We start from the raw sequence: 55,566 nt of genomic DNA, 5'->3' as shown, positions 1-55,566 counted from the left end.
GCTAGGCGCGGTTCAGGCCGCGCGCTCCGCGTCGAGACTGATCGCGCGGTGGTCGGAGGCGCCGGCGGGGAGCACGTCGACGCGCTCGATCTCGAAGCCGGTCGAGGTGACGAAGTCGAAGTAGCCGGTGAAGAACTTGTACCGCAGGTACGTCGGCTCGGTGCTGCGCATGAGCGTGTACCCGCTCGTCGTCAGACTGCGCTCGAGACCGTTGATGAACCAGGGGTAGTTGAAGTCGCCGACCATGATCGCGGGGGTGTCGGGGGCGAGCGAGCGCATCCCCTCGTGGGCGGCGGCGATCTGCTTGCGCCGCAGTGAGTTGGAGGCGGTCAGCGGGGCGGCGTGGAAGGAGCCGACCAGCACGTTGTCGCCGCTGTCGCGGTCGCGCAGGTGCACGGCGAGCAGACGCTCGTGCGCCGGGGCGAGCACGCGGTCGTGCAACGACTTGTGCACGGCGAAGACCTGCGTGTTCAGGATCTCGTAGCGGTCGTCGCGCACGTACACGGCCAGGCCCAGGCGGTTCGCGCGCGTCGCATCCGCGAGGCTCAGGTGGTGGAGGCGCTCGGGGAGGACGTCGGTGTCCGCCTCCTGGAGGCACAGGGCATCCACCTCGTGGTTCAGGGCGATATCGGCGAGTTCGTGGCCGGCCGCATGCTTGCGGAGGTTGTAGCTGATGATCCTCAGGGCGATGCACCTCATCTCGTGGTCCGGCCGCTCGGGGCCGTGGTCGGACGCGCTTGTCATTCTGGCCCAACTCGGCGGCGACGCCGGAGGACGGGCCGCATCCCACATGGAATTCACACCCTGGTCATCGGGAGTTCGAGCGGTACGGTGGAGCCATGGCAGGCGACGCGGTTGTCCTCACCGTCCCGGGTCCGAACGGCGACCGGGAGGTGCGCATCTCGAGCCCGGGCCGGGTGCTCTGGCCCGAGCTCGGCATCACCAAGCTCGATCTGGCGAACTACCTGGTCGCCGTGGGCGATGCGTTCGTGCGCGCGAACGGAGACCGGCCGGTATCCCTGCAGCGTTTCCCGGAAGGGATCGACGGCGAGCAGTTCTTCTCCAAGAATCCGCCGCGCGGTGCCCCCGACTACGTCCGCTCGGTGATGGTCGTCTACCCGAGCGCCCGCTCGCACCCGCAGCTCGTCATCGACGAGCCGGCGGCGGCCGTGTGGGCCGCGCAGATGAACACCGTGGTCTTCCACCCCTGGCCGTCGCGCGCGGAGGACTCCGACAACCCGGATCAGCTGCGCATCGACCTCGACCCGCAGCCGGGGACGGAGTTCGCCGACGCGATCCCGGCGGCGCTGGAGCTGCGCACGGTGCTGCGGGAGGCCGGACTCGACGCGTTCGTGAAGACCTCCGGCAACCGCGGGTTGCATGTCTTCGCCCCCATCGCGCCGGTGCGGGAGTTCCTCGACGTCCGTCACGCGGTCATCGCCGCGGCGCGCGAGCTCGAGCGGCGCATGCCCGATGCGGTGACGACGGCGTGGTGGAAGGAGGAGCGCGGCGAGAAGATCTTCGTCGACTTCAACCAGGCCAATCGCGACCGCACGATGGCCGGTGCCTACAGTCCGCGCGCGCTGGCGCACGCCCCGGTCTCCACGCCGATCACCTGGGACGAGCTGCCCGAGGTCGACCCGCGGGACTTCACCGTGCTCAACCTGCCCGACCGGCTCGCCACGGTCGGCGACCCGTGGGAGCACTTCGGCGACGAGCCAGGGAGCATCGACGTGCTCATGGAGTGGTGGCAGCGCGATCTGGACTCCGGGCTGGGGGAGCTGCCCTTCCCGCCCGACTACCCGAAGATGCCCGGCGAGCCGCCGCGCGTCCAGCCGAGCCGCGCCAAGAAGTCCTAGCGGCCGGAGCGGAGGCGGCCGGAGTGGGGGCGGCGCGAGCGGATCGGCTCAGGTGAGCACGTCGCCGAGGTCGTAGGCCAGCGGACGGTCGAGCTGCTCGAAGGTGCACGATCGCGCCTCCCGGTCGAGGCGCCAGCGCTCGAACTGCGCCGTGTGGCGGAACCGCATCCCCTCCATCTGGTCGTACCGCACCTCCAGCACCCGCTCGGGACGCAGCCGTACGAACGACACGTCCTTGCCGGCGGAGAACCGGCTGCGCTCCGTCTCGCCTTTCACGGCGTCGCCCGATTCGTCGCGTTCGACCAGCGGTTCCAGCTCGTCGATGAGCGCGAGCCGGGTGGCATCGCTGAAGGCCGAGACGCCGCCGACGTTGCGGAGCGTGCCGTCGGCGTCGTAGAGGCCGAGCAGCAGGGAGCCGACGCCGCGCCCGCTCGCGTGGATGCGGTAGCCGAGCACGACGACGTCGGCGGTGCGGTGGTGCTTGATCTTCAGCAGTGTGCGCTTGTTGGGGGCGTACAGCCCGGCGAGCGGCTTGGCGACGACGCCGTCGAGCCCCGCGCCCTCGAACTCGACCAGCCACTCGCGGGCGAGGTCCACATCGGTGGTGGTCCGGGTGAGGGCGATCGGCGCCGGGAGGTCGGCGGCGAACTCCTCCAGGGCTGCACGGCGCTCGCCGAAGGGACGGTCGAGGTACGACTCGTCGCCGAGGGCGATCAGGTCGAACGCGATGAAGGTGGCGGGCGTCTCCTCGGAGAGGAGCTTCACGCGGCTGGCTGCGGGGTGGATGCGTTGCGACAGCGCCTCCCAGTCGAGCCGCTGGCGCCCGCTCTCGCCGGTCGGGACGACGATCTCGCCGTCGAGCACGCACGGCCCGGGCAGCAGCCGGCGGAACGCCTCGACCAGCTCCGGGAAGTATCGGGTCAGCATCTTGGAGCCACGGCTGCCGATCTCGACCGTGCCGATGGTCTCCCCATCGCCGGGCTCTGCGTACACGATCGCCCGGAAGCCGTCCCACTTCGGCTCGTAGCTGAGACCGCCCTCCACCGAGTCCGGGTCGGGGACCGCGGGGACGGCCTTGGCGAGCATCGGTGCGACGGGGGAGTCCGGACTGGGGCGCATGCCTCGATCTTCCCGCGTGCGCCGGGGGAGGGGAAGGGCGCGCTGTCTGGATGTCGGCTTCGAGGTCGGGAACGCCCAGTTGAGGTTAGGTAAGCCTGCCCTATACTCGAAAGCGAGATGCACCGACCCGACCATTCCTCCCACACCGCCGAGACGGCGCACCACGACGACCGCGTGCAGTTCCTCGTGGTGGGCGACGAGACCTCTCTTTCCGAGGTCGAGGCCGAACTCGCTCTGCTCCCGCTCTGCGCCCGCGGCCGCGTGTTCCTGGAGGTGGAGGACGCCGACCACATCGCGCCGATCTCCGCCCCGATCCGCATGACGGTGACCTGGCTGACGCGCGCGACGCGCTCCGGCCGTCCCGGGACCGGGGAGCGTTGCGCCCGCGGAGCTGCGGCCACCCGGGCCGTGCGTGCGTGGGCGACGGAGATGCTGTGCGATGGTCCCGGCGCCACTCAGGCGATCGTGACCGGCGGCTTCTCGCTCGTGACCGAGGTGCGCGAGCTGCTCCAGGCGGAGGTCGGGATGGACCGCGACGCGGTCGTCACACCGGAGCGCCCACACCGACCAGCGTCTGTGTGACCGTCCAGAGGTCGCGCCCGAGCTGTGCGTCCTTCGCTTGCGCCGTGGTGGCTCCGTTGACGGTGAACCGGTCGAAGTAGGTCCCGCTGGGTGCGAGCACCGGTGACTCCGCTGCCAGCCTGACCAGCGGTGCCGCCCCTTCCTCGACCGGGATGCCGTACGTGCCGCGGGTCACGAGCGCGCCGAAGCGGATGAGCGGAGAGGTGCGCCCGAAGTTCGTGGCGATCGTCCCGGGATGGAACGAGTACGCCGTCACACCCGTCCCGGTGAGGCGTTCGGCGAGCTCGACCGTGAACAGGATCGTCGCGAGCTTGGCCGTGCCGTAGGCCCGCCAGCCGCCGGCCCAGCGGCGGCGCTCCCAGTCGAGGTCGTCCAGGCGGAGGCTGCCGAACCGGTTCGCGAGGCTGGCGGTGTTGACGACCCGCACGTCGCGGCCGAGGGCGGCCGTCTCCTCCAGGCGCGGGCGGAGCAGGTGGGTGAGCAGGAATGGCGCCAGGTGGTTGTTCTGGATCGTGCGCTCGTGCCCGTCGATGGTCAGCTCGCGCCGGCGGTTGAGGCCGCCGGCGTTGTTCGCAAGCACATCGATCGTCTCGTACCGGTCGAGCAGGGCATCCGCAAGGGCTCGCACGTCGTCGAGTCGTTCGAAGTCGGCGAGGAACGGCGTCGCCCCGATCCGCTCGGCGATCGCCCGCGTGCGCTCCGGGTTGCGCCCGACGACCGCGACCTCGTTGCCGAGGGCCGAGAGCTGCTCGGCCGCGACCGTGCCGATCCCGGAGCTCGCTCCGGTGAGCACGATGGTGCGTCGCCGCGACGCGCCCTCCGCCCGCTTCGACTGCTCCGTCTGCTCCGCTTCGGCCGCGTCGCTCATCGGTATCCGCCCTTCTCGAGGCCCGCCTCGATCTCGAATCGATTGCGCAGGGGGTCGCGCCCGGACAGCAGGTAGAGCAGCGGGAACACCATCCCGTAGCGCTGCCACTGCCGCTTGTGCACGGCCTCGTGCTCGAGGATGTCGTCGCTCACGTTCTGGTCGGTGAGGTAGCACTGGCCGACGCACGATCCGCCGCGGCCGAACGTCCGCGGGGGCATCCCGCGGAAGACGAAGAGCCCCGCGCGGCGCTCGACCCGGCCCGTGCTCCAGATGAAGCCCCAGGTCAGGCCGACGGCCGTGGCGTAGAGGTAGCCCAGCCAGCTGATCGGCGAGTCGAACAGCAGCCGGCCCAGCGCGCTCCGGTCGATCGCGTCCCCGATCCGGTCGCGCGTGCTCACGAGGTGGGCCGGCCGTAGGTCTCGAGCAGACGCAGCCAGACCTCGCTGATCGTCGGATACGACGGCACCGCGTGCCACAGCCGGGACAGCGGCACCTCGCCGACGACCGCGATGGTTGCCGAGTGCAGCAGCTCCCCGACGTCCTGACCGACGAACGTGACGCCGAGCACGACCTGGCGGTCCTCGTCGACGACCATGCGCGCCTGGCCCTCGTAGTTGTCCGAGGCGATGGAGGCCCCGCTCACCGAGCCGATCTGGTAGTCGACGACGCGGATGCGGTAGCCGGCCTTCTCCGCCGCGGCAGCGGTCAGCCCGACCGACGCGACCTCCGGGTCGGTGAAGGTCACCTGCGGCACGGACTGGTGGTCCGCGGTCGCGACGTAGGTGCCCCACGGTTCCAGGGAGACGTGCGTGCCGTGGGCGCGTGCCGCGATCGCGTCGCCGGCCGCGCGGGCCTGGTACTTGCCCTGGTGGGTGAGCAGTGCGCGGTGGTTGACGTCGCCCACACCGTAGAGCCAGCCGCCCTCGACCGCGGGCTCGCCGTTGGCGCCGACCACGCGCATGCTGTCGTCGACCTGCAGCCAGCCGCCGTCCTCGAGCCCGAAGGCGTCGAGGCCGAGGCCCGAGGTGCGGGGGAGGCGCCCGGTCGCGACGAGGAACTCGTCCGTCTCGACCGTGCTGCCGTCGTCGAGCACGATGCGGAACCGGTCGCCGTCGATCCGCTCGACCGAGGTCGGGGAGACGTCGAGGTGCACGTTCGCGCCCAGCTCGCGCAGCGACGCCGCCACGGCCTCGCCGGCGAACGGCTCGTCGTTCGCCAGGAGCGCGCCGCGGGAGATGAGGTGGATCTCGGTGCCGAAGCCCGCGTACGCCGTGGCCATCTCGACCCCGACGACTCCGCCGCCGAGGATCGCCAGGGACACCGGCACGCGCTGCACGCTCGTCGCGTCGCGGCTCGTCCAGGGCTCGCTGTCGCGCAGTCCGGGGATGTCCGGGAGGAGGGCGGCGGAGCCGGTGCTGACCGCGACGGCGTGCTTCGCCGTCAGCACGGTGACCGTGCCGTCCTCGGCGGTGACCGTGACCTCCTTCGGGGCGGTGATGACCGCCCAGCCGCGCACCAGGTCGATCCCGGCGCTCTCGAGCCAGGAGACCTGGCCGTCGTCCTTCCAGTCGCTCGTCATCTGGTCGCGGCGCTTGAGCACCGCCTCGACGTCGAGCGGTCCGGTGATCGCCTCGCGCGTCCCGCCCACCCGGGACGCCGCCCGGAGCAGGGCCCCGCTGCGCAGGAGGGCCTTGGAGGGCATGCACGCCCAGTAGGAGCACTCGCCGCCGACCAGCTCGGCCTCGACGATCACGGTGCGCATCCCGCCCTGAACGGCGCGGTCGGCGACGTTCTCGCCGACGGCGCCGGCTCCGATCACGATGACGTCGTACTCAGTGCTGGTCATGCTGTCTCCTTCTGTCGTGTCGGGCGATCGTGTCGAGCCGGGTGCGATGCGGGGGTCAACGGCCGACGAACCGCGCCTCGGTGCGGGAGAGGAAGGCCTCCATGCCGATGCGGGCGTCCTCGCTCGTGACGAGCCGCACCAGCGTCGGCTGCAGCTCCGCCTCCGCCGCCGCGTCGCCCTCGCGCACGGCGCGCTTCGCGTTGGCGAGCGCCGCCTGCACGGCGAGCGGCGCCTGCGCTGCGATCCGCTCGGCGATGGCGAGCGCGCGGTCGAACTGCTCGCCGTCGTCCACGACCTCCTGCACGAGGCCGATGCGGTGGGCCTCGGCGGCGTCGAAGGTGTCGCCCGTCAGGATGTAGCGCATCGCGTTGCCCCACCCGACGGCGCGCGGGAAGCGCAGCGTCGCGCCCCCGAACGGCAGGATGCCGCGGGTGACCTCGATCTGGCCGAAGGTCGTCGAACGCGCGGCGACGGTGATGTCGGACGCCAGGATGAGCTCGATGCCGAGCGTGAGACACGTGCCCTGCACGGCGACCACGACCGGCTTCGTCAGAGACGTCCCCGAGACCTGCCAGGGATCGAGACCGCCCTCGCCCACGAACGAGAGCCCGTCGGGGCCGATCCGCGGGCCGAGGTCGGCGAGGTCGAGCCCGGCCGTGAAGTGGTCGCCGACCGCGTGCACGAGTCCGACCCGCAGCTCCGGATCCCGCTCCAGTTCGCCGTACGCGTCTGCGAGCGCGGAGAGCAGCTCGTAATCGGCGGCGTTGCGCTTCTCGGGGCGGTTGAAGCCGATGAGCAGGACATGGCCCCTGCGCTCGGTGCGGATCTTGGGTTCGCTCATGGATTCCAAGCTACCCGCCGCGTCAGAGGGCGTCATCCGGGAGGTCGGGATCTGTGGAGGCGTGCCGTGGCCCGGCCCCTGTGGATGACGACGTGCTGCTGGAGGCCGCGGGTCCGCCGCTGCCGATCGGGCCCGTCAGCGCACCGAGGATGCGCAGGATCACGGGCATATCGCGTCCCGCCGCCTCCGGCGACTCGGGAGCGAACTCGGTCACCCCCGCCCCGGCGAGCTCGAACCGCGCCCGCAGCGCCCGGATGGCATCGCACAGGGCGGCCGGCGTCACCCCGAACGGCTCGGGGTAGCCGATGCCGTCGATGTGCGCCGGATCGAGCACGTCGAGGTCCACATGCACGTACACGGCCGTCGCACCGGTCGCCTCGACGGCGCGGACGACGGCGTCCGCGTCATCCAGCTCGCCGGGCGCGACGACCCGGATCCCGGCGCGATCCACGAACGCGGACTCGCCGTCGTCCAGCGACCGGGTGCCGGCGAGCACCAGGTTCGCGGCCGGCAGCCGCGCCGCGCCGGCCGAGGCCAGGCCGTCCGGTCCGTCGCCGAGCAGCGCCCGCGCCACCATCCCGTGGAAGGCGCCGGAGGGCGACGTCGACACGTTGTTGAGGTCGCCGTGGGCGTCGAACCACACGACCGCCACGGCGCCGCTGGGATGCGCCGCGACGGCGTGCTGCACGCTCGCGAGGTCGGCGGCGCAGTCGCCGCCGACCGTCACGACCGGCGCCTCGAGCAGGGAGAGCTCCGCCGTCGCCAGCTCACGGACGAGGGTGAGCGATGAGAACCGGTGCACGCCGGTGCCCAGCGCGTCGCCCGCCGCGGAGGGCACGGAGACCGTGTGGGTGGCGCTCGCCGGCAGATCGCCGCGGATGGCCTCCGCACCGTCGATCAGCCGCATGGCGCGCGACGATCCCGAGCCCTGCCACTGCGGAACGACCAGGAAGGATGCTGCAGTCACCGGGCGGTCACTGCCCCGGGGTGTAGGGAGCGGAGGGGGCAGGGTCGGCCGTCACCGCCGGCTGCGCTCCACCGGTCTTGAGCGCAGCGAGCCGGGCCTCCACCTCGGTCAGCTCGCCGAGGTCGTCCAGGTCGTTGAACTGGGCGTCGAGGCTCGACGCGGCCAGCTCCTGGGCGCCGCGCACGCGGGCCTCCTCGCGCCGGATCTTCTCCTCGAAGCGCGAGACCTCGCTTGTGGGGTCGAGGATGTCGACGCTCTTGACCGCGTCGATGACCTGCGCCTGCGCCTGAGCGCTCTTCGCGCGCGCGATCAGCTCCGACCGCTTGCTCTTGAGCTGTTCGAGCTTTTCCTTCATGCCGTTCAGGCCCGACTTGAGCTTGTCGACGACCTCGGTCTGCGCGGCGATCTGCGGCTCGGCGGCCTTCGCCTCGTTCTCGGACGAGATCTGCCGCTGCAGCGCGACCTTGGCCAGGTTGTCGAACTTGTCGGCGTTCGCGGTGTCGCCGGAGGAGCGGTAGGTGTCGGCCTGCTTGCTCGCGGCGAGCGCCTTGCGGCCCCAGTCCTCGGCGGCCTCCACGTCTTCGCGGTGGTCGTCTTCGAGCAGCCGCAGGTTGCCGATGGTCTCGGCGATGGCGCTCTCGGCGTCGGCGATGCTGTTGGTGAAGTCGCGGACCATCTGGTCCAGCATCTTCTCCGGATCCTCCGCCTGGTCGAGGAGGGAGTTGATGTTCGCTTTCAGGAGCTGCGAGATGCGCCCGAAGATGGACTGCTTTGCCATGTGCTCTTCCTTTCCTCTCCCCCCGAAGGAGGCGTCTCCCGCCCCGGATGGGGCGCTGGGTCCGTCTGGTGCGTCTAGAAGCGTCCGCCTCCGCGCCGGGTGCGCGTGCCCCCGCCGCCGAAGCTGCCGGAGCTGAAGCCGCCCCCGCCGCCGCCTCCGCCGAAGCCGCCGCCCCCTCCGCCGAACATCCCGCCGCTCAGGACGGAGTTGATCAGGATGCCGCCGAGGATGGCGCCCATCGCGCCGTTGCCGCCGCCGCTCTGGCTCTGGGTGGTGCCGCCGCCGAAGATGTCGCCGAGGCCGCCCTGCTGCGGCTGGAAGCCGCCCACGTCGCGCTGGGCGAGCTGGGTCGCCTCGTCGGCGAGCTGCGCCGCGCGCTGCGCCTGGGCGAGCGCCGCCACCGGATCGGACGCGGCGGTCTGCTCGGCCTGCACGACGAGCCGTCCGGCTTCGGCGAGGCGGGTCCGTGCCTCCGGACCGACGGCGCCGCGCCGGGCGGTGACGAAGTCCTCGCAGGCCGACACGCGCGCCTTCGCCGCCAGCAGCGTCTGCTGGAGCGACGACTGGGCGCGCTGGGTCTGCAGCCGGGCGTCCCGGATGCCCTGGAGCACGCCGTCGATCGACCGGTTGGCGCCGTCGAGGCGCTGCGCGATCTCGAGGGGGTTGATCGGGCCCGCGGCCAGCTTCGCCCGCACGTCCGTCACGGTCTGCTCGGTGCTCGCGATGACACCCGCGATCGTGCCGCCCGGATCGCCGGTGGCGGCCAGTGCCCGTGCCTCGGCGAGGTCGCTCTCGAGCTCGGGGAGGACGGTGTCGATCGACTGCTGGGTCGTCGCCAGGTCGGCCGCGACGCGGTCGACGGCGTCGAGCAGCAGCTTGGCCTGGTCGACCGACTCCTCGGCAGCGCGGACGCCGATCGCGGCGGCGCTGGTGTCGCCCGCGCCCGCCTTCTGCGCCGCGGCCGCGAGCGCGGTCTGCACGAAGGCGAGACGCTGCGTCGCCTGGTCGACGTTGTCGCTCACGGTCGCGAGCGAGGCGTCCGTGTAGCGCTGGCCGAGCGCGGCCACGGTCGCGCGCGTCTGCTCGACGCGGGCGGTGACCTCCTGAGCGGCGGTCGCCACCTCCGTCGAGGCCGCCGGGATGCGCTTCTCGAGCGACCGGAGCTCGTCGAAGGCGTCCGCCTGGGCGTCGAGTGCCTGGTTCGCCGCCGCGCAGAGCTCGACGATGCGGATGTTCCACCCGCGTCGCTGCTCGTCGGTGTCCGGCTCGGCGTCGTCCAGTTTCTGCTTGAGGGTGAACGCCTCCCGCAGCTGGCCCTTCGCCTGGTCGAGCGCGGCCTGGAACGGAACCACGGAGTCCGCGCCGTACTGCGCCGTCGCGAAGCCCAGTTCCTCCTCGCTGGTGCGGATGGCGTCGTCCGTCTGTACGAGGGCCGATCCGGCGCGGCGCTGGAGCTCCTCGATCGGGATGGTCTGCAGCTCGCTCTGCGGCTGTCCCGGCGCGCCGGCGACGGCCCCGCCCGCCTTCTTCTTGCGGCGCGAACGGAGGACGAAGAAGAGGATGAGCCCGACGACGACCACAGCGATCAGGAAGAACCAGAAGAATCCGCCGCCGCCTCCGCCGACCGCGTCCGAGAGCCCCTGCGCGGCGGCGATCCCCGCGCCGGACCAATCGCCGGCCCGCAGCTGGGGCTCGATGTCGTTCTGCTCGATCCGGTCCAGCTGGTCGGCGCTGACCGGACCTTCGTCGTCGCCCGAGAGGTAGTAGGCGCGGCCGTCGGTCGCCACGGCCAGGAGGTAGTCGTTCGGCCCGAGGTTGTTCTGGGCGGCCGTCTCGTTGGCCCAGTCGGCGGCGTCCGTCGGGTTCGTGAACCGGTCGACGTAGACGACGAAGAGGTCGATCTTGTGGTCGTCGGCGAGTTTCGCCGCGGCGGCGGCGACCGCGTCGCCCTGGCTGTCGGTGAGCACGCCCGCGACGTCGTCGACGTGGCTCGCGCCCAGGTCCACCGGATCCTGCGCGGAGGCCGGCCCCGCGAGGGCCAGCGGGCCCGCGACGAGGGCGACGGCCAGCAGGGCCCCGGTCAGAACACGTCGCAAGAGCATCCACCCACTCTCCAGGAACACTTCGTGCCGAGTCTATGGGGGCCGTGCGACGGTGTCACTGTTTCAGCCTGTTACGGAGGAGGATGCGCGCCCGGCGCAGCCCTCGCAGAATGGACGGACGCATCCCGGCGAGAGGAGGAGCCCGTGTCCGCATCCGGTGCCCGCTCGCTCGCCGTCGTCGAGGCGACCCGCTTCCGCGGTCACGACCCGGAGTACCACGCGTACGTCCAGCTGCTGGTCGGAGCGGTGATCGCCGAGGCGCGTGCCCAGGGCTGGGCGGTCAGCCGGCTCGCGGCCGACGCGGGCGAGGACGCCCTGCTCGCGCGCACGGACACCGCCGATGCGATCGTGATCGTCGGGGGCGAGGACATCGACCCGCGGTTCTACGGGGCCGCCGGCGGGTACGCGCACGAGAGCCGCCACCTCGAGGTCGCCGACGCCGCACAGCTCGCTCTCGCGCGGCGGGCCGTCGAGCGCCGCACGCCGCTGCTGGGCATCTGCCGCGGCCTCCAGATCGTCAACGTCGCCCTCGGCGGCACACTCGTCCAGGATCTGGGCGAGCACACCCCGCACGTCAACCGCGGGGTGCCCATCCCCGAAGTGCTGACCACCCATCCGGTGCTGCTGGAGCCGGGGAGCCGCGTCTCGCAGCTCCTGGGCTCGGCGGTCGTGGACGTGCGCAGCGCCCACCACCAGGCGGTCGACGCGCTGGGCGAGGGACTGGTCGTCACCGGCCGCGCGCCGGACGGCCACGTCGAGGCGATCGAGCACACCGACGCCCCCGTGCTCGCCGTGCAGTGGCACCCGGAGGACATCGCCGCACCCGCGGGCCAGCTCTCCGCGCTGCTCGGCACGCTGCGCGCCCGCATCGCCGTCGCGGCCTGACGCCGGGACTTCCCGCACGCCGGACCCCCGGGGTCAGCCCTCCGGCCAGGCGCTCTCGCCGACCAGCGGAACGAACGACACCGCGCCGAGGTTCGTCTCGTGCAGCGCACCCGCCGCGTCGCGCTCGAACACCGCGAGCCGCTGGACGCCTCCGCTGCGCCCCACCGGCATGACGATGCGGCCGCCGGGGGCGAGCTGGTCCAGCCACGCCTGCGGGACGGACGGGCCGGTCGCCGCGGCCACGATGGCGTCGTACGGCGCCGCGTCGGGCCAGCCGCGCGTGCCGTCCCCGGTGATCACCTCGACCCGGTAGCCGAGCGCTTCGAGCGTCGCCGCCGCCGTGACCGCGAGGTCCGGGATGCGCTCGATGCTGATCACCCGGTGCGCCAGCTCCGCAGCGACCGCGGCCGCGTATCCCGAGCCGGTGCCCACGTCGAGCACGCGGTCCTCCGGCCCGATCCGGGCGGCCTCCAGCATCTGCGCGACGATGTAGGGCTGCGAGATCGTCTGGCCGTCCTCGAGCGGGAGGGGCCGGTCGGCGTAGGCGTACGGCACCTGGCTCTCGGGGACGAACTCGTGCCGTGGCACACGGGTCATCGCGTCGAGGACCCGTTGGTCCGCGATCCCGCGGGAGACGAGCTGGTTCTCGACCATCCGGCGGCGCTCGGTGAGGTATTCGCTGTCCGTGCCCCTAGTGAACCACCGCGGCCGGACGCACGGCCAGGCCCGCGCGCGCGATCTCGAGGGCGGCGGCGTCCGCTCCGGCGCCTTCGAGCGCGAGCAGTGCGGCGCCGAGGATGGGCGCCGCCGTCACGAGCTCGATGCGGGCGAGCGGCGCGCGCTCGGCGAGCCGGCTCTCCACACCGTCCAGCAGACGAGCATCCCGCGACCCGACGATGCCGCCGCCGAGCACGACGGGGACGGGGCGCTCCAGCAGCGCCAGCCGCCGCAGGGTCGTCGCCGCGAACGCCACGATCTCCTCCGCCTGCCGGTCGACGAGCCCGACGGCGACCGCGTCGCCGTCCTGCGCGCACGCGAACACCGACGGGGCGATGCGCGCGAGGTCGGCGTTCGGCACACGCCCGAAGTGGATGGCCTCGATCACGGCCTGCACGTCGGGGAGCGCGAAGACGACGGGCACGGCTGCGGTCAGGAGGGTCGCCGGTCCGCGGCCGTCGACCGCTCGCGCGGCGTGCCACAGGGCCTGCTCGCCGAGGTGCCAGCCGCCTCCCCAGTCGCCGGAGGTCATCCCGAGCGACGGGTAGCGCACGACCTCGCCGTCGGCGCGCACGCCGACGCAGTTGATGCCGGTGCCGCAGACGACGGCGACCGCGTCGGGTTCGCTCGTGCCCGCGCGCAGGAGGGCGAAGAGATCGTTGTCGACCACCGCGTCCGCCCACGCGTACCCGGCGATGCCCGCGCGGAACGCAGCGACCTCGGCCGGGAGGTCGAGCCCGGAGAGATAGATGCCGGCGTTCGCGAGGGGGCGCGGCCCGGTCTGCTCCAGCAGTCGCTCGATCAGGTCGTCCACGAGGCGCGCGGAGGCGTCCATCCCGATCAGGTGCGGGCTGGAGGTCCCGGCGCGCGCCGTCGCCGCGATCGTCCCGTCGAGTTCGAGCGCCACCGCGTCCGTCTTGGAGCCGCCGCCGTCGACCGCGATCGCGATCGGGCGCGCCGCTCCTGTCACTTCGCCCATGCGAGGTGCTCCCGGTTGCCGGCGATCAGGAGGTCCGTGAGCTTCTCCGCGCGGTCGTACTGGCCGACCAGCGGATGCGCCAGCATCGCCCGGACGACCCGGTCCCGGCCACCGTGCACCGCGGCGTCGAGGGCGAGCCGCTCGTAACCGGCGACGTGCGACACGAGCCCGCGGATGTCGTCCGGAAGCGGCTCGATCGGCAGGGCGGAGAGCCCGGCGGCGCCCACGGTCGCGGGCACCTCGATCACGTGGTCGTCCGGCAGGAACGGCAGCGAGCCGTCGTTGCGCAGGTTGACGACCTGCACGTCGCCGCGGTCGCTGGTGAGCGAGGCGATCAGGTCGACGGCGGCCTCCGAGTAGAAGGCACCGCCGCGCTGCGACAGCTGCTCCGGCTTGGAGTCGACGGCGGGGTCCGCGTACAGCTCCAGTAGCTCGCGCTCGACCCGCTGCACGGCCTCGGCCCGGGTGGGCGCGTCGAGCTGCTCCCGCAAGACCTCGTCGTGGGCGTAGTAGTAGCGCAGGTAGTAGCTGGGCACGTTCCCGAGCAGGGAGATCAGGGAGGCGGGCAGCTCGATCTCCTCGGCGAGCTCGCCGAGGTGGGCGCCGAGGAGCGCCGGAAGCGCATCCCGCGCGCCGCCGCCGTCGGTGACCGTGACCGAGCGTTCCCACGTGAGGTGGTTGAGCCCCACGTGTCCGAGCTGCACCTGCGTGTGGTCCACGCCCAGGAGGTTCGCGAAGCGCCGCTGGAAGCCGATGGCGACGTTGCAGAGACCGACGGCGCGATGGCCCTCGTTCAGCAGTGCTCTGGTCACGATGCCGACCGGGTTCGTGAAGTCGACGATCCACGCGTCGGGCTTGGCGTGTCTCCGGATCACGTCGGCGACGCTCAGCACGACCGGCACCGTGCGCAGCGCCTTGGCGAAGCCGCCGGGACCGGTGGTCTCCTGCCCGATGCAGCCGCACTCGTGCGGGAACGTCTCGTCGCCGTGCCGCGCGGCCTGGCCGCCGACGCGGAGCTGGATGAGCACGGCATCGGCGTCGGCGACGCCCGCGACCAGGTCGGAGGTGGGGACGATGCGGCCCGTGTGCCCCGCCGCGCGGAACATCCGGTCGCTCATCCCGCCCACCAGGCGCAGGCGCTCCGGGTCGGTGTCGACCAGCCAGAGCTCCTCGATGGGCAGCACGTCGCGCATGCGCGCGAATCCGTCGATCAATTCGGGGGTGTAGGTGGATCCGCCACCCACGACTGCCAGTTTCACCGCGTTATCCCTTCACGCCGGTCAGAGTGATGCCCTCCACGAAGACGCGCTGGGCGAAGAAGAAGATGATCACGACGGGGATGGTCACGAGCATGGTCATCGCCATCGTCAGCCCCCAGTCCGTGCCGTGGACCCCGCGGAACGAGGCCAGGCCGTACGCCACGGGCCAGGAGGCCGGGTTCTCGGAGGTGTAGAGCAGCGGGCCGTAGTAGTCGTTCCACGACGCGAAGAACATGAAGATCGCGGTCGCCGCGATCCCCGGCTTCGCCATCGGCAGCACGACGCGCCAGAGCACGCCGAACTCGCCGTTGCCGTCGATGCGCGCCGCGTCGGCGTACTCGCTCGGGATCGTGAGGAAGAACTGCCGCAGCAGGAAGATCGAGAACGCGTCCCCGAGCAGGTTCGGCAGGATGAGCGGCCAGAGCGTGCCGGTGAGGCCGAGCTGCGACCACATCACGTAGACGGGGATGGCCGTCACCTGCGGCGGCAGCAGCATCGCCACGATGATCGCGGTGAACAGCACGCCCGATCCGCGGAACTTGATCTTGGCCAGGGCGTAGGCCGCCGGCACGCTGGAGACCAGCATGAAGAGCGTGGCGAGCACCGCGTACAGGGCCGAGTTGCCGAACCACTGCGCCAGCGGGACGGAGGTGAAGACCTTCGTGTAGTTGTCCCAGGCGAACGGCTGCGGCCAGAGCGACGCGGTCAGCGTCTGCTGGCTCGACATCAGCGACGTGAGCAGCACGAACACGACCGGCGCGAGGAAGAGCACGGCGAGCACGACCAGGACGGCGTGCTCGGCGATCCAGCCCAGCACGCGGCGCGTGCGCAGCGAGCGCGGGGTCGGGATGCCGCCCTTCGCGGGGGAGGGCCGCTTCGGCGCCGGGGGTGCCAGCGGAGGGGTGGAGGAGGTGGCGGTGGTCATTGCGCGCCTTCCGGTGTGAACGCCTTGAACCGGCGCAGGATCAGGATGAGCAGCACGGCCGCGACGACGAACAGCAGCACCGCGAGGGCCGACGCGTAGCCGAGCTGGTACGTGCCGAAGCCGCGCACGTAGAGCCACTGGGTGTAGGTGAGCAGGGAGCCGTCCGGGTAGCCGAGGTTGTTGCTGATGCCCTCGCCGACCACGGCTTTGCCCGAGGCGACGGAGGAGGCGACGGCCGCCTCCGTGAAGTACTGGATGGCCGCGATCACCCCCGTCACCGCGGCGAACATCAGCACGGGAGCGATGCTCGGCATGGTGATGAAGCGCACCTTCTGCGCGCCGTTCGCCCCGTCGAGCGAGGCCGCCTCGTACTGGTCCTTCGGCACGTCGAGCAGCGCGGCGAGGAAGATGATCATCACGTCGCCCATCACCCAGATGCCGAGCAGCACCAGCGAGGGCTTCGACCACGCCGGGTCGTTGAACCAGAGCGGCCCTTTGATCCCGAACCAGGCGAGCACCTGGTTGACCGGGCCCGTGCCCGGGTTGAAGAGGAACACGAAGGCCACGACGCTGGCGACCGGTGGCACGAGCGCCGGCACGTAGAACACGGTGCGCCAGAATCCCGACGCCCGCTTGGCCCGGGCGAGGAGGCCGGCGATCAGGAGGGCGAACACCGTCTTCACGGGCACCCAGATGACCACGAACCACAGCGTGTTCAGCGTCGCCTTCCACACGTTCGGGTCCTGCGTGAACAGGTACTCGTAGTTGCGCAGGCCGATCCACTGCGGGGCGGACACGAGGTCGTACCGGGTGAAGGAGTAGTAGACGGAGGCGATCAGCGGATACACGAAGAAGATCGCGAGGCCGAGGAGCGTCGGCGCCAGCAACGCCAGGGTGACCAGGTTGCGGCGCCGGCGGTAGCGGGAGGACCGCGCGGGGCGGGCGGCGACCCGCCCCGCGCGTTCGATGGTCGACGTCATCTCACGGACCGGTGGTCAGTGCGAGCGCGTCGTCGATCTGCTTGTCGACGTCCTTCAGGCCGGCCTGGAGGTCGCCGCCCTGGCTCTGGTACTTGTTCCAGAAGTCCTGGAACGAGTTCTGGTAGCCGGCGCCGAGCGGGCTGGCGGGCGTCGTCTGGACGTTCTTATCGGACGAGATGTCGAGGAACGTCTTGAACTGGTCCGAAACCTCCAGCTTGGGCGACGTGAGTGCGTCCTTCGTGGTCGGCACGTTCTTCAGGCCGTTGGCGAGCTTGACGACCGCGTCGGTGTCGGTGGTGAGGTACTTCAGCAGCGCCCACGCCAACTCCGGCTGCTTGGAGCCCTTGGAGATGCCGATGATGTTGCCCGTGATGTAGCCGCCGCCGTACAGGTCGGTGTGGTCGTCCGCGGTCGGGAACGGTGCCGTGCCGTACTTCAGGCCCTTCGCCTGATCGGCGATGAACGCGGTGCGGTACTCGCCGTCGAAGTTCATCGCGACCTGGCCGGTCTGGAAGGCGTTGTCGGCCGAGAACTCCTGGCCGAGGCCGGAGGTGAAGGCGTTGAGCTTGTCCCAGCCGATCTTGTCGACGTAGGCCTTCTGCCACTGGATCAGCTCGCTCCAGCCGGGGCTGGAGGAGATCGCGCTCGTGCCGTCGTCCTTCAGCCACTCGGCGCCCGCAGCGGGCCCGTAGTGCGCGGCCGAGTTCTCGTACCAGCCCATCGTGGGGTTGAAGCCGAGCGTCTTGATGGAGCCGTCGGCGTTGAAGGTGGTGAGCTTGTCGGCCATGGCCTCCAGCTCCGAGAGCGTCTTCGGCGGCGCGGTGTAGCCGGCGGCCTGCAGGAGGTCGGTGTTGTAGTAGAGGCCGTACACGTCGGCGAGCATCGGCATCGCGCAACGGGTGCCCTTGAACTCGGTGTACGACTTCACGGTGTCGGAGAACTGGCTCATGTCGACGCCGTCGCGCTCGATCACCTTGTTGAGGCTGCGGAACGCCCCGTTCGAGCAGAAGTTGCCCACGATGTCCGTGGAGTAGGAGAGGCCGACGTCGACCTTGCTGCCGGTGGCGATGGCCTTCTGCAGCTTCTCGTCATCCTGCCCGGAGTGCACCTCGACCTTCACCTTCGGGTTCTTCTTCTCGAAGTCGTCGACGACGGACTGGATGACGTCCGCCTCCCGGTCGGAGAAGAAGTGCCAGAACGAGACGGTGCCCGACAGCTCCTTCGGGGTGGTGTCGGAGAAGGCGGTGCCGCTGGAGCCGCCGGAGCAGCCGGCGAGGGTGAGTGCTGCGGCCGCGGCGATGCCGATCGCGGCGACGATGTGACGGTGTTTCACGGGTGGTTTCCTCACTGATTCCGGTCGTGATGCAGAGATGGACGGAGCGTGGTGCCGTGGTGCGGTGCCCTAGACGGTGATCCGGGACACTTCGGCGAAGAGCGCACCGCGCACTTCGCCGAGGAGGTGCTCCCGCGCCCCGCGGAGCACGGGGTGGGCGGGGACGCCGGTGGCGACGATGGTGGGGCAGCCCCACTTCTCGCGGAGCAGCGCGGTGACGCGCTCGGCGAGCAGGGCGCCGCCGGCGCGGCCGGTCGGGCCGCCGAGCACGATGCGCTCGGGGTCGAGGAGGGCCAGCACGGGGACGACGCCGACCGCGACGCGCGGGGCGAGCTCGGCGATCAGCGCGTCGAGGGCCGGGGAGTCGGGGGCGGACGAGTCGGACGCGGGGGAGTCGGATGCGCCCGCATCGCCGCTCGTCCCGAACCCGGTGACGCCGTGGGCGGCCGCGAGGCGCGCGACCGTGGGGCCGCCGACGAGGTCCTGGAGGTCGTGGGCGGCGGGGTCGAGCTCGGCCGCCTCGCGGGGGATCGGGAGGTAGCCGATCTCGCCCGCGCCGCCCGAGGCCCCGCGGTGCACGGCGCCGCCCTGGTCGACGGCGAGGCCGAGGCCGTCGCCCATCCAGAGCAGCGCGAAGCCTCCGGCGTCGTGACCGGCGCCGTCGGCGCGTTCGGCGATGGCGGCGAGGTTGGCGTCGTTGTCGATGTGCACGTCGTAGCCGAGGGCGTCCTGGAGGCGGCGGAGGATGCCCTGCTTGGGCCACTCCGGCAGCGTCTCGATGTAGGTCAGCTCGTCGGTGCGCGGGTCGAGCGCGCCCTGCACGCCGATGCAGACGGCGCGGACGCGCTCGGCGTCGACGTCGGCCGCCTCGCAGGCGGCGGCGACCGCGACGCGCACGTCGTCCTCCGGCGTGCGCGCGGCGAGCGGGGTCAGGGCGATCGGGTGCTCGCCGCCGGCGGCATCGACCACGGTCGAGCGGAGCGCCGTCGCATCGATGTCGATCGCGACGCCGAGCATCCGGTCCGTGCGCACGGCGTAGCTCGCCGCGTTCGGTCCGCGGCCTCCCGAGACCTCGCCGACGACGTGGATGAGGCCGGCGGTCTCGAGGCGCGACACCATCTGCGCCGCGGTCGGCTTCGACAGGCCCGAGAGCTCGCCGATCCGGCTGCGGGTGAGGACGCCGTGCTCGAGCAGCAGCGAGAGCGCCGTGCGGTCGTTCGTCTCGCGCAGCCATGCTGGCGTGCCGCGAACCGGTCTGTCGGCCATCCTCATCCCTCCGTCGGAACGATCATCTGACGGGAATGTATCAGGAAAGTTTCTTAATAGTAAAGCGTGTGTTTCGTCTCCCGTCCCCGCGGCTCCCTCCCGCACATTTGGCACAAATGTGGCGTTAGCCGACGCCATTCGCCACATTTGGCACAAATCGCGAGGGGTTCGGGATGCGGTGAACCGGGAGGTGGGGCGGTCTCGTGCCACTCGTGGAAGGGAAACACCATCATGAGAACGAGAATCGCCGCACTCGCCGCCGCTGCCGCGGTGGCCCTGATCGCCCTGGCCGGCTGCTCGGCCGGCACGGGAACCTCCACGTCGAGCTCCGGAGGCGGCTCGAGTTCCGCCTCCACCTCCGGTTCGGCCTCGGCCGCCGCGCTGAAGACAGGCGACACGTCCCTCGGAACCGTCGTCGTCGACGGCAAGGGGCTCACCGTCTACGTGTTCGACAAGGACACGCAGAACTCCGGGACGAGCTCGTGCTCGGGCGCCTGCGCCGCCCAGTGGCCCGCCGTCGAGACCGACTCCGCGAAGCCGGACGTCACCGGCGTCACCGGCACGGTCGGCACCATCACGGGCGTCGACGGCGGCAAGCAGGTCACCCTCGACGGCTGGCCGCTCTACACGTTCGCGGGCGACTCGTCGGCCGGCGACGTGACCGGGCAGGGCGTGGGCGGCATCTGGTGGGCCGTCATGCCCGACGGCACGAAGATCGCCGCCGCCGCGACCTCCACCTCGGGAGGGGCGAGCTCCGGCTACTCGAAATAAGGCGCGGCGCGGGTCATCCGAACGCGCGGGCGTGTTCGACCAGGCGGTCGAACGCCGCGTCGAGGTCGGGGTCGACCCGCTGCCGGGACGCGTCGGCGAGGAACCACTCGACGATCTCGCCGGCGCCACGGGCGAACGGCACCTTCTGCTGGAAGGACGGCACGAGCGCGCGCACCTTGCTGTTGTCGAACTGCATCGAGTGCGCCTTGTCGCCGAGGAGGCCGGGCCCGAGCTCCGGGACGACGGCCGCGATGGACTCGCTGGCGACGTGCACCAGCTCGGCCTCGACGCCCAGCGCCTCGGCGAGGTCGCAGTAGATGCGATCCCAGGTGGGAGCCTCGTCGCCGGTGATGTGGAAGGTGTCTCCGACCGCCTCCGGGCGGCCCAGGAGGCCGGTGAAGGCGACGGCGAAATCGGTGTTGTGCGTGATCGTCCACCGGCTGGTGCCGTCGCCGTGCACGACGACGGGGGCGCCGCGGCGCATCCGCTCGAGGTCGGTCCAGTGGCCGCTGGTCGGGATCATGGTGCGGTCGTAGGTGTGCGACGGGCGCACGATCGTGACCGGGAACCCGCGCTCGCGGTAGGCCTCGACGAGCAGGTCCTCGCACGCGATCTTGTCGCGCGAATACTGCCAGAACGGGTTGCGCAGCGGCGTGGACTCCGTCACCGGTGAGCGCGACGGCGGCTTCTGGTAGGCCGAGGCGGAGCTGATGAAGACGTACTGGCCGACGCGGCCCTCGAACAGGTCGAAGTCGGTGCGGACGTGCTCGGGCGTGAACGCGAGGAACTCGGCGGCCACGTCGAAGCTGCGCTCACCGAGCACGGCGTGCACGCTCTCCGGGTCGCGGACGTCGGCGTGCAGCACCTCGACACCCTCCGGCAGTGGACGCGTGCCGCTCGATCCCCGGTTGACCACGGTGACCTCGTGCCCTGCTTCCAGCGCCTCCGCCACGCACGCGGAGCTGATGACCCCCGTGCCGCCGACGAAGAGTGTCCGTGTCGCTGCCATGCCTGTCTCCTGCTCCCTCGCCGACCGACCGATTCCCCCGAAGCCCTCAGCGTAGCGCGGCCGGGGCGTACACTCCACGGCACCCCCGTCCCGAACCCGAAGGAGCTCCTCCCGCCGTGTCCGCCCTCCGAACCTGGCCAGGGCTCGCGGTCGCGTGCGTCGTCGCCGTCGTGCTCGCGATCGTCGTCACCGCCATCGTCGGCGCCGTCCTGCGGGCGCTCGCCCGCCGGCGCACCTGGCCCGAACTGCTCATCCGGAACGCGCGCGTGCCGTTCCGGCTGTTCCTGCTCGTCGTCGTCCTGTGGATCGCCGTCACGATCTCCCTCCCGCCGGAGGTCCCGGCCGGCTGGCAGCAGGGCATCCACCACACGATGCTGATCCTGGCCATCGTGACCGGCGTCTGGTTCGCCGCGGCGATGGTGGTCTTCGTGGAGGATCTGGGTCTCGCGCGCTACCGGCTCGACGTGCCGGACAACCGCTACGCGCGCAAGGTGCGGACGCAGGTCCTCATCCTTCGGCGCCTCACGGTCGTGGCGGCGGTCGTGATCGGCCTGGGGGCGGTGCTACTCACGTTCCCGGCGCTGCAGGCGGCCGGGGCGAGCCTCCTCGCGTCTGCGGGCGTCATCGGCATCATCGCCGGTGTCGCCGCGCAGTCCAGCCTGGCGAACCTGTTCGCGGGCATCCAGCTGGCCTTCAGCGACGCCATCCGGCTCGACGACGTCGTCGTGGTCGAGCAGCAGTGGGGCACGATCGAGGAGATCACCCTCACCTACGTCGTCGTGCACGTGTGGGACGACCGGCGCCTCGTGCTGCCGTCGACGTACTTCACCACCAAGCCGTTCGAGAACTGGACCCGCCAGCACAGCGAGCTGCTCGGCTCGGTCGAGTTCGACCTCGACTGGCGCGTCTCACCGGGCGGGATGCGCTCCGAGCTCAACCGCATCCTGGCCACCACCGAGCTGTGGGACGGTCGCACCGGCGTCCTGCAGGTGACCGACGCGGTCGCCGGCTGGGTGCGCGTGCGCGTCCTCGTCACCGCGAAGGACGCCCCGACCCTGTTCGACCTGCGGTGCCTCGTGCGCGAGCGCCTCATCGACTGGATGCAGCGGTACGCACCGGGGTCGCTCCCGCGGTCGCGCGTGGAGCTGGTGGAGCCTCCCGCCCCCTCCGTGCCGCCGGCGCGGGCCCAGGCGCAGACGAACGACGACGCCCGGCTCTTCGGCGGTTCGCCCGAGAAGGAGCAGCGCGGCGCGCAGTTCACCGAGGCGATCCCGGTGATCCTGCCGGACGCCGACGGTCAGGAGGAGCAGGCCCGGCCGTGAGGACGCGTGGGGGACGTCGTCCGTCACGGCCGGCGTCGCTCAGCCGAGGGATTCCGCGGCGGCGACGATCACCCCGGTCACGACATCCGGCGCTGCAAGCATGGAGACGTGTCCGGCAGGGGTCTCCACGATGGTGGAGCCGGCACGTTCGGCCATGCGACGCTGGGCCGCGGGCGGGATGATGCGGTCTTCGGTGCCGACGAGCGTCCAGCTCGGCAGCTGACGCCACGCGGGAGGCCCGGCGGGGCCGACGTTGGCGGCCAGCGCGATGGGGCGCTGCGTGGCGAACACGAGCTCGCGGACGTCGGGGTCGAGGTCCTGCGCGAACGATTCGTGCACGGTGCTCGCCTTCAGATACGCGTCCGCGTCTCCCTCGGGGGCTCCCGGATAGCCGACCACGTCGAGCACGGTCGTCGGATCGGGCACGTCGAGCGCGGACCCGGTGCCGCCGAGCAGCCCGACGACCGTCTCCCCGTCGTCGGGCAGGAACGCGTCGACGTACACGAGTGCGCGCACGTCCCCGCCGCCGAGCGCGGCACCGCTGATGACGGCTCCGCCGTAGGAGTGCCCGGCCAGCACGACTGGTCCGCTCGTGCGCTGGGCGATCGCGGACGCCACGTAGGCGGCGTCGCCGGCGACGCCGCGCAGGAGGTTGGGCACGGTGAGCACGGTGAAGTCGCGCTCGCGCAGTGCCGTGATGACGGGGTTCCAGCTGGAGGCGTCCGCCCATGCTCCATGGACGAGGACGATGGTGGGAAGCGGAGACACGTGGTTCCTTCCGTGGTGCCGTACCGGGACGAGGGGAGTGGGATCGTGCGGGAGAGGCGGTGGAACAGCCACAGAGTAGGGGACGCACCCGCCCGCGGCTAGGGCCGTCGCGTGAATGATCCACCCGACTATAATGGTCGGCATGCGACCGAAACTGTACTCCGGAATCCTCTGGCTCCTCGCCGGCGTGGTCTACCTGTCCGCGGAGGCGATCACCGCCTCCGCGTATCCGGGATACTCCTACGCGACGAACTACATCAGTGATCTCGGCGTCCCCGGCGTCGGCACCTTCCAGGGCCGCTTCATCGACTCGCCGTTGAACCCGGTCATGAACACGGCCTACGTTCTGCACGGCGTGCTCTTCGTCGCGGCCGCGCTCCTCGCCGCCCGCAGCGCCGACGTGGCCGCCGCATCGCCGCGCCTCCGCCGGTGGTTCGTGGGCGCCGCGATCGTGCACGGCGTCGGCATCGCGTTGGTGGGTGTGTTCCACGGCAGCCAGGCCAACGCCGACAACGGCCTCATCGTGCTCCACATCCTCGGGGCCGTCATGGCGATCGTCGGCGGGAACGCCGCCGCCATCCTCGCCGGCGCCGCGTTCCTGCGGTCGCACACGCACCGCGGGTTCGGGATGGTCAGTCTCGCACTGGGTATCATCGGCCTGGTGAGTCTCGTGATGCTCGAAGTCGACTCGTCCTCGGCCACCATCGATCTGCTCCCCGACGGAGTGTGGGAGCGGGGCTCGGTCTATTCGATCCTCGTGTGGGAGCTCGTCGCCGGAGCCGCCACGCTCATCGGCCTCCGCCGCTCCCGTCGCTCGGACCGCGAACCCGAGGCTGCCGAGGTGGCCGCGTGACTCCCTCGGTCCGCCCGGTGCGGCCGTCCAGCGAGGAGATCGACCGCGCGATCCTCGATGCGACCGCGGGCCTCCTCGCCCGCAAGGGCCTCCGCGACACCGCCGTGCAGGCCGTCGCCGACGCGACCGGCTACTCGAAGACCGGGCTGCTCGGCCGGTTCCCGTCCAAGGAGGTGCTGGTCGACGCCGCCCTTCGGCAATGCGTCGAGCAGACCAGGGCGGTGCACGGGGCCGTCGCCGACCTCCCCGACGGGCCCGATCGTGACGCCGCCGCGCTGCGCGGCCTCATCGATCTCGCGCTCCTTCGCCGCGGCTGGACGGAGCTCGCGCTCGCCTCCGTTCCGCCGTTCCGTGACGAGGCCCTCGAGGAGCAGCTCGCCCAGATCGGTGATCTGCTCTTCGACATGTTCCACATGGAGACCGACATCGAGCGTCGCGCGCGTGTCACGGGCGCGATCGGCGCGCTCGCGGTCCTCGCGTTGACCTACGACCAGGAGGCCACGGCCGCGCAGGCGCGCCCGCTCATCCTCGCGACCTGCTGGGGAGCGCTCGGGCACGAGCCGCTCTGACCTCCGCGACCGCTCACAGCGAAGACTCAGCATCAGCGGGACCAACCGGCGCCCTTCCGCTGTTCTTCTCAGTGCGGGCCGCAGCAAGCGGCAACGCAACGAGGAGGAATCGTGACACAGGAGAACGTGACACCGCGCTACACCAAGGACCCGGACGCGATCGGGCGCCTCACCAAGCGGCAGTACGCCGTGACCCAGGAGGCGGCGACCGAGCCCGCCTTCCGCAACGAGTTCTGGAACAACCACGAGGACGGCATCTATGTCGACGTCGTCTCGGGCGAGCCGCTGTTCTCGTCCACCGACAAGTACGACAGCGGATCGGGCTGGCCGAGCTTCACCCGGCCGATCGAGTCCGCCGAGATCGTCGAGAACACCGACCGCACGTTCGGCATGCGCCGCACCGAGGTGCGCTCCGGCCAGGCCGACAGCCACCTGGGCCACCTGTTCGACGACGGTCCCGTCGCCGACGGCGGCATGCGCTACTGCATCAACTCCGCCGCGCTCCGCTTCGTCCCGCTCGCCGAGCTGGAGCAGCAGGGCTACGGCGTCTACCGCCGGCTTTTCGAGAAGTAAGGAGAACGAACGAATGACGACCGAGAAGGCGATCCTCGCCGGAGGCTGTTTCTGGGGCATGCAGGATCTGATCCGCAAGCGCCCCGGCGTCACCGGCACCCGCGTCGGGTACACCGGCGGCGACGTGCCGAACGCCACCTACCGCAACCACGGCTCCCACGCCGAGGCCATCGAGATCGAGTACGACCCCGAGCGCACCTCGTACCGTGAGCTGCTGGAGTTCTTCTTCCAGATCCACGACCCGTCGACGAAGAACCGTCAGGGCAACGACGTGGGCACCAGCTACCGCTCGGCGATCTACTACACCGACGACGAGCAGCGCCGCGTTGCGGAGGACACCATCGTCGACGTCGACGCCTCCGGGCTCTGGCCCGCGAAGGTCGTCACCGAGGTGGAGGCCGCCGGCCCGTTCTGGGAGGCGGAGCCCGAGCACCAGGACTACCTGGAGCGCATCCCGTGGGGCTACACCTGCCACTTCGCGCGCCCGGGCTGGGTGCTCCCGAAGCGGTCGGAGTCGCTCGCGAGCTGATGATCGGATCACGAGGGGTGCGTCGCGAGACGCGCCCCTCGTTGCGTGCGTGCGCCCGTCAGGCGCGCTCGAGCAGGACCGCGACCTCCAGGTGGCCTGTCTGGGGGAACATGTCGAGCACCCGGCCGGTGCGGATGCGATACGACGGCATGCGGGCCAGATCGGTCGCGAGGCTCTTCGGGTTGCAGCTGGAGTAGACGACGTGCGGGATGTCGGAGCCCTCGAGCCAGTCGGCCAGCTCCGTGCCGATGCCGCGCCGTGGCGGGTTCACGATCACCAGCTCCGGGGCCGTCTTCGCCCGCAGCGCGAACGCGGTCGCGTCCTCGGCGCGGAACGCGAGCTGGGGGAGCCCAGCAGCAGCGGCGGTGGAGCGCGCGCTCTTCACCGCCTCCCGACTCGTCTCGACGCCGACGACCCGCCGCTCCGGCGCCGCGCAGTGGAGGGCGAAGCCGCCCACGCCGCAGTACAGATCCCAGACGCTCGCGGGCGACACCTCGTCGACCCAGCCGCTCACCTGGCCGTAGAGCTCCTCGGCGACGGCCGTGTTGGTCTGGAAGAAGCTCTGCGGGCGCAGCCGCAGCCCCACCCCGCCGACCCGCATCACCAGGGACGCGTCCGGCGTCAGCACGATCTCCCGGTCGCCCTCGACGACCGCCTTGTGCTCGGACTGGATGTTGGCCGACACCACACGCGTGTTCGGCAGCTCCGCGAGCAGCGAGGGCAGCTCGCGCCGGATGCGCGCGACCGCCGACTCGTCCCGCAGCACGAACCGGATCATCAGCTCGTCGTCGGGGGAGAGCGTGACGAGCACGTACTTCAGCTCCCCGCGCCGCTCCGGCACGCTGTAGGGGACCAGCCGCGCGCGGGTGATGAACCGGGCGAGCACCGGAAGTGCGGCGCGCACGCCCGGAGCGCAGATCCCGCACTCCTGCAGGTCCACCCCGCGTCCGCGTTCGTCCAGGATGCCGATGGTCGGCTGCTCCAGGGTGCCCCCGACGACCATCTTCGCCTTGTTGCGGTATCCGGACTCCGCGCTCGCGACCGGCGGGAGCCACGCGGCGTCCCCGTAGGGCGCCAGCAGCGCACGGGCCGACCGGTCCTTCTCCGCCAGCTGCTCGGCGTACGGCACACCCATCAGCGTGCACGACCGGCACACGCCGGCATCGAAGTACGAGCAGTCCATGACCGGTCAATGGTACGCGGTCCCGGACACGACGAAGGCCCCTCTCCCGCAGGAGAAGGGCCTTCGTTCGATGTTGCGGTGCCCCCAGTAGGATTTGAACCTACGGCCTTCTGCTCCGGAGGCAGACGCTCTATCCCCTGAGCTATGGGGGCCAGGAGTGCCCGTCCAGGCTAGCATCACTTTTCCGCGGTGCTCGCACGGAGCAGGGCTCCGCTGGGTCAGCTGGCGGGCAGGTTCCCCAGCACGTTCTCCATGAGGGGCGCGGCGTCGCCGGGCTCGAAGAAGGCCGTGGATTCGGCGACGATCCAGTAGCCGCCGCGGAAGATCTGCACCTGGCCGGACTCGCCGGTCTTGAAGTAGCCCTCGATCGGCGGTGCGCCGTAGGTCGGGACGGGCTGCGCGTCGGTGATCGCGGCGTTCTTGAGCCCGTCGATCTGGCTCGCCGGAGGCTGGGCGACGGCGATCTGGATCACGTCGCCGCTGGTCTGATTGAGCCAGGCGCAGGTGAGGCCCTGCCAGTCGGCGATCTTCGCCTCGAGGCTGCCGTCCTCGGGCTTGTAATCAGGGTTGGGGCCGAAGTTGGGGTTGTAGGCGTAGAGCTGGTCGGCGGTGATGAGCTGGTCGCAGGTGAGCGTGACCGGCGTGGCGGGCTCGGTCGGGGTCGGCGTCGGCGTGACCGTCGGCTTCGTCGTCGTCGCTCCGCCGCCGGCGGTCCCCGTGGGGGAGGAGGACGGGGAGGTCGCGGTGGGGGCGCATCCGGCGAGCGCGAGCGCTCCGGTGAGGGCGGCGGCGACGGTGACGGTGCGGAGAGCGGATCGGGCGATGAATGGCATGGTGGCGCTCGGTCTTCCGTGTCGGCGTGTACGTCCCGTCGAGACTACCAAGCGGTGGTGCGGCGCCTCCTGCCGGTCCGGGACGGGCGACCGCTTCGTTAGGCAATCGATGCGTTCCCGCGCCCGGTAGAATCGGTCCTCATGACTCCCGCAGACCTCTCCGCCGCCCTGCTCGACATCGTGACCGCGGTCGTCGACCGGCGCCGAGCGGGGGGAGCCGACCTCGGCGAGCTGACGATCACCCTCGACGATGTGCCGCTCGAACGGCCGAAGAACCGCGAGCACGGCGACTGGTCGTCGAACGTCGCCATGCGCCTGGCCAAGAAGGTTGGAGCGAACCCGCGCGAGCTCGCGACCGAGATCGCCGAGGCCGCGGCGTCCATCGACGGTGTCGCCTCGGCCGAGATCGCCGGACCCGGCTTCATCAACTTCCGCCTCGACGCCGCCGCGGCAGGGCAGCTGGCGCAGACGATCCTGGAGGCCGGCGAGGCCTACGGCCGCAGCGACGTGTACCACGGCCTGCTGGTGAACCTGGAGTTCGTCTCCGCCAACCCGACCGGCCCCATCCACATGGGCGGCGCGCGCTGGGCGGCGGTCGGCGACAGCCTGGCCCGCATCCTGCAGGCCGCCGGCGCCGACGTCACGCGCGAGTACTACTTCAACGACCACGGCTCGCAGATCGACCGCTTCGCGCGGAGCCTGCTCGCGGCATACCTGGGGGAGCCCACGCCGGAGGACGGCTACGGCGGCGCCTACATCGGCGAGATCGCCGCGACGGTGGCCGACGGCTTCGACGGCGACCTCGCTTCCCTTCCGCGCGACGAGCAGCAGGAGGTCTTCCGCTCGCGCGGGACGGCCCTCATGTTCGAGGAGATCAAGAACCGCCTGCACTCGTTCGGGGTCGACTTCGACGTCTTCTTCCACGAGGACTCGCTGCACGAGTCGGGCGCCGTCGAGCGCGCCATCCAGCGCCTCCGCGAACAGGGCCACATCTTCGAGGCGGACGGCGCCATCTGGCTGCGCACGACGACCTTCGGCGACGACCGCGACCGCGTCATCATCCGCTCCAACGGCGAGCCCGCCTACATCTCCGGCGACCTCGGCTACTACCTCGACAAGCGCGAGCGCGGCTTCGAGCAGAACATCATCATGCTCGGCGCCGACCACCACGGCTACATCGGCCGCATGATGGCGATGACGGCGGCCTTCGGCGACGTGCCGAACGTCAACCTCCAGATCCTCATCGGCCAGATGGTGAACCTCGTCAAGGACGGCGAGCCGATGAAGATGTCCAAGCGTGCCGGCACGATCGTCACCCTCGACGACCTCGTCGACGCGGTCGGCGTCGATGCCGCCCGCTACTCGCTGGTGCGCTCGTCCACCGACTCGCAGCTCGACATCGACCTCGACCTGCTCAGCAAGCGCAGCAACGAGAACCCCGTCTACTACGTGCAGTACGCACACGCGCGCACCTGCTCCGTCGCGGCCAACGCCGCGAAGGCAGGCGTGGACCGCAGCGTGTTCCGCCCGGAGCTGCTCACGCACGAGAGCGAGAGCGCGCTGCTCGGCGCGCTGCAGGAGTTCCCGCGCGTCGTCGCGCAGGCCGCCGAACTGCGCGAGCCGCACCGCGTCGCCCGCTACATCGAGGAGGTCGCCGGGCTGTACCACGCGTGGTACGCGGTCCGCGACGGCTCCACCCGCGTCATCCCGTTCGGCGAGGAGCCGGTCACCGACGCCCACCGCACCCGCCTCTGGCTGAACGACGCCACCGGCCAGGTCATCCGCAACGGCCTCGGCCTCGTGGGGGTGTCCGCTCCCGAGCGGATGTGACCCGATGAGCGAGCAGCCCACCGCGATCCTCCCCGAGCCGGCGGCGACGCCCGGCCAGACGTCCGCGCGCACCCGTCGGCCCCGGTGGGTGCGGGTGCTCCTGTGGATACTGATCCCGCTCGTCGTGCTGGCCGTCCTGCTCGTCGTGGCCGACGTCGTGGCGCGCGCGTACGCCGAGCAGCGCGTCTCATCCGAGATCGAGAAGAGCCTGCCTCCGGAGATCTCCGGCGACGTCCAGGTGCACATCGGCGGGGTGTCGGTGCTGCAGCAGTACCTCGCGGGCACATTCCAGCGGGTCGAGCTGGATGCGCCGAAGCTGACCGCGAAGGGCGCGCCGCTCAGCGCCTCCATCGTCGCCACGGGCGTGCCCACCGATTTCAGCAAGCCCATCTCGACGGCGACGGGGACGCTCAGCATCTCGCAGGCGTCGCTCAACAAGCTGGTCACCATCCCCGGTGCGACCGGCGACATCACCCTCGGCGACGGCGTCCTCGGGTACAAGGGGAGCATCGACCTGCTCGGTCTCCCCGTCGGCTACGCGGTCACGGCCACGCCCAAGGCGGACGGCGACACCGTGCTCCTCCAGCCGGACAAGGCCTCGCTCGACACGGGCTCCGGCGCCGACGTCAACCTCACCCGGCTGCTGCAGGCCCTCACCGACCGAGGCCCGTTCCCGGTCTGCGCGGCTCAATACCTCCCGGACGGCGTGGAGGTCTCCGACATCGCGATCACTCCGGGCCACGCCACCGTCACGCTGACGGCGCACGATTTCGTGATGGACGAGAAGTTCCTCGGCAGCAAGGGGAGCTGCACGTAACACTGTCCGGGGGCTCCCGGCGGCATCGGTAGACTTCTCGTACTTCTCCACCGGCTTCAGGGGCCAATCCGGGTCCGCTCGCCTGAGAGACTCCCACTCGTCGTTCCCGTGAGGTTCTCCCTATGGCTCCGAATCCCCTCGCACCCCCGTGGCTGCATGTTCCGGACGATGCCAACGCGCTCGTCCCCGGTCTCTGGTCCCGCACGGTCGTGCGCGACGACGGTGAGGTCACCGTCGGAGGCGTGCGCGCGTCCGACCTGGCCGCCCGCTTCGGCACCCCGCTCTACGTCGTCGACGAGCGGGAGGCGCGGGAGCGCGCCGCCGAGGTGCGCGACGCCCTGCAGACCGCCTTCGCCGAGGTCGGCACCGCCGCCAAGGTCTACTACGCGGGCAAGGCGTTCCTCTCCATCGAGGTCGCGCGCTGGATGGCCGAGGCCGGCCTGAACATCGACATCTGCTCCGGCGGCGAGCTCGCCGTGGCGCTGGCGGCCGGCGTCGACCCCGAGCGGCTCGGCTTCCACGGCAACAACAAGTCGGCCGCCGAGATCGACCGCGCCGTCTCCGTCGGCATCGGCGCGATCATCATCGACAGCCTCCAGGAGATCGATCGCGTGGCCGAGGCCGCCGAGCGGCACGGTCGCGTGCAGAGCGTGCGGCTCCGCGTGAACAGCGGTGTCCACGCCCACACGCACGCGTTCCTGGCCACGGCCCACGAGGACCAGAAGTTCGGCATCGCCCTCGGCGACGCGGCCGACGCCGTGGCGCGCATCCGCTCGCACGCCGGCCTGCGCTTCCTCGGCCTCCACTGCCACATCGGCTCGCAGATCTTCGGAGCCGACGGGTTCGTCGAGTCCGCCGCCCGGCTGCTCGCGGTGCACCGCGACCTCCTCACCGGAGGCGACGTTCCCGAGCTCAACCTCGGTGGCGGCTTCGGCATCGCCTACACGTCCGTCGACGACCCCGCGCCGATCGGCGACCTCGCCCGCCGCATCGCGGAGACGGTGGCTGCGGGATGCGCCGAGCTCGAGATCCCGACGCCCGTCGTCGCGTTCGAGCCGGGCCGGTCGATCATCGGCACCGCCGGCCTCACCCTCTACACGGTCGGCACGACCAAGGACGTGCTCGTCGCGGCCGAGGACGACGGCGAGACCGCGGTCCGTCGCTACGTGAGCGTCGACGGAGGGATGAGCGACAACGCCCGCCCCGCGCTCTACGGCGCGGACTACTCGGCTCGCCTCGCCGGCCGCGTCTCGGACGCCGCCCCCGCGCTCGTCCGCGTCGCGGGCAAGCACTGCGAGAGCGGTGACATCGTCGTGGACGCCGAATACCTCCCCGCCGACGTGCGGCCCGGCGACCTGCTCGCCGTCCCCGCCACCGGCGCCTACTGCTGGTCCCTGGCGAGCAACTACAACTATCTCGGCCGTCCGCCCGTGATCGCGGTGCGCGACGGCGACGCCCGCGTGATCGTGCGCGGCGAGACCGAGGCGGATCTGCTGTCGCGCGATGCCGCGTACGACGGCAACGCCGGTGAAGGAGTCAACCGATGATCGAGTACCGCAACCTCCGCGTCGCCCTGCTCGGGGCCGGGTCCGTCGGGTCGCAGGTGGCGCGCCTGCTGCTGGAGCAGGGGGACGAGTTCGCCTCGCGCGTCGGCGCGAAGCTCGAGCTCGTCGGCATCGCCGTCCGCGACGTCGACGCCCCGCGCGACGTGGACCTGCCGCGAGAGCTGTTCACCACCGACGCGAGCTCGCTCATCCTGGGCGCGGACATCGTCGTGGAGCTGATGGGCGGCATCGAGCCGGCGCGCGGCTACGTGCTGGAGGCGCTCAACTCCGGCGCCGACGTCATCACCGCCAACAAGGCCCTGCTGGCCACCCACGGCCCGGAGCTGTTCGAGGCCGCCGAGCAGGTCGGCGCACAGCTCTACTACGAGGCCGCCGTCGCGGGCGCCATCCCGATCATCCGGCCGCTGCGCGACAGCCTGGCCGGTGACCGCGTCAACCGCATCCTGGGCATCGTCAACGGCACGACGAACTTCATCCTCGACCGGATGGACGTCAACGGCGAGAGCCTGCAGGACGCCCTCGCGACCGCGACCGAGCGCGGCTACGCCGAGGCCGATCCGACCGCCGACATCGGCGGTTACGACGCGGCCCAGAAGGCGGCGATCCTCGCCAGCCTCGCGTTCCACACCACCGTCCCGCTCGACCGGGTCTACCGCGAGGGCATCACCGGCATCACCACCTCGCAGGTGGATGCCGCCCGCGAGGCCGGCGCCGTCATCAAGCTCCTCGCGATCTGCGAGCGCATGACCGATCCGGAGACGGGGGAGGAGGGCGTCTCGGCCCGCGTCTACCCGGCCCTGATCGACCGGCACCACCCGCTGGCCGCCGTGCACGGCGCGCACAACGCCGTCTTCGTGCAGGCGGGCGCCGCGGGCGACCTCATGTTCTACGGTGCAGGCGCCGGCGGCGTCGAGACGGCCTCCGCCGTGCTCGGCGACGTCGTCTCTGCCGCCCGCCGCCACGTCGTCGGAGGCCCGGGCGTCGCGGAGTCCACGCACGCCGACCTCCCCGTGCTCGACATCGGCCGCGTGGTCACCCGCTACCAGATCACGCTCGATGTGACCGACCAGCCGGGCGTGCTCGCGTCGGTCGCGCGCATCCTGAGCGACGGCGGGGTCAGCGTCGAGACCATGCAGCAGTCGGTGCCGAGCACGACGGGAGCCGTCGTCATCTCCGGTAACGCTGCGATTCACGGCGCGGGCGCGCCCACCGCTACCCTGGTCATCGGTACCCACGAGGCCGAGGAGGCCGCTCTGGCGGCGACCGTGGAGGCGCTCGCGGCCAGCGATGTCGTGACCGCCATCTCTTCCGTTCTCCGAGTCGAAGGATCGTAATGCCCGAGAAGTCCTACAGCCGTCAGTGGCGTGGCGTCCTGCGCGAGTACGCGGACCGCCTGAACATCTCGGAGGCGACCCCGATCGTGACGCTCGGCGAGGGCGGCACGCCGCTCATCCCGGCCGCTGCGCTCTCGGCCAGGACCGGTGCGGACGTCTACGTCAAGTTCGAGGGCATGAACCCGACCGGCTCCTTCAAGGACCGCGGCATGACCATGGCCATCTCGAAGGCGGTCGAGCACGGCGCGAAGGCTGTGATCTGCGCCTCCACCGGCAACACCTCCGCCTCGGCCGCCGCCTACGCGACGCACGCCGGCATCCAGGCCGTCGTCCTCGTGCCGGAGGGCAAGATCGCAATGGGCAAGCTCAGCCAGGCCATCGCCCACAACGCGCACCTGCTGCAGGTGCAGGGCAACTTCGACGACTGCCTCGACATCGCGCGCGAACTCGCGACGAACTACCCGGTGCACCTCGTCAACTCGGTGAACCCCGACCGCATCGAGGGCCAGAAGACGGCCGCGTTCGAGATCGTCGAGACGCTCGGTGACGCGCCGGACTTCCACATCGTCCCCGTCGGCAACGCCGGCAACTACACCGCCCACCACCGCGGCTACACCGAGGAGCTGCAGCGAGGCGAGACCACGAAGCTGCCCCGCATGTTCGGCTTCCAGGCCGCCGGCAGCGCACCCATCGTGCTCGGCCACCCCGTCACGGAACCGGACACGATCGCCACCGCGATCCGCATCGGCAACCCCGCCTCGTGGGAGCTGGCCCTCAACGCCCGCGACGACAGCGACGGCTACTTCGGAGCGATCGACGACGCGAAGATCCTCGAGGCGCACCGCATCCTGTCGTCCGAGGTCGGCATCTTCGTCGAGCCGGCGTCCGCGATCAGCGTCGCCGGTCTGCTCGAGCGCGCCGAGGCCGGCGTGATCCCGGCGGGCGCGACGGTCGTCCTCACCGTCACCGGCCACGGACTGAAAGACCCGCAGTGGGCCCTCCGCACCGCGGACGGCTCCGACGTGCAGCCGACGGTCGTCCCGATCGACACCGCGACCATCGCCGACGTCCTCGGTCTCGTCCCGAGCGGGGTGACGGCGTGACGTTCTCGGCCGACGCGCTGCGCGGCCGCTCCGTCCAGGTCAAGGTCCCCGCGACCAGCGCCAACCTCGGCCCCGGTTTCGACACCCTCGGGCTGGCGCTGGCCCTCTACGACGAACTGCAGGTCTCGGTCCGCGACGAGCCGGGCGCGACGGTCGAGGTCATCGGCGTCGGCGCCGGCGAGGTTCCGACCGACGAGACCAACCTGGTCGTCCGCGCCATCGCCCACACCTTCGAGTCGGTCGGCCACCCGCTGCCCGGACTCTCGCTGGTCGCGCGCAACAGCATCCCGCACGGCCGGGGGATGGGATCCTCCGGCGCCGCGATCGTGTCCGGCATCATGGCGGCCAAGGGCCTGCTCGAGGGCGTCGTCGAGTTCGACGCGCAGAGCCTCCTCGCGCTGGCCAACGACATGGAGGGGCACCCCGACAACGTCGCGCCCGCGCTCTTCGGCGGCCTGACCATCGCGTGGGTCACCCCCGAGGGACCGCAGTTCAAGAAGCTGATCGTGCACCGCGGCGTCTCGCCGCTCGTGCTCGTCCCCTCGCACGTCATGTCGACGGCTCTGGCCCGCAGCCTCCAGCCGGAGTCCGTGCCGCACGAGGACGCCGTCTTCAACGTCTCCCGCTCCGCCCTGCTCGTCGCCGCTCTCATCCAGAGCCCCGAGCTGCTGCACGCCGCCACCGAGGACAAGCTCCACCAGAGCTATCGAGCCTCGGCGATGCCCGAGACCAACCGTCTCATCACGCTGCTGCGTGCGCGCGGCTTCGCGGCGGTCGTCTCCGGTGCCGGCCCCTCGATCCTCGTGCTCTGCAGCGACCCGAGCCAGCGGCTCGCCGCCGCGGAGCTCGTGGCGAGCGAAGCCGAGACCGATTGGAAGCCGCTGATGCTGGCGGTCGATTTCAAGGGCGCGACGGTCACCCCGCTCGCCGTCGAGAGCGCGGACACGCCCGCCGCCTAGCGTCAAAAACGCTGGGGGCGAGGTGGTAAACTGTGCGTGCACCCGTGAAGAACCCGCCTCACGAGCGAATTCAGCTTCCGGGTGATCTCATAGCAATCATGCCGTCATTCCTGCCTGCGTGCCCGGATGTCCGGGGCGCACCGTAGCGCGGATCAGAACGCCGCTCGGTCAAGGCAGTTCATGTGACGAGTGCTCCACAGCGACGCGCAGAGAGCGCGTCGGGGGAAAGGAATCCTCTTCAGTGACTGATGTCGAACTCCACGCCGGGGGCGTGGATACCAGCGACCTGACCTCGCTCAAGGTGGCGGAGCTCCAGGCTCTCGCCTCCCAGCTCGGCCTCCAGGGCGCAAGCAAGCTTCGCAAGGGCGAGCTCGTCGAGGCGATCGCGGCCGCCCGCGCCGCCACCCTGCCGGAGGTCGCGGTCGAGTCCGCCGCCCCGGTCGAGGTGGTCGCGGAGACCGTGCCCGCCCAGCAGCCGGCCGCCGACCACGCGACCGCCGCCTCCCAGGTGCTCATCGAGCCGCTCATCGCGGAGCCGGCCGCCGCCGAGTCGGTCGAGCCCGCCTCCGAGACCGCCGCCGCGGACGCCGCGCCGGCCGGTCAGCAGACGCAGGAGCCGCGTCGTCGCGGCTCGCGTCGCGCCTCCAGCCCGGACGGCACGAGCCTGAACGCCGCCGGACACGTCAACTCCGGCGAGACCGGCGTCGAGTCGCTCATCCCGGACGTCGACGCCCTCCTCGACTCCGCCCTCGCCTCCCGCGAGCAGGCGCAGCGCGACGGCCAGGGCGGCGGACGCCGTCGACGCGGCCGCGGCCAGGGCGCCCAGCAGGAGCAGAACGGCGAGCAGCAGCTGCAGCAGCCGGCTGAGCAGGGCCGCGAGGCCGAGGCCGCGCAGACCGCTCCCGCCGACCAGGGCGACGCGCAGGCGCCGGCCGAGGGCGAGCAGCAGTCCCGCTCGGGCCGCCGCAACCGCAACCGCAACAAGAACGGCCAGAACCAGAACGGTCAGGGCCAGAACGGCCAGGGCAACCAGGGCAACCAGGGCGACCGCCAGCAGGGTCAGCCCAAGGACCTCCAGGGCGGCGACGAGCAGAAGCAGGGCGACCGCCAGCAGGGCGACCGCCAGCAGAACCGCGGCCAGCAGCAGCTGGACGCCGAGGGCGAGCGCTCCGGCCGCTACCGCGACCGCAACCGCAAGCGCCGCGGCGGCCCCGGCGACGAGTTCGAGCCCGAGCTCGCCGACGACGACGTGCTGCTGCCCGTCGCGGGCATCCTGGACGTGCTCGACAACTACGCGTTCGTCCGCACGACCGGGTACCTCCCGGGCGCGAGCGACGTCTACGTCTCCCTCGGCCAGGTCAAGAAGTACAACCTGCGCAAGGGCGACGCCGTGGTCGGCGCCATCCGCCAGCCGCGCGAGGGCGAGAACAACAGCCGCCAGAAGTACAACGCGCTGGTGAAGGTCGACTCCATCAACGGCCAGACCGTGGAGGAGGCGGCCAGCCGCGTCGAGTTCGGCAAGCTGACCCCGCTCTACCCGCAGGAGCGCCTGCGTCTGGAGACGGAGCCCACCAAGGTCACCCAGCGGATCATCGACCTGGTCGCCCCGATCGGCAAGGGCCAGCGCGGCCTCATCGTCGCGCCCCCGAAGGCCGGCAAGACCATCGTGATGCAGCAGATCGCCAACGCGATCACCACGAACAACCCCGAGGTGCACCTCATGGTCGTCCTGGTGGACGAGCGTCCCGAAGAGGTCACCGACATGCAGCGCACGGTGAAGGGCGAGGTCATCGCCTCCACCTTCGACCGCCCCGCCGAGGACCACACGACCGTCGCCGAGCTCGCCATCGAGCGTGCCAAGCGCCTGGTGGAGCTGGGCCACGACGTGGTCGTGCTGCTCGACTCCATCACCCGTCTGGGCCGCGCGTACAACCTGACCGCTCCGGCGGAGGGGCGCATCCTGTCCGGCGGCGTGGACGCGGCGGCGCTGTACCCGCCGAAGCGCTTCTTCGGCGCCGCCCGCAACATCGAGCACGGCGGCTCGCTGACCATCCTCGCCTCGGCGCTGGTCGAGACCGGCTCCAAGATGGACGAGGTGATCTTCGAGGAGTTCAAGGGCACCGGCAACATGGAGCTCCGCCTGTCGCGCCAGCTGGCCGACAAGCGCATCTTCCCCGCGGTCGACGTCAACGCCTCCGGCACCCGCCGCGAGGAGATGCTGATGGCGCAGGACGAGGTCAAGGTCACCTGGAAGCTGCGCCGCGCCCTCGCCGGGCTCGACCAGCAGCAGGCCCTCGAGATGGTTCTCGGCCGCCTCAAGGAGACCTCGAGCAACGTCGAGTTCCTGATGCAGGTGCAGAAGTCGATGCCGCAGCCGACCAACGGCCACGGCACCGCCCACTCGCACGGTCACGAGAACGACCACCGCTAGCTGAGAGAGTGCCCGTCCGTCACGCCGCGCGCGTGCCGGGCGGGCACTTTTCCGTTCCCGGACCCCGCCGGTCCTGGATCCCTCCCGCGAGAAAGCAGTCCCCATGTTCGAATCCGTGAACAGCCTCATCGCCGAGCACGACGACCTCCAGCAGCAGCTCTCCGACCCGGAGCTGCACAGCGACCCGGCGCGCTCCAAGAAGGTGAACCGCCGCTACGCCGAGCTCTCGCGCATCGTCGCCTCGTACAACGAGTGGAAGCAGCTCTCGGACGATCTGGAGGCCGCGCGCGAGCTGGCCGCGGAGGACGCCGCGTTCGCCGAGGAGATCCCCGGCCTCGAGCAGTCCGTGGAGGAGACGGGGGAGAAGCTGCGCCGCCTGCTCATCCCGCGCGACCCCAACGACAGCCGCGACGTGATCATGGAGATCAAGATGGGCGAGGGCGGCGCGGAGTCCGCGCTGTTCGCCGGCGACCTGCTGCGGATGTACCTGCACTACGCCGACTCCAAGCGGTGGAAGGCCGAGATCATCGAGCAGACCTCGAGCGACCTGGGCGGCATCAAGGACGTCCAGGTGGCGTTCAAGGGCTCGTCCAGCGACCCGGCCGAGGGCGTGTGGGCGCACCTGAAGTACGAGGGCGGCGTGCACCGCGTGCAGCGCGTGCCGGCGACCGAGTCGCAGGGCCGCATCCACACCTCCGCCGCGGGCGTGCTGGTCTTCCCCGAGGTGGATGAGCCGGAGGAGGTCGACATCAACCCGAACGACCTCAAGATCGACGTGTTCCGGTCGTCGGGCCCCGGCGGCCAGTCGGTCAACACGACCGACTCCGCGGTGCGCATCACGCACGTGCCGACCGGGATCGTCGTCTCGATGCAGAACGAGAAGAGCCAGCTGCAGAACCGCGAGGCGGCGATGCGCGTGCTGCGCGCCCGCCTGCTCGCCAAGCAGCAGGAGGAGGCGGACGCCGAGGCCGCGGAGTTCCGCAAGGGGCAGATCCGCACGATGGACCGCTCGGAGCGCATCCGCACGTACAACTTCCCCGAGAACCGCATCGCGGACCACCGCACCGGCTACAAGGCGTACAACCTCGACGCCGTCATGAACGGCGCGCTCGAGCCCGTCATCGAGTCGAACATCCTCGCCGACGAGGAGGCGCGCCTCGCCGACCTCGGCAACGAGTAACCGTCGGCGTCGAGACGGCGAATGATCCGCCGTCTCGGCGCGATCCCGGTCACTTTGTGACCACTCGCGGACTGCGTCAGATGTAAAGGGCGGGGTCGAGCCAGTCGTCGCCGGCGATCTGCTCGTGGCCCGAGCGCGGACGCGCGCGGGCGGGGACGCCGGTGAGCACCGAGTCGGGCTCGGCGTCCTTCGTGACGACCGCGTTCGCGCCGATCACGGTGCGCTCGCCGATCGTGATGGCACCGAGCACCTTCGCGCCCGCTCCGACGATCACGCCGTCGTGGATGGTGGGGTGCCGCTTGCCGTGCCCGCTCCCGCGACCGCCGAGCGTGACGCCGTGGTAGATCATCACGTCGTCGCCGATCCAGGTGGTCTCGCCGATGACGACGCCCATCCCGTGGTCGATGAAGAACCGGCGGCCGATGTGCGCGCCGGGGTGGATCTCGATCCCGGTGAGGAACCGGGCGGCCTGCGAGAGGAGGCGGGCGGGCGTCCGCAGCCCGCCCCGCCACATCCGGTGCGCGACCCGGTACGCCCAGACCGCGTGGAGCCCCGAGTACGCCAGTGCGACCTCGGTGGTGTTCCGTGCGGCCGGGTCGTGCCGGCGTGCGTTGCGGATGTCCTCCCGCATGCGTCCGAAGGGCAACGTCAGTCCTGCAGGTCCGCCCACAGCGGCGTGGAGATGTACCGCTCGCCGGTGTCGCAGACGATGGCGACGATGGTCTTGCCCGCGTTCTCGGGACGCTTCGCCTGCTCCAGTGCGGCCCAGACGATCGCACCGGACGAGATGCCGGCGAGGATGCCCTCCTGGCTCGCGAGCTTCTTGGCCACCTCGATCGCGTCGTCGAACGAGACGTCGGCGACCTCGTCGTAGACGGTGGTGTCGAGGATCTCGGGGACGAAGTTGGCGCCGATGCCCTGGATCTTGTGCGGGCCGGGCTTGCCGCCGTTCAGGATGGGGGAGTCGAGCGGCTCGACGGCGACCACCTTCACGTCCGGCTTGCGCTCCTTGAGCACCTGGCCGACGCCGGTGACCGTGCCGCCGGTGCCGACGCCGGCGACGAAGATGTCGACCTCGCCGGCCGTGTCGGCCCAGATCTCCTCGGCGGTGGTGGCGCGGTGGATGGCGGGGTTCGCCTCGTTGGCGAACTGCTGCGCCCAGATGGCGTTGTCGGAGGCGGCGACGATCTCCTGCGCCTTCTCGACCGCGCCGCGCATGCCGTCCGGCCCGGGGGTGAGGACGATCTCGGCGCCGAACGCGCGCAGGAGCACGCGGCGCTCCTTGCTCATCGTCTCCGGCATGGTGAGGATCACCTTGTAGCCGCGGGCCGCGCCGACCATCGCGAGCGCGATGCCGGTGTTGCCGCTGGTGCCCTCGACGATCGTGCCGCCGGGGCGGAGCGCGCCGGCCTTCTCGGCGGCGTCGATGATCGCGACGCCGATGCGGTCCTTGACGCTGCCGGCCGGATTGTCGAACTCGAGCTTGACGAGCACGGTGGCGCCGGTGCCCTCGGCGAGCCGGTTCAGCCGGACGAGCGGCGTGCGGCCGACCGTCTCGGTGACGTCGGCGTAGATGTGACCCTTGACCTGTTCTGACATGGCCTCTTCCTCGTGGCGGAGAGTGGACGGGGAGCGTGTCCCACTCTAATCCGCGTCGCTGTCGCCGGGACCACTGTGACGGCGCGGGATGGGCGGTCGCCGATGAGGATAGGCTCGGTGGGCCATGCCTCCCGAGACCCCTGCCGCCGACCGCCCGGACGCGTCCGCGACGCCCACCGTCCGCTCTCTGCTCGAACGCACCGCGACGGTGCTCGCCGCTGCGGGCGTGCCCGACCCGGAGGTCGACGCCGAGCTGCTCGTCGGCCATGTGCTCGGGGCGAGCCGGGGGCGGGTGCAGGCCCTCACCGTGATGGGTTCGTCCGTGGAAGTGCAGGAGGCCGAGCGCGTCCGGGAGCTGACCGAGCGTCGCGCCGCCCGGGAGCCGCTGCAGCACATCACCGGACGGGCAGCGTTCCGTTCGCTGGAGCTCGCCGTCGGCCCCGGGGTCTTCGTGCCGCGCCCCGAGACGGAGCAGGTGGCGCAGTTCGCGATCGACGCGCTGCGTTCCGTGCCCTCGGCCGAGCCGATCGCCGTCGACCTCGGCACCGGGAGCGGCGCAATCGCGCTCGCGCTCGCGACGGAGGTGCCGCACGCGCGCGTGTTCGCCGTCGAGAACTCGCCCGAGGCGTTCATCTGGACGCGGCGCAACGTCGACGAGACGGGCGCGACGAACATCCGACCGGTGTTCATCGATCTGGCCGACGCCCTGCCCGAGCTCGACGGCACGGTGGACGTCGTCATCTCCAACCCGCCCTACGTGCCGGATGCGGCCATCCCGCGCGACCCGGAGGTGCGGCTGTTCGATCCGGCGGCCGCTCTCTACGGCGGGGAGGACGGCCTGGATGTCGTTCGGGTGATCTCCCGCGTGGCCCAGCGGCTGCTCCACCCCGGCGGCACCCTGGTGCTGGAGCACGGCGAGCTGCAGGGCGCCGACATCCGGGCGATCCTCACGGCCGACGGCTGGCGGGCCGCCGCGACGCATCGGGACTTGACCACGCGCGACCGGGCGACGACCGCGCTGCGCTGAGACCGCGGTTCAGATCCGCGTCGGCGCTCAGCGTCCGCGCCGCTCGGCCTCCCTGGCCGCCTTCTCGGCTTCGCGCTGCGCACGCTCGCGGGCCCGCTCGATGGCCTCCCGCTCCCGCTTGCGCGCCTCCCGCAGCGCCTTCTCGGCTTCGCGGCGCAGCTTGGTCGCCTCCCGGACCGCCTTGTCGTTCGGGATCTCCTCGGGGCGCGGCTCGGCGGCGGTGATCGGCTCGCCGGACGCGCGCGCGGCGACGTAGCGCTCGATGCCGTCCAGGATCCGCTCGAGGCCGAACGCGAAGTCGTCCTGGCCGTCCTCGCCGTCCTCCGTGTACGCGCCGGAGCGGATGAGCGGTGCGAGATCGGGGAACCGTTCGGGCGTGACCAATTCGCCGAGGGCGGCGGCGAAGGCCTCGCCGTTCTGCGGGGGAGCGTCGTCGCGGCGGGACAGCCGCAGGTCCCGCTCCACGATGCCGACGGCCCGGGCGTACGACGACAGCAGGAGAGCGACGGACATCTTCTCGGCGTCCGCGAGCGGCAACCCCCGCATCTCGCGCAGACCCCAGTCGAGCACGGCGAGGTTGTTGGGCATCATCGGGGCGCCGGTGATCGGGATGTCCGGGAACCACGGGTGCGCCTCGATGATGTGGATGCTCGCGATCGCCCACTCCCGGAGGCCCTGACGCCAGTCCGGTGACGCGTCCGGGTCGGGCTCCGGAGGGATGGGGACGTCGCAGACGGTGTCCTGCATCAGGGCGAGCACGTCGTCCTTGCTGGTGACGTAGCGGTAGAGCGACATGGTCGTGAACCCGAGGTCGCCGGCGATCCTGCTCATCGACACGGCGGCAAGGCCGTCGGCGTCGGCGATCGCGATCGCGGTCTCCACGATGCGCTCGATGCTCAGCTCGCGCTTGGGGCCGCGCTGCGGTCGTTCGGCGACACCCCAGCTCAGGGCCACGGCGCGGGGGAGCGCATCCTCGACGGCATCGGGCATCTGCTCCGCCTTCCTCGCAGCCGGTCCGGGAGGGATCCGGGATCGGTCGTTGACATCCATCCTAGAACTGTGTATCACTTAAACGAAATCGTATGCACCATAAACAGTTTTGCTGATACACAGAAAGGGAGCATCATGACGACAGCGGCGATCGAGGTCGAGGGGCTGCGCAAGTCCTTCGGCACGCAGACCGTCCTCGACGGCATCGACCTGCGGGTGGAGGCGGGCAGCGTCTTCGCCCTGCTCGGTCCGAACGGAGCGGGCAAGACCACGCTCATCTCCATCCTGTCCACGCTCGTCGACCCGGACGGAGGAGCCGCCACCGTCTGCGGGCACGACGTCGTCGCCGACCGGGAGGGTGTGAAGGAGTCGATCAGTCTGACCGGCCAGTCCGCGGCCGTGGACGGGGTCCTGACGGGGGAGGAGAACCTGCGGATGATGGCGCGCCTCTCCGGGTTCTCGGTGGCGGGGGCGCGGCGGCGCGCGCGCGAACTGCTCGAGAGCTTCGACCTGACAGGCGCGGCGCGCAAGCGCGTGGCGACCTACTCGGGCGGGATGCGCCGCCGGCTCGACCTGGCTCTGAGCCTGGTCGCGACACCCCCGGTGATCTTCCTCGACGAACCCACCACCGGCCTCGACACCCGCAGCCGCCAGGCGCTGTGGGACATCATCGACGGCCTCGCCCGCGCCGGCACGACCATCCTCCTCACCACGCAGTATCTGGAGGAGGCCGACCACCTGGCCGACCGGATCGCGGTGCTCGACCACGGCGTCATCGTGGCCGAGGGGACCGCCGCGGAACTCAAGGCGCTGGTCGGCGGCGAGGTCGTCGAGCTGCGCGGTCCCGACGACGAGGTGCTCCGCGAGCTGCCGACGGACGGCACGGTCGACGGCCTGCGCGCCGCGATCGACGAGCTCGACGACCTCGCGCTCCCCGGCGCGTCCATCGGCATCCGCAAGCCGAGCCTCGACGACGCCTTCCTCGCCCTCACCAACCAGAAGGAGGCCGTGCGATGACCGCCCTCGCACCCACCCGCACCACCGTCACCCCGCTGACCAGCACCCTCGTCTTCATCGGGCGCAGCATCCGCCATTCGCTGCGCAACGTCGAGGCCCTCACCATGGCGATCGTCCTGCCGGTGATGCTCATGCTGTTGTTCACGTTCGTGTTCGGCGGGGCGCTCGACAGCGGCGGAGGCTACGTCGACTACGTCGTCCCCGGCATCATCCTGCTGTGCGCCGGCTTCGGGGCGTCGAGCACCGCCGTCGACATCGCGCAGGACATGAGCGACGGCGTCGTCGACCGCTTCCGGACCATGCCGCTCCGCTCCCGGGGTGTGGTCACCGGGCACGTCGTGGCGAGTCTGCTGCGCAATCTTGTGGCGACCGGCGTCGTGATCGCGGTCGCGCTCCTGGTCGGGTTCCGGCCGACGGCGAACGTGCTCGAGTGGGTCGCGGCGCTCGCCGTCGTCGCCCTCTTCATCCTCGCGATCACCTGGCTCTACGCCGGGATCGGTATCGCCGCGAAGAACCCCACGTCCGCGTCCGGCTATGGCTTCGCGCTGCTCTTCCTGCCGTACCTGTCGAGCGCGTTCGTCCCGACCGACACGATGCCCCAGTGGCTGCAGTGGATCGCGCAGAACCAGCCGATCACGCCGATCATCGAGACGATCCGGGCGTTCCTGTTCGGTGACGACCCGGGGTCGGACCTGTGGTGGGCGCTGGGCTGGTGCGCGCTCATCATCGCGGGTGCCTACGTCTGGGCGGCGTGGCTGTTCCGGCGGAAGGCGGGGCGGCGCTGAGCCGGGAGACTCCGAGGGATCAGGCGACCAGCTCGCCGGCCTGCTCGACCGCGTCGAGCAGGCCGTCCGGCGTGCGGAAGAGGTGCGCGTGGATCCCCAGCGCGGCCGCGGACTCCACGTTCTCCACCATGTCGTCCGCGAAGAACGTCTCCCCGGGCTCCGAGTCGTACCGCTCGAGAACGCGCTCGTATACCACCGGGTCGGGCTTGCGGGCGCCGTAGTCGGACGAGGCGCGCAGATGCTCGACCCCGAGGATGGGGACCAGCTCGGGGGCGAGCCGGGTCAGCCGGCGGGCGACGAGCGGACCGTTGTTGGTGAGAAGCGTGGCCGTGCCGAGCTCCCGGGCGCGTTCGACGGCGCGCAGCGAGATCGGCCAGGGCGTCATCGCGTCGCCGCGGATGCGGAGGAAGTCCTCCTCGCTCACGGGCACGCGCAGCGCCGCCCGCAGCGCGTCCAAGTACTCCACCTCGTCGGCGAAAGCCCCGGCCTCCGCCGCCCACTCGCCGTCGCGATGCCACCACCGTTCGCGCAGCTCGGCGAGGCTGAGCCCCGTGAGCTGCGACATCCCGGCCATGCGCCGCCGCCAGTCGTACTCGTAGAGCACGTTGTCCATGTCGAAGACGAACAGCACCGCTCAGTGCCCCCGCTCGGCGAAGGCGTGGATGGCGTCGAGCAGCGCGTCCGTGTCGAACGAGCCGTCCTCCCGCTTGGTGAAGTGGTGGGCGTGCATCCCTGCTTCGCGGGCACCCTCGACGTTCGGGAGGGAGTCGTCGAAGAGGATGGCGTTCTGCGGCTCGACGCCGAACCGGCCGAGGGCGCGGGTGTAGATGCGCCGTTCCGGCTTGCGCGCGCCGAGCACCGCGGAGACCAGGTCGTTGTTCTGCAGCACGTCGACGATCTCCGGCGTGAGCACCGGCAGCGAGTCCTTGAACGGGATGGGGTTGTTCGACAGCAGCGACACCGTGCCGAGCGTCGCCGCCTCGTGCAGCGCCGCGATCGAGCCGGGGATGGGGGTCATGGCGGCCTTGCGGGCGTCCTGCCACTGGGCGAGGGTGAGGCGCGCCCCCGTCACGTCGGCGAACGCCTCGAGGTACTCCTCGCTGGTCGAATACTCGCCGATCTCGGCGGCGCGCTCGTGCCCTCCTGCCCACCAGGTGGAGGCCAATCGGTACTGACTCACGCCGCTCAGCTCGGCCAGCCGGGGGAGCCGCCGGTGGAAGTCGTAGTCGTAGAGCGTCTTGTCGCAGTCGAAGAAGTAGACGTCCATCCGTACCAGTATCGACCGTGAACGCAGGGAACCTTGCAGCGGCTCAACTATCATGGGTGCCGTCATGGCACCCATCTACGACTGCTCGGTCGACTCCGAGCTCCTCTCCGGCATGCGTCTGGCCCGCTCGGCCATCGGACGCGGCGAACTCGTCGTCATCCCCACCGACACGGTCTACGGCGTCGCCGCCGACGCGTTCTCGCCCGCCGCGGTGCAGCGGCTCCTCGACGCGAAGGGCCGCGGCCGTCAGTCGCCGCCGCCCGTGCTCGTGCCCGGCATCCCGACGCTCGCCGCGCTGGCGGAGTCCGTGCCGCCCGAGGTCGACGCCCTCGTGAAGGCCTTCTGGCCGGGCGGGCTGACCATCGTCCTGCCCGCCGCCCCCTCTCTGGTCTGGGACCTGGGGGAGACCCGCGGCACCGTCGCCCTGCGCATGCCGCAGGACACGATCGCCCTCGAACTCCTGTCGGAGACCGGGCCGCTCGCCGTCTCCTCCGCCAACCTGACCGGTCGTCCCGCCGCCCGCACCGCAGCGGAGGCGGAGGCCATGCTCGGCGACTCGATCTCCGTCTACCTCGACGGGGGAGAGGCGGGAGCCTCCTACGAGCGCGTCGAGGGCAAGGACTCCTCGTCGACCATCGTCGACGCCACCGCCCTCGCCTCGGGCGCCGGCAAGCTGCGCATCCTGCGCCACGGCGTCATCTCGGCCGAGCAGCTGCGCGACGTCGTCGGCGACGCCCTCGAGCCGGACGACGCGCCGGCGCAGACCGCCACGGACAGCTGATCCCGTGATCCTCCTCCTCGCCCTCGCGCTGATCTCGGCGGTTATCACCTTCGGGATGTCGCTCGTCGTCTACAAGCTGAGCCTCAAGTACCGGCTGTACCCCAAGATCCGCGAGCGCGACGTGCACACCCGTCCGACGCCGCGACTCGGCGGGATCGCGATGTTCCTGGGCATCATCGTCGCCTTCGGCGTCTCGTGGCTGCTCTCGAGCCAGTTCGGCGTGCTGTCGCTGATCTTCTCGGACAGCGGGCCGATCCTGGCCATCCTCGGCGCCAGCCTCCTGATCGTCGTCATCGGTGTCGCCGACGACATCTGGGACCTGGACTGGATGACCAAACTGGCCGGCCAGTTCGTCGCGGCCGGACTCATCGGCTGGCTGGGCGGGGTGCAGATCCTGTCGCTGCCGATCGGCGGCCTCACCGTCGGCTCGCCGATCATGAGCATCGTCATCACGCTGTTCGCGATCGTCCTGGTGATGAACGCGATCAACTTCATCGACGGCCTGGACGGCCTGGTCGCGGGCGTCGCCCTGATCGCCAACGGCACGTTCCTCATCTACACATACCTGCTGCAGCGTGAGATCAGCCCGCAGAACTACTTCAGCCTGGCGGGCGTGATCGCGGCCATCCTGGTGGGCGCCTGCGCCGGGTTCCTGCCGCTCAACTGGCACCCCGCGAAGATGTTCATGGGCGATGCGGGTGCGCTGCTGGTCGGCCTGCTGATGGCGACGTCGGCCATCTCGGTGACCGGGACCATCAATCCCGAGACGCTGCAGACCCTCGGCAAGTCCTCGCTCGTGCCGGCGTTCATCCCGATCATCCTGCCGTTCGCGGTGCTCATCGTGCCGCTGCTCGATTTCGGACTGGCGGTCGTCCGCCGCCTCCGAGCGGGGAAGTCCCCGTTCAGCGCCGACCGCAAACACCTCCACCACCGGCTGCTCGACATGGGGCACTCGCACCTGCACGCCGTGCTGATCTTCTACGCGTGGACCGCGGTCGTCGCGATCGGCTCCCTCCTCTTCTTCTTCGACCCGTACTGGATCGCGATCGTCTTCCTCGCCATCGGCCTCGTCGTGTGCACCGTGTTCACCCTCGCGCCGCTCAGCCGTCGCAAGCTCACCGAAGCGGCCGCCGAGCTCGCGCCCGCCGGCACAGAGGAGGCCGCCGAGACGGCCCGGTACGACCAGCTCGACGCCGCCAGCGAGCGGCACCCCTACTCCGACCCGACGCCGGCCGTCGGGCCACCAGCCCCCACCCACGAGGAGTCACGATGACCGCCCCCCAGGACGGCGCCCCCACGCCCCAGCCGACAGGCCCGCCCGCGCAGCCCACCTCCACGCCCGTCCTCAAGGACGTCCTCAAGTACGGGCTCATCCTCGCGCTGGTGATCGCCGTCGTGGGTGCGCTCCTCGGCGGGATCTTCGCCGGGTGGATCGGAGTGACGAGCGCCCTCATCGGCACCGTCATCGCCGCCGTCTTCCTCAGCATCACCGCGCTCAGCATCCTGATCGCCAACCGCTTCATCGGCTCCGACCTCTTCGTCGGCCTCTTCTTCGGGATCGTGCTGGGCGGGTGGATCGTCAAGTTCGTGCTGTTCCTCGTGCTGGCCATCCTGCTGCGCGACCAGCCGTGGATCAACCCGACCGTGCTCTTCCTGAGCCTCATCGCGGGCGTGATCGGCTCCCTCGTGGTCGACATGATCGTGGTGTTCCGGTCGCGGGTGCCCTACGTCAGCGACGTGTCGCTGCCGGGTGAGAAGCGCTGAGCCGTATCCGATTCGTTACGCTGCGAAAACTCTTGTAGAGTTGTCAGTGATCCCCCACCCGAACGCGCTCACCTGCTCCACTTGCGCATCTTTTCGGGTGTCCACTTGTTCGTCGTCGCGAGGGCTTTCAGCTCGACGCCCCGAAACAGGAGATAGCGCTGTTAGCTAACGCTGTGAACCTGCTGGTCCAGGCCGCAAGCTCCGATGATGGTAGCTTCAACGGTCCCTCGATCAACGAGTTCTTCCCACCGACCCTGTTCACCATCGGCGGACTCGAGTTCAACCGCATCATCGTGGTTCGGCTCATCGCCCTGCTCGCCCTGATCCTGGTCTTCTGGCTCGGGACGCGCAAGATGCGTCTCATCCCCGGACGCTTCCAGTCCGTGGTCGAGATGGGGCTGGACTTCGTCCGAGTCAACGTCGCCGAAGACCTGCTGGGCAAGAAGGACGGCCGCCGGTTCCTCCCGCTGCTGACCACCATCTTCTTCATGGTGCTGTTCTTCAACCTGACGGGCATCATCCCGTTCCTCAACATCGCGGGCACGTCGGTCATCGCGCTGCCCCTGCTGCTGGCGATCGTGGCGTACATCGCGTTCATCTACGCCGGCGTCAAGAAGAGCCCCAAGAACTTCTTCAAGAACGCGCTCTTCCCGCCCGGCGTGCCGTGGTTCCTCTACATCATCGTGACGCCGATCGAGTTCGTCTCGACGTTCATCCTGCGCCCGGTGACGCTCACGCTCCGACTCCTGATGAACATGGTGGTCGGGCACCTTCTGCTGGTCCTGTTCTTCACGGCCACCTCGTTCTTCTTCTTCACCGCCGGCAGCTGGTGGTCGCTCTTCGGGATCGGCACCTTCGCCTTCGGCTTCGTCTTCACCCTGTTCGAGATCCTGGTCGCAGTCCTGCAGGCCTACGTCTTCGCACTGCTCACCGCTGTCTACATTCAGCTCGCAGTCGCCGAGGAACACTAAGAACGATCCGCGCACCCGCACGGATCGCCATCACGGAAGGAAACACATAACGTGGACATCGCTGCAATCAACGGCAACATCGCCACCGTCGGTTACGGCCTCGCGGCCATCGGCCCGGCCATCGGCGTGGGCATCGTCGTCGGCAAGACCATCGAGGGCGTCGCCCGTCAGCCTGAGCTGGCCGGCCGTCTCCAGGTCCTGATGTACATCGGTATCGCGTTCACCGAGGCGCTCGCCTTCATCGGTATCGCTACCTACTTCATCTTCCAGTAATCCTCTTTATCCCTCGTCAATAAGGAGGAAAGATGCTCAACAGTGTGGTCGTGGCGGCCGCCGAGGAACAGCACAATCCGCTGATTCCCGCGTGGCCGGACATCATCGGCTCGCTGATCTGCTTCATCATCATCCTGTTCTTCTTCTGGAAGCTCGTGCTTCCGCGCATGAAGAAGCTGCTCGATGAGCGTGCTGAGGCGATCGAGGGCAACATCGCGAAGGCCGACGAGGCTCAGCACAAGGCCGAGGCGCTGCTCGAGGAGTACACCGCGCAGCTCGCCGATGCCCGTGCCGAGGCCGCGAAGATCCGCGAGACCGCCCGTACGGACGGCCAGAAGATCGTCGCAGAGGCCAAGGACAACGCGACGGCCGAGGCCGCCCGCGTCACCGCCACCGCGCAGGCGCAGATCGAGGCGGAGCGCCAGGGCGCTCTCGTGTCGCTGCGCAGCGAGGTCGGCTCCCTCGCGATCGACCTCGCCTCCGGCGTGGTCGGCGAGGCGCTCACCGACGACAAGAAGTCGCAGGCGATCGTCGACCGCTTCCTGGCGGACCTCAAGGCCGGCGAGAAGGCAGGATCGAGCAAGTAATGGGAAGCGCCACCAGAGAAGCATTGGCCCGGTCCGTGTCGGCTCTCGCCGGCCTGGGATCCAAGGCCGATCTGGCGACGGCCGAGGACCTGTTCGCCGCAGGACGAGTCGTCGCCGACTCCGCCCAGCTCCGAGCGGTCCTCAGCGACCCCTCGGCCGACGCCGCCGGCAAGACCGCGCTCGTGAAGCGCGTGTTCGGCTCGCTCTCCGCTCCGGCGGTCGAGCTGCTGGTGTCGGTCGCCTCCGGGCGCTGGTCAGGTCATGACGACCTGCTCGACGCGATCGAGGAGCTCGGCATCCGCTCCATCGCCGCCTCGGCACCGCGCAACCTCGACATCGCGGCCGAGCTGCTCGCCTTCGGAGGCGCCGTGACCTCCGACGCGCAGCTCGAGCTCGCGCTGCGGAGCAAGCTCGCGGCGCCGGAGGCGAAGGCGGACCTCGTGTCGCGCCTGCTCGACGGCAAGGCCTCGGCTCAGACCGTCGCGATCGTGCGCCAGCTGGCGCTGCAGCCCCGCGGCCGCAGCATCCGCGAGTCGCTCCGTTCCGCAGCGCGGACGGTCGCGGCGCAGGACGGCCAGACGATCGCCACGGTCGTGACCGCGGCGGCCCTGCCCGACGCGCAGGTCGAGCGCCTGCGTGCCAGCCTCGCCGCGCGGTACGGCGACCTCAAGCTCAACCAGGTCGTCGACCCGACGATCATCGGAGGGCTGCGCGTGCAGATCGGCGACGACGTCATCGACGGCAGCATCGCCTCGCGCCTCTCCGAACTTCGACTTCAGCTGGCGGGCTGACCGCCCTCTATACGAGAAACCCAGGTAGGGAACTAACGATGGCAGACATTCAGATCAGCCCCGACGAGATCCGGGATGCGCTCAAGGAGTTCGTCTCGAACTACGAGCCGGCGCAGGCAGGCACCACCGAGGTCGGACACGTCCTGGACGCGTCCGACGGCATCGCGCACGTCGAGGGACTCCCCGGCGTGATGGCCAACGAGCTCATCCGCTTCTCGAACGGCACCCTGGGCCTCGCCCAGAACCTGGACGAGAACGAGATCGGCGTCGTCGTGCTCGGCGAGTTCGACGGCATCGTCGAGGGCATGGAGGTGACCCGCACCGGCGAGGTCCTTTCCGTCCCCGTCGGCGACGGCTACCTCGGCCGCGTCGTCGACCCGCTCGGCAACCCGATCGACGGCCTCGGCGACATCGCCTCCGAGGGCCGCCGCGAGCTCGAGCTCCAGGCCCCCGGCGTCATGCAGCGCAAGTCGGTGCACGAGCCCCTCCAGACCGGCATCAAGGCGATCGACGCCATGATCCCCGTCGGCCGCGGTCAGCGTCAGCTGATCATCGGCGACCGCCAGACCGGCAAGACGGCGATCGCGATCGACACGATCATCAACCAGAAGGCCAACTGGGAGTCGGGCGACGTCAACAAGCAGGTCCGCTGCATCTACGTCGCCATCGGCCAGAAGGGCTCGACCATCGCCTCGGTGAAGGGCGCGCTCGAGGACGCCGGCGCGATGGAGTACACCACCATCGTCGCGGCTCCCGCCTCCGACCCGGCCGGCTTCAAGTACCTCGCCCCCTACACCGGCTCGGCCATCGGCCAGCACTGGATGTACGGCGGCAAGCACGTCCTGATCATCTTCGACGACCTGTCGAAGCAGGCCGAGGCCTACCGCGCCGTGTCCCTCCTCCTTCGCCGTCCGCCGGGACGCGAGGCCTACCCGGGTGACGTCTTCTACCTGCACTCCCGTCTGCTGGAGCGTTGCGCCAAGCTCTCCGACGAGCTGGGCGCCGGATCGATGACCGGTCTGCCGATCATCGAGACGAAGGCGAACGACGTCTCCGCGTACATCCCGACCAACGTGATCTCGATCACCGACGGCCAGATCTTCCTCCAGTCGGACCTCTTCAACGCCAACCAGCGCCCCGCCGTGGACGTCGGTATCTCGGTCTCCCGAGTCGGCGGCGACGCGCAGGTCAAGTCGATCAAGAAGGTCTCCGGCACGCTCAAGCTCGAGCTCGCCCAGTACCGCTCGCTCGAGGCCTTCGCGATGTTCGCGTCCGACCTCGACGCGGCCAGCCGCCGTCAGCTCGCTCGTGGCGCGCGCCTCACCGAGCTGCTCAAGCAGCCGCAGTACTCGCCGTACCCGGTGGAGGAGCAGGTCGTCTCGATCTGGGCCGGCACCAACGGCAAGCTGGACGAGGTCGCCGTCGAGGACGTGCTGCGCTTCGAGGCCGAGCTGCTCGACCACCTGCGCCGCAACACCGACATCCTCGGCACGCTCCGCGAGACCAACGTGCTCGACGACGCGACCGTGGAGAAGCTCGGCGCCGAGGTCGACAAGTTCAAGCTCGAGTTCCAGACCGGCGAGGGCAAGCCGCTCGCCTCGGTCGGCCGCGAGGAGTTCGAGGCCATCGCGGAAGAGGACGTCGACCAGGAGCGCATCGTCAAGGCGAAGCGCTGATCCACCGCGATCAGTTAGGTACTTAGGAGACACATGGGAGCACAGCTTCGGGTCTACCGGCAGAAGATCAAGTCTGCCCAGACGACCAAGAAGATCACCCGTGCGATGGAGCTGATCTCCGCCTCACGCATCCAGAAGGCACAGGCGCGAGTGGCCGCCTCCTCGCCGTACGCCCGCGCGATCACGCGCGCGGTGTCGGCGGTGGCGACCTACTCGAACGTCGAGCACGTGCTGACCACCGAGCCGGAGAAGATCGACCGCGCAGCGATCGTCATCTTCTCGTCGGACCGTGGACTCGCGGGCGCGTTCAACTCGAACGTGCTCAAGGAGTCGGAGAAGCTCGCAGAGCTGCTCCGCAGCCAGGGCAAGGACGTCGTCTACTTCCTCGTCGGACGCAAGGCGCAGGGCTACTTCAGCTTCCGCCGCCGCGCGTTCGAGCGCGTCTGGGTCGGCAACACGGACGCCCCGGAGTACGAGCAGGCCAAGGAGGTCAGCGACGCGATCCTGGAGTCCTTCCTGCGTGACTCGGCGGACGGTGGCGTGGACGAGATCCACATCATCTACAACCGCTTCGTCAGCATGCTGACCCAGGAGCCGCAGGTCGTCCGCCTCCTGCCGCTCGAGGTCGTCGAAGGCGTGGAGGAGCCGGACCGCACGCAGGTCCTGCCGCTCTACGAGTTCGAGCCCGATGTCGGCACGGTGCTGGACTCGCTGCTGCCGGTGTACATCGAGAGCCGCATCTTCAACGCCATGCTCCAGTCCGCTGCCTCCAAGCACGCGGCCACGCAGAAGGCGATGAAGGCGGCGAGCGACAACGCCGACAAGCTCATCACCGACTACACGCGACTCGCGAACAACGCCCGTCAGGCCGAGATCACCCAGCAGATCTCCGAGATCGTCGGCGGCGCGGACGCGCTGAGCGGCGCCAAGTGACACCCGGCCGAGAAGTTTCACAACGAGAAGAGAACGAATCATGACTACCGCTACCGCCGAGGCCCAGGCTTCGACCGCGCAGCCGGCCGGCGTGGGACGCATCGCCCGCGTCACCGGTCCGGTCGTCGACATCGAGTTCCCGCACGACTCGATCCCGGGCATCTACAACGCTCTGAAGACCACCATCACCATCGGTGAGAACTCGACCGAGATCACCCTCGAGGTCGCTCAGCACCTCGGTGACGACCTGGTCCGTGCCATCGCCCTCAAGCCGACGGACGGCCTCGTCCGCGGCGGCGAGGTCCGCGACACCGGCGCGCCGATCTCGGTGCCCGTCGGCGACGTGACCAAGGGCAAGGTGTTCGACGTCACCGGCCAGATCCTCAACGCCGAGCCGGGCGAGACGATCGAGATCACCGAGCGCTGGCCGATCCACCGCCAGCCGCCGGCGTTCGACCAGCTCGAGTCGAAGACCCAGCTGTTCGAGACCGGCATCAAGGTCATCGACCTCCTCACCCCGTACGTGCAGGGTGGGAAGATCGGCCTCTTCGGTGGTGCGGGCGTCGGCAAGACCGTCCTCATCCAGGAGATGATCCAGCGCGTCGCGCAGGACCACGGTGGTGTGTCGGTGTTCGCCGGTGTCGGCGAGCGCACCCGTGAGGGCAACGACCTCATCCACGAGATGGAAGAGGCGGGCGTCTTCGACAAGACCGCCCTCGTCTTCGGCCAGATGGACGAGCCGCCGGGAACGCGTCTGCGCGTCGCGCTGTCGGCCCTGACGATGGCGGAGTACTTCCGCGACGTGCAGAAGCAGGACGTGCTGCTCTTCATCGACAACATCTTCCGCTTCACCCAGGCCGGCTCCGAGGTCTCGACCCTGCTGGGTCGCATGCCCTCCGCCGTGGGCTACCAGCCGAACCTCGCCGACGAGATGGGCCTCCTCCAGGAGCGCATCACCTCGACGCGTGGCCACTCGATCACCTCGCTGCAGGCGATCTACGTCCCCGCGGACGACTACACCGACCCGGCGCCGGCGACCACCTTCGCCCACCTGGACGCGACCACCGAGCTCTCGCGAGAGATCGCCTCGAAGGGTCTCTACCCGGCCGTCGACCCGCTGACCTCGACCTCGCGCATCCTCGACCCCCGTTACTTGGGCGCCGACCACTACCGCGTGGCCACCACGGTCAAGCAGATCCTCCAGAAGAACAAGGAACTGCAGGAGATCATCGCCATCCTCGGTGTCGACGAGCTCTCCGAAGAGGACAAGATCACGGTGTCGCGTGCGCGCCGCATCCAGCAGTTCCTCTCGCAGAACACCTACATGGCGAAGAAGTTCACCGGTGTCGAGGGCTCGACCGTCCCGCTGAAGGAGACCATCGAGTCGTTCGACGCCATCGCGAAGGGCGAGTTCGACCACGTGGCCGAGCAGGCCTTCTTCAACGTCGGTGCGATCACCGACGTCGAGGAGAAGTGGGCGCAGATCCAGAAGGAGAACGGCTGATCATGGCTGTCCTCAACGTGAGCGTCGTCGCCGCGGACCACGAGGTGTGGTCCGGTGAGGCGAGCATGGTCGTCGCGCGGACCGTGGAGGGGCAGATCGGTATCCTGCCCGGCCACGAGCCGCTGCTCGCCATCCTCGCCACCGGCGAGGTGCGCGTCACCCTGAACGGTGGGGAGTCCATCTCGGCGCAGGCCGACGACGGCTTCCTCTCCGTGGAGAACAACACGGTCACCATCGTGGCCCGTCAGGCCGAGCTGGTCTGACATGTCCGACCAGGCAGCCCCGCTCGACCGCCAGTTCGGTGACGTCCGCGTCCCCGTGCTGGTGGTGATGGCGGGGCTGCCCGGTTCCGGCAAATCCACGATCGGGGAGATCACGGCGGGGCGCATCGGCGCGACCTTGATCTCCGTCGACCCGATCGAGGTGTCGATCCTGCGAGCCGGGATCGACTCCGATCAGCCCACCGGGCTCGCCGCATATCTCGTGGCGGAGACCCTGGCGGAGCAGGTGCTCGTCTCCGGCCGGTCCGTCGTCGTCGACGCGGTCAACGCCGTCGAGCCCGCGCGTCTGCAGTGGCGCGACCTCGCGGAGCGCTGCGGCGTGCGGCTGAACGTCGTCGAGACCGTCTGCTCCGACGACGAGCTGCACCGCGACCGTCTCGGCAAG

General features: G+C 70.5%; 57 protein-coding genes, 1 tRNA gene and 1 pseudogene (2 of these 59 only partly in view). 33 read left to right on the top strand and 26 right to left on the bottom strand.

All coding sequences use genetic code 11. The features are described from left to right. A protein-coding gene (locus HNR14_RS01375; protein WP_021763670.1) for a sigma-70 family RNA polymerase sigma factor crosses the window boundary here: on the top strand, nt 1–5 show its 3' end. Its footprint begins 400 nt before the window's first position; the window shows 5 of its 405 coding nt (coding positions 401–405); its start codon lies beyond the left edge, outside the window; the stop codon is at nt 3–5. A gap of 7 nt (nt 6–12) precedes the next feature. Here HNR14_RS01375 and HNR14_RS01370 read toward each other — a convergent pair whose 3' ends face one another. Beyond that, the gene (locus HNR14_RS01370) at nt 13–744 is read right to left on the bottom strand and encodes an endonuclease/exonuclease/phosphatase family protein (protein ID WP_021763669.1); all 732 of its coding nucleotides are present in this window, start codon (nt 742–744) and stop codon (nt 13–15) included. A 95-nt stretch (nt 745–839) separates the two neighbouring features. Here HNR14_RS01370 and ligD point away from each other — a divergent pair, with 95 nt between their 5' ends. Beyond that, a complete protein-coding gene (ligD, locus tag HNR14_RS01365) occupies nt 840–1,859 on the top strand; it encodes a non-homologous end-joining DNA ligase (protein WP_021763668.1) in 1,020 nt (339 codons plus the stop codon). A gap of 48 nt (nt 1,860–1,907) precedes the next feature. On the opposite strand, the gene HNR14_RS01360 is transcribed toward ligD, so the two are convergent. Further along, nucleotides 1,908–2,978 carry an ATP-dependent DNA ligase gene (locus HNR14_RS01360; protein ID WP_179699469.1) on the bottom strand — a complete coding sequence of 357 codons (1,071 nt, stop codon included), beginning with the start codon at nt 2,976–2,978 and terminating at the stop codon, nt 1,908–1,910. Between the two features lie 117 nt (nt 2,979–3,095). Here HNR14_RS01360 and HNR14_RS01355 point away from each other — a divergent pair, with 117 nt between their 5' ends. Next, nucleotides 3,096–3,560 carry an SIP domain-containing protein gene (locus tag HNR14_RS01355; protein ID WP_021763666.1) on the top strand — a complete coding sequence of 155 codons (465 nt, stop codon included), beginning with the start codon at nt 3,096–3,098 and terminating at the stop codon, nt 3,558–3,560. On the opposite strand, the gene HNR14_RS01350 is transcribed toward HNR14_RS01355, so the two are convergent. From HNR14_RS01350 to HNR14_RS01320, 7 genes are all read right to left on the bottom strand, one after another. Then, complete coding sequence (locus tag HNR14_RS01350; protein WP_179699468.1) at nt 3,523–4,428, bottom strand: SDR family NAD(P)-dependent oxidoreductase; 906 nt, start codon at nt 4,426–4,428, stop codon at nt 3,523–3,525. The two genes, HNR14_RS01355 and HNR14_RS01350, sit on opposite strands and share 38 nt — an antisense overlap. Then, nucleotides 4,425–4,826: a hypothetical protein gene (locus HNR14_RS01345; RefSeq protein ID WP_021763664.1), complete on the bottom strand. Its 402-nt coding sequence runs from the start codon at nt 4,824–4,826 to the stop codon at nt 4,425–4,427. The genes HNR14_RS01350 and HNR14_RS01345 overlap by 4 nt, the downstream gene beginning before the upstream one ends. Next, nucleotides 4,823–6,274: a dihydrolipoyl dehydrogenase family protein gene (locus tag HNR14_RS01340; protein ID WP_179699467.1), complete on the bottom strand. Its 1,452-nt coding sequence runs from the start codon at nt 6,272–6,274 to the stop codon at nt 4,823–4,825. The genes HNR14_RS01345 and HNR14_RS01340 overlap by 4 nt, the downstream gene beginning before the upstream one ends. Nucleotides 6,275–6,329: 55 nt before the next feature. After that, nucleotides 6,330–7,115: a crotonase/enoyl-CoA hydratase family protein gene (locus HNR14_RS01335; RefSeq protein WP_179699466.1), complete on the bottom strand. Its 786-nt coding sequence runs from the start codon at nt 7,113–7,115 to the stop codon at nt 6,330–6,332. Between the two features lie 22 nt (nt 7,116–7,137). Next, a complete protein-coding gene (locus HNR14_RS01330) occupies nt 7,138–8,082 on the bottom strand; it encodes an arginase family protein (RefSeq protein ID WP_179699465.1) in 945 nt (314 codons plus the stop codon). A 7-nt stretch (nt 8,083–8,089) separates the two neighbouring features. Next, a complete protein-coding gene (locus HNR14_RS01325; protein ID WP_021762434.1) occupies nt 8,090–8,860 on the bottom strand; it encodes a PspA/IM30 family protein in 771 nt (256 codons plus the stop codon). 74 nt (nt 8,861–8,934) lie between these two features. Further along, entirely contained in the window at nt 8,935–10,962 is a 2,028-nt protein-coding gene (locus HNR14_RS01320) for a TPM domain-containing protein (RefSeq protein WP_179699464.1), read from the bottom strand. A gap of 144 nt (nt 10,963–11,106) precedes the next feature. Here HNR14_RS01320 and HNR14_RS01315 point away from each other — a divergent pair, with 144 nt between their 5' ends. Further along, complete coding sequence (locus tag HNR14_RS01315; protein ID WP_179699463.1) at nt 11,107–11,847, top strand: gamma-glutamyl-gamma-aminobutyrate hydrolase family protein; 741 nt, start codon at nt 11,107–11,109, stop codon at nt 11,845–11,847. 33 nt (nt 11,848–11,880) lie between these two features. Here HNR14_RS01315 and HNR14_RS01310 read toward each other — a convergent pair. The 7 genes and pseudogenes from HNR14_RS01310 to HNR14_RS01280 form a co-directional block, all read right to left on the bottom strand. Further along, nucleotides 11,881–12,504 (bottom strand): annotated as a pseudogene (locus tag HNR14_RS01310) (protein-L-isoaspartate(D-aspartate) O-methyltransferase); the annotation flags it as partial. A 34-nt stretch (nt 12,505–12,538) separates the two neighbouring features. After that, entirely contained in the window at nt 12,539–13,543 is a 1,005-nt protein-coding gene (locus HNR14_RS01305; protein WP_179699461.1) for an N-acetylglucosamine kinase, read from the bottom strand. Further along, the gene (locus tag HNR14_RS01300) at nt 13,531–14,802 is read right to left on the bottom strand and encodes a family 4 glycosyl hydrolase (RefSeq protein ID WP_179699460.1); all 1,272 of its coding nucleotides are present in this window, start codon (nt 14,800–14,802) and stop codon (nt 13,531–13,533) included. Before HNR14_RS01300 ends, HNR14_RS01305 begins: the two co-directional genes overlap by 13 nt. Nucleotides 14,803–14,806: 4 nt before the next feature. After that, entirely contained in the window at nt 14,807–15,727 is a 921-nt protein-coding gene (locus HNR14_RS01295) for a carbohydrate ABC transporter permease (RefSeq protein ID WP_179699459.1), read from the bottom strand. Beyond that, nucleotides 15,724–16,707, bottom strand: a complete 984-nt coding sequence (locus HNR14_RS01290) for a carbohydrate ABC transporter permease (protein WP_179699458.1) — start codon at nt 16,705–16,707, stop codon at nt 15,724–15,726. Before HNR14_RS01290 ends, HNR14_RS01295 begins: the two co-directional genes overlap by 4 nt. A 1-nt stretch (nt 16,708) precedes the next feature. Next, on the bottom strand, nt 16,709–18,040 hold the full coding sequence (locus HNR14_RS01285) for an extracellular solute-binding protein (RefSeq protein ID WP_179699457.1): 1,332 nt from the start codon (nt 18,038–18,040) through the stop codon (nt 16,709–16,711). 69 nt (nt 18,041–18,109) lie between these two features. Continuing rightward, nucleotides 18,110–19,306 carry an ROK family transcriptional regulator gene (locus tag HNR14_RS01280; RefSeq protein ID WP_179699456.1) on the bottom strand — a complete coding sequence of 399 codons (1,197 nt, stop codon included), beginning with the start codon at nt 19,304–19,306 and terminating at the stop codon, nt 18,110–18,112. A 231-nt stretch (nt 19,307–19,537) separates the two neighbouring features. On the opposite strand from HNR14_RS01280, the gene HNR14_RS01275 reads away from it, so the two are divergent. Continuing rightward, the gene (locus HNR14_RS01275; RefSeq protein ID WP_179699455.1) at nt 19,538–20,077 is read left to right on the top strand and encodes a COG4315 family predicted lipoprotein; all 540 of its coding nucleotides are present in this window, start codon (nt 19,538–19,540) and stop codon (nt 20,075–20,077) included. A gap of 13 nt (nt 20,078–20,090) precedes the next feature. Here HNR14_RS01275 and HNR14_RS01270 read toward each other — a convergent pair whose 3' ends face one another. Further along, a complete protein-coding gene (locus HNR14_RS01270) occupies nt 20,091–21,086 on the bottom strand; it encodes an SDR family oxidoreductase (protein WP_179699454.1) in 996 nt (331 codons plus the stop codon). Between the two features lie 116 nt (nt 21,087–21,202). Here HNR14_RS01270 and HNR14_RS01265 point away from each other — a divergent pair, with 116 nt between their 5' ends. Continuing rightward, complete coding sequence (locus tag HNR14_RS01265; RefSeq protein ID WP_179699453.1) at nt 21,203–22,408, top strand: mechanosensitive ion channel domain-containing protein; 1,206 nt, start codon at nt 21,203–21,205, stop codon at nt 22,406–22,408. A 39-nt stretch (nt 22,409–22,447) separates the two neighbouring features. Here HNR14_RS01265 and HNR14_RS01260 read toward each other — a convergent pair whose 3' ends face one another. Further along, nucleotides 22,448–23,176 carry an alpha/beta fold hydrolase gene (locus tag HNR14_RS01260; protein ID WP_343064384.1) on the bottom strand — a complete coding sequence of 243 codons (729 nt, stop codon included), beginning with the start codon at nt 23,174–23,176 and terminating at the stop codon, nt 22,448–22,450. Between the two features lie 142 nt (nt 23,177–23,318). Here HNR14_RS01260 and HNR14_RS01255 point away from each other — a divergent pair, with 142 nt between their 5' ends. The 4 genes from HNR14_RS01255 to msrA all read left to right on the top strand — a co-directional run bounded on the left by HNR14_RS01255 (nt 23,319) and on the right by msrA (nt 25,700). Further along, nucleotides 23,319–24,029 (top strand): DUF998 domain-containing protein, encoded by a 711-nt coding sequence (locus tag HNR14_RS01255; protein WP_246311502.1) that lies wholly within the window; start codon nt 23,319–23,321, stop codon nt 24,027–24,029. Beyond that, nucleotides 24,026–24,598: a TetR family transcriptional regulator gene (locus HNR14_RS01250; protein ID WP_179699450.1), complete on the top strand. Its 573-nt coding sequence runs from the start codon at nt 24,026–24,028 to the stop codon at nt 24,596–24,598. Before HNR14_RS01255 ends, HNR14_RS01250 begins: the two co-directional genes overlap by 4 nt. Nucleotides 24,599–24,724: 126 nt before the next feature. Further along, complete coding sequence (gene msrB, locus HNR14_RS01245) at nt 24,725–25,171, top strand: peptide-methionine (R)-S-oxide reductase MsrB (protein ID WP_179702488.1); 447 nt, start codon at nt 24,725–24,727, stop codon at nt 25,169–25,171. A 13-nt stretch (nt 25,172–25,184) separates the two neighbouring features. Further along, nucleotides 25,185–25,700, top strand: a complete 516-nt coding sequence (gene msrA / locus HNR14_RS01240; RefSeq protein WP_179699449.1) for a peptide-methionine (S)-S-oxide reductase MsrA — start codon at nt 25,185–25,187, stop codon at nt 25,698–25,700. 58 nt (nt 25,701–25,758) lie between these two features. Here the strand turns inward: msrA and rlmC are convergent, their stop codons facing one another. From rlmC to HNR14_RS01225, 3 genes are all read right to left on the bottom strand, one after another. Then, nucleotides 25,759–26,883 carry a 23S rRNA (uracil(747)-C(5))-methyltransferase RlmC gene (gene rlmC, locus HNR14_RS01235; RefSeq protein WP_179699448.1) on the bottom strand — a complete coding sequence of 375 codons (1,125 nt, stop codon included), beginning with the start codon at nt 26,881–26,883 and terminating at the stop codon, nt 25,759–25,761. Nucleotides 26,884–26,962: 79 nt separating this feature from the next. Then, nucleotides 26,963–27,035, bottom strand: a tRNA-Arg gene (locus HNR14_RS01230). Between the two features lie 66 nt (nt 27,036–27,101). Next, a complete protein-coding gene (locus HNR14_RS01225) occupies nt 27,102–27,716 on the bottom strand; it encodes an iron ABC transporter ATP-binding protein (RefSeq protein WP_179699447.1) in 615 nt (204 codons plus the stop codon). A gap of 141 nt (nt 27,717–27,857) precedes the next feature. Here HNR14_RS01225 and argS point away from each other — a divergent pair, with 141 nt between their 5' ends. From argS to prfA, 8 genes are all read left to right on the top strand, one after another. Further along, nucleotides 27,858–29,546: an arginine--tRNA ligase gene (argS, locus tag HNR14_RS01220; RefSeq protein ID WP_179699446.1), complete on the top strand. Its 1,689-nt coding sequence runs from the start codon at nt 27,858–27,860 to the stop codon at nt 29,544–29,546. 4 nt (nt 29,547–29,550) lie between these two features. Next, nucleotides 29,551–30,363 carry an LmeA family phospholipid-binding protein gene (locus HNR14_RS01215; protein ID WP_021763364.1) on the top strand — a complete coding sequence of 271 codons (813 nt, stop codon included), beginning with the start codon at nt 29,551–29,553 and terminating at the stop codon, nt 30,361–30,363. Between the two features lie 122 nt (nt 30,364–30,485). Then, nucleotides 30,486–31,910, top strand: coding sequence for a diaminopimelate decarboxylase (gene lysA, locus HNR14_RS01210; protein ID WP_179699445.1), 1,425 nt, complete (start codon nt 30,486–30,488; stop codon nt 31,908–31,910). Next, nucleotides 31,907–33,262: a homoserine dehydrogenase gene (locus HNR14_RS01205; protein ID WP_021763362.1), complete on the top strand. Its 1,356-nt coding sequence runs from the start codon at nt 31,907–31,909 to the stop codon at nt 33,260–33,262. The genes lysA and HNR14_RS01205 overlap by 4 nt, the downstream gene beginning before the upstream one ends. Continuing rightward, nucleotides 33,262–34,365, top strand: a complete 1,104-nt coding sequence (gene thrC, locus HNR14_RS01200) for a threonine synthase (RefSeq protein ID WP_179699444.1) — start codon at nt 33,262–33,264, stop codon at nt 34,363–34,365. The genes HNR14_RS01205 and thrC overlap by 1 nt, the downstream gene beginning before the upstream one ends. Then, nucleotides 34,362–35,324: a homoserine kinase gene (gene thrB, locus HNR14_RS01195; RefSeq protein ID WP_179699443.1), complete on the top strand. Its 963-nt coding sequence runs from the start codon at nt 34,362–34,364 to the stop codon at nt 35,322–35,324. Before thrC ends, thrB begins: the two co-directional genes overlap by 4 nt. A 241-nt stretch (nt 35,325–35,565) precedes the next feature. Beyond that, the gene (rho, locus tag HNR14_RS01190) at nt 35,566–37,755 is read left to right on the top strand and encodes a transcription termination factor Rho (protein ID WP_179699442.1); all 2,190 of its coding nucleotides are present in this window, start codon (nt 35,566–35,568) and stop codon (nt 37,753–37,755) included. Nucleotides 37,756–37,858: 103 nt separating this feature from the next. After that, complete coding sequence (gene prfA / locus HNR14_RS01185) at nt 37,859–38,935, top strand: peptide chain release factor 1 (RefSeq protein ID WP_021761418.1); 1,077 nt, start codon at nt 37,859–37,861, stop codon at nt 38,933–38,935. A gap of 76 nt (nt 38,936–39,011) precedes the next feature. On the opposite strand, the gene epsC is transcribed toward prfA, so the two are convergent. Together epsC and cysK are read right to left on the bottom strand one after the other, a co-directional pair. Beyond that, entirely contained in the window at nt 39,012–39,566 is a 555-nt protein-coding gene (gene epsC / locus HNR14_RS01180) for a serine O-acetyltransferase EpsC (RefSeq protein ID WP_021761420.1), read from the bottom strand. 17 nt (nt 39,567–39,583) lie between these two features. Continuing rightward, nucleotides 39,584–40,534: a cysteine synthase A gene (cysK, locus tag HNR14_RS01175; protein WP_179699441.1), complete on the bottom strand. Its 951-nt coding sequence runs from the start codon at nt 40,532–40,534 to the stop codon at nt 39,584–39,586. Between the two features lie 124 nt (nt 40,535–40,658). Here cysK and prmC point away from each other — a divergent pair, with 124 nt between their 5' ends. Next, the gene (gene prmC / locus HNR14_RS01170) at nt 40,659–41,561 is read left to right on the top strand and encodes a peptide chain release factor N(5)-glutamine methyltransferase (protein WP_179699440.1); all 903 of its coding nucleotides are present in this window, start codon (nt 40,659–40,661) and stop codon (nt 41,559–41,561) included. Between the two features lie 27 nt (nt 41,562–41,588). On the opposite strand, the gene HNR14_RS01165 is transcribed toward prmC, so the two are convergent. After that, entirely contained in the window at nt 41,589–42,551 is a 963-nt protein-coding gene (locus HNR14_RS01165; RefSeq protein ID WP_179699439.1) for a TetR/AcrR family transcriptional regulator C-terminal domain-containing protein, read from the bottom strand. A 135-nt stretch (nt 42,552–42,686) separates the two neighbouring features. Here HNR14_RS01165 and HNR14_RS01160 point away from each other — a divergent pair, with 135 nt between their 5' ends. Both HNR14_RS01160 and HNR14_RS01155 read left to right on the top strand, forming a co-directional pair. Continuing rightward, nucleotides 42,687–43,568: an ATP-binding cassette domain-containing protein gene (locus HNR14_RS01160; protein ID WP_179699438.1), complete on the top strand. Its 882-nt coding sequence runs from the start codon at nt 42,687–42,689 to the stop codon at nt 43,566–43,568. Next, nucleotides 43,565–44,353 (top strand): ABC transporter permease, encoded by a 789-nt coding sequence (locus tag HNR14_RS01155; protein WP_179699437.1) that lies wholly within the window; start codon nt 43,565–43,567, stop codon nt 44,351–44,353. The genes HNR14_RS01160 and HNR14_RS01155 overlap by 4 nt, the downstream gene beginning before the upstream one ends. A gap of 19 nt (nt 44,354–44,372) precedes the next feature. Here the strand turns inward: HNR14_RS01155 and HNR14_RS01150 are convergent, their stop codons facing one another. Continuing rightward, complete coding sequence (locus tag HNR14_RS01150) at nt 44,373–44,984, bottom strand: HAD-IA family hydrolase (protein ID WP_343064383.1); 612 nt, start codon at nt 44,982–44,984, stop codon at nt 44,373–44,375. Between the two features lie 3 nt (nt 44,985–44,987). Continuing rightward, nucleotides 44,988–45,620 (bottom strand): HAD family hydrolase, encoded by a 633-nt coding sequence (locus HNR14_RS01145; protein ID WP_179699436.1) that lies wholly within the window; start codon nt 45,618–45,620, stop codon nt 44,988–44,990. 64 nt (nt 45,621–45,684) lie between these two features. On the opposite strand from HNR14_RS01145, the gene HNR14_RS01140 reads away from it, so the two are divergent. The 12 genes from HNR14_RS01140 to HNR14_RS01085 form a co-directional block, all read left to right on the top strand. Continuing rightward, a complete protein-coding gene (locus tag HNR14_RS01140; RefSeq protein WP_039922575.1) occupies nt 45,685–46,401 on the top strand; it encodes an L-threonylcarbamoyladenylate synthase in 717 nt (238 codons plus the stop codon). Nucleotides 46,402–46,405: 4 nt separating this feature from the next. After that, nucleotides 46,406–47,674, top strand: coding sequence for an MraY family glycosyltransferase (locus tag HNR14_RS01135; RefSeq protein ID WP_021763444.1), 1,269 nt, complete (start codon nt 46,406–46,408; stop codon nt 47,672–47,674). Continuing rightward, a complete protein-coding gene (locus tag HNR14_RS01130) occupies nt 47,671–48,165 on the top strand; it encodes a Cg1360 family ATP-synthase-associated protein (protein WP_021763445.1) in 495 nt (164 codons plus the stop codon). The genes HNR14_RS01135 and HNR14_RS01130 overlap by 4 nt, the downstream gene beginning before the upstream one ends. 173 nt (nt 48,166–48,338) lie before the next feature. Next, nucleotides 48,339–49,136, top strand: coding sequence for a F0F1 ATP synthase subunit A (gene atpB / locus HNR14_RS01125; protein ID WP_179699435.1), 798 nt, complete (start codon nt 48,339–48,341; stop codon nt 49,134–49,136). Nucleotides 49,137–49,187: 51 nt separating this feature from the next. Beyond that, a complete protein-coding gene (atpE, locus tag HNR14_RS01120; RefSeq protein ID WP_018190348.1) occupies nt 49,188–49,409 on the top strand; it encodes an ATP synthase F0 subunit C in 222 nt (73 codons plus the stop codon). 32 nt (nt 49,410–49,441) lie between these two features. Then, a complete protein-coding gene (locus tag HNR14_RS01115) occupies nt 49,442–49,996 on the top strand; it encodes a F0F1 ATP synthase subunit B (protein ID WP_179699434.1) in 555 nt (184 codons plus the stop codon). Then, nucleotides 49,996–50,787, top strand: a complete 792-nt coding sequence (locus HNR14_RS01110) for a F0F1 ATP synthase subunit delta (RefSeq protein ID WP_179699433.1) — start codon at nt 49,996–49,998, stop codon at nt 50,785–50,787. The genes HNR14_RS01115 and HNR14_RS01110 overlap by 1 nt, the downstream gene beginning before the upstream one ends. 38 nt (nt 50,788–50,825) lie before the next feature. After that, nucleotides 50,826–52,463, top strand: coding sequence for a F0F1 ATP synthase subunit alpha (gene atpA / locus HNR14_RS01105; protein WP_021763450.1), 1,638 nt, complete (start codon nt 50,826–50,828; stop codon nt 52,461–52,463). Between the two features lie 33 nt (nt 52,464–52,496). Further along, nucleotides 52,497–53,396, top strand: a complete 900-nt coding sequence (locus HNR14_RS01100) for a F0F1 ATP synthase subunit gamma (RefSeq protein WP_021763451.1) — start codon at nt 52,497–52,499, stop codon at nt 53,394–53,396. A gap of 40 nt (nt 53,397–53,436) precedes the next feature. Next, entirely contained in the window at nt 53,437–54,900 is a 1,464-nt protein-coding gene (gene atpD, locus HNR14_RS01095; protein ID WP_179699432.1) for a F0F1 ATP synthase subunit beta, read from the top strand. A gap of 2 nt (nt 54,901–54,902) precedes the next feature. After that, on the top strand, nt 54,903–55,163 hold the full coding sequence (locus HNR14_RS01090; protein WP_021763453.1) for a F0F1 ATP synthase subunit epsilon: 261 nt from the start codon (nt 54,903–54,905) through the stop codon (nt 55,161–55,163). 1 nt (nt 55,164) lies between these two features. Then, nucleotides 55,165–55,566: the 5' portion of a P-loop nucleotide/nucleoside kinase family protein gene (locus HNR14_RS01085; RefSeq protein ID WP_021763454.1), read on the top strand. The gene runs 156 nt beyond the window's last position; only the first 402 of its 558 coding nucleotides appear in the window; its start codon is at nt 55,165–55,167; the stop codon falls past the right edge of the window.

Origin of the sequence: Leifsonia naganoensis (genome assembly GCF_013410615.1) — a bacterium.
Lineage (GTDB): Bacteria > Actinomycetota > Actinomycetes > Actinomycetales > Microbacteriaceae > Leifsonia > Leifsonia aquatica.
The sequence above is the reverse complement of the archived record's forward strand: the minus strand, read 5'-3'. Positions and strand labels throughout refer to the sequence as shown.

Coding starts and splice junctions, on each gene's coding strand:
- HNR14_RS01370 (WP_021763669.1), bottom strand. CDS start 744: ATGACAAGCGCGTCCGACCACGGCCCCGAGCGGCCGGACCACGAGATG.
- ligD (WP_021763668.1), top strand. CDS start 840: ATGGCAGGCGACGCGGTTGTCCTCACCGTCCCGGGTCCGAACGGCGAC.
- HNR14_RS01360 (WP_179699469.1), bottom strand. CDS start 2,978: ATGCGCCCCAGTCCGGACTCCCCCGTCGCACCGATGCTCGCCAAGGCC.
- HNR14_RS01355 (WP_021763666.1), top strand. CDS start 3,096: ATGCACCGACCCGACCATTCCTCCCACACCGCCGAGACGGCGCACCAC.
- HNR14_RS01350 (WP_179699468.1), bottom strand. CDS start 4,428: ATGAGCGACGCGGCCGAAGCGGAGCAGACGGAGCAGTCGAAGCGGGCG.
- HNR14_RS01340 (WP_179699467.1), bottom strand. CDS start 6,274: ATGACCAGCACTGAGTACGACGTCATCGTGATCGGAGCCGGCGCCGTC.
- HNR14_RS01335 (WP_179699466.1), bottom strand. CDS start 7,115: ATGAGCGAACCCAAGATCCGCACCGAGCGCAGGGGCCATGTCCTGCTC.
- HNR14_RS01325 (WP_021762434.1), bottom strand. CDS start 8,860: ATGGCAAAGCAGTCCATCTTCGGGCGCATCTCGCAGCTCCTGAAAGCG.
- HNR14_RS01320 (WP_179699464.1), bottom strand. CDS start 10,962: ATGCTCTTGCGACGTGTTCTGACCGGGGCCCTGCTGGCCGTCGCCCTC.
- HNR14_RS01305 (WP_179699461.1), bottom strand. CDS start 13,543: ATGGGCGAAGTGACAGGAGCGGCGCGCCCGATCGCGATCGCGGTCGAC.
- HNR14_RS01295 (WP_179699459.1), bottom strand. CDS start 15,727: ATGACCACCGCCACCTCCTCCACCCCTCCGCTGGCACCCCCGGCGCCG.
- HNR14_RS01290 (WP_179699458.1), bottom strand. CDS start 16,707: ATGACGTCGACCATCGAACGCGCGGGGCGGGTCGCCGCCCGCCCCGCG.
- HNR14_RS01280 (WP_179699456.1), bottom strand. CDS start 19,306: ATGGCCGACAGACCGGTTCGCGGCACGCCAGCATGGCTGCGCGAGACG.
- HNR14_RS01275 (WP_179699455.1), top strand. CDS start 19,538: ATGAGAACGAGAATCGCCGCACTCGCCGCCGCTGCCGCGGTGGCCCTG.
- HNR14_RS01270 (WP_179699454.1), bottom strand. CDS start 21,086: ATGGCAGCGACACGGACACTCTTCGTCGGCGGCACGGGGGTCATCAGC.
- HNR14_RS01255 (WP_246311502.1), top strand. CDS start 23,319: ATGCGACCGAAACTGTACTCCGGAATCCTCTGGCTCCTCGCCGGCGTG.
- msrA (WP_179699449.1), top strand. CDS start 25,185: ATGACGACCGAGAAGGCGATCCTCGCCGGAGGCTGTTTCTGGGGCATG.
- rlmC (WP_179699448.1), bottom strand. CDS start 26,883: ATGGACTGCTCGTACTTCGATGCCGGCGTGTGCCGGTCGTGCACGCTG.
- HNR14_RS01225 (WP_179699447.1), bottom strand. CDS start 27,716: ATGCCATTCATCGCCCGATCCGCTCTCCGCACCGTCACCGTCGCCGCC.
- argS (WP_179699446.1), top strand. CDS start 27,858: ATGACTCCCGCAGACCTCTCCGCCGCCCTGCTCGACATCGTGACCGCG.
- HNR14_RS01215 (WP_021763364.1), top strand. CDS start 29,551: ATGAGCGAGCAGCCCACCGCGATCCTCCCCGAGCCGGCGGCGACGCCC.
- lysA (WP_179699445.1), top strand. CDS start 30,486: ATGGCTCCGAATCCCCTCGCACCCCCGTGGCTGCATGTTCCGGACGAT.
- HNR14_RS01205 (WP_021763362.1), top strand. CDS start 31,907: ATGATCGAGTACCGCAACCTCCGCGTCGCCCTGCTCGGGGCCGGGTCC.
- thrC (WP_179699444.1), top strand. CDS start 33,262: ATGCCCGAGAAGTCCTACAGCCGTCAGTGGCGTGGCGTCCTGCGCGAG.
- prfA (WP_021761418.1), top strand. CDS start 37,859: ATGTTCGAATCCGTGAACAGCCTCATCGCCGAGCACGACGACCTCCAG.
- epsC (WP_021761420.1), bottom strand. CDS start 39,566: ATGCGGGAGGACATCCGCAACGCACGCCGGCACGACCCGGCCGCACGG.
- cysK (WP_179699441.1), bottom strand. CDS start 40,534: ATGTCAGAACAGGTCAAGGGTCACATCTACGCCGACGTCACCGAGACG.
- prmC (WP_179699440.1), top strand. CDS start 40,659: ATGCCTCCCGAGACCCCTGCCGCCGACCGCCCGGACGCGTCCGCGACG.
- HNR14_RS01165 (WP_179699439.1), bottom strand. CDS start 42,551: ATGCCCGATGCCGTCGAGGATGCGCTCCCCCGCGCCGTGGCCCTGAGC.
- HNR14_RS01160 (WP_179699438.1), top strand. CDS start 42,687: ATGACGACAGCGGCGATCGAGGTCGAGGGGCTGCGCAAGTCCTTCGGC.
- HNR14_RS01155 (WP_179699437.1), top strand. CDS start 43,565: ATGACCGCCCTCGCACCCACCCGCACCACCGTCACCCCGCTGACCAGC.
- HNR14_RS01145 (WP_179699436.1), bottom strand. CDS start 45,620: ATGGACGTCTACTTCTTCGACTGCGACAAGACGCTCTACGACTACGAC.
- HNR14_RS01140 (WP_039922575.1), top strand. CDS start 45,685: ATGGCACCCATCTACGACTGCTCGGTCGACTCCGAGCTCCTCTCCGGC.
- HNR14_RS01130 (WP_021763445.1), top strand. CDS start 47,671: ATGACCGCCCCCCAGGACGGCGCCCCCACGCCCCAGCCGACAGGCCCG.
- HNR14_RS01115 (WP_179699434.1), top strand. CDS start 49,442: ATGCTCAACAGTGTGGTCGTGGCGGCCGCCGAGGAACAGCACAATCCG.
- HNR14_RS01110 (WP_179699433.1), top strand. CDS start 49,996: ATGGGAAGCGCCACCAGAGAAGCATTGGCCCGGTCCGTGTCGGCTCTC.
- atpA (WP_021763450.1), top strand. CDS start 50,826: ATGGCAGACATTCAGATCAGCCCCGACGAGATCCGGGATGCGCTCAAG.
- HNR14_RS01100 (WP_021763451.1), top strand. CDS start 52,497: ATGGGAGCACAGCTTCGGGTCTACCGGCAGAAGATCAAGTCTGCCCAG.
- atpD (WP_179699432.1), top strand. CDS start 53,437: ATGACTACCGCTACCGCCGAGGCCCAGGCTTCGACCGCGCAGCCGGCC.
- HNR14_RS01090 (WP_021763453.1), top strand. CDS start 54,903: ATGGCTGTCCTCAACGTGAGCGTCGTCGCCGCGGACCACGAGGTGTGG.